Annotated in this window: 53 protein-coding genes (2 of these 53 only partly in view); 35 read left to right on the forward strand and 18 right to left on the reverse strand. The window is 64.6% G+C overall.

The annotated features are described in order from the left end of the window. From Q0C42_RS08450 to Q0C42_RS08495, 10 genes are all read right to left on the reverse strand, one after another. Nucleotides 1–194 carry the start of a glycosyltransferase gene (locus Q0C42_RS08450; protein WP_295074394.1) on the reverse strand. Its footprint begins 1,645 nt before the window's first position, so only the first 194 of its 1,839 coding nucleotides appear in the window; it begins with the start codon at nt 192–194; its stop codon lies beyond the left edge, outside the window. Nucleotides 195–636: 442 nt separating this feature from the next. Beyond that, nucleotides 637–1,953, reverse strand: a complete 1,317-nt coding sequence (locus tag Q0C42_RS08455) for an acetamidase/formamidase family protein (protein ID WP_295074395.1) — start codon at nt 1,951–1,953, stop codon at nt 637–639. Between the two features lie 129 nt (nt 1,954–2,082). Then, a complete protein-coding gene (locus Q0C42_RS08460; protein ID WP_295074396.1) occupies nt 2,083–3,072 on the reverse strand; it encodes an acetamidase/formamidase family protein in 990 nt (329 codons plus the stop codon). 28 nt (nt 3,073–3,100) lie between these two features. Continuing rightward, nucleotides 3,101–3,805 (reverse strand): ABC transporter ATP-binding protein, encoded by a 705-nt coding sequence (locus Q0C42_RS08465; protein ID WP_295074397.1) that lies wholly within the window; start codon nt 3,803–3,805, stop codon nt 3,101–3,103. Continuing rightward, on the reverse strand, nt 3,798–4,511 hold the full coding sequence (locus Q0C42_RS08470; protein ID WP_295074398.1) for an ABC transporter ATP-binding protein: 714 nt from the start codon (nt 4,509–4,511) through the stop codon (nt 3,798–3,800). The genes Q0C42_RS08465 and Q0C42_RS08470 overlap by 8 nt, the downstream gene beginning before the upstream one ends. Continuing rightward, a complete protein-coding gene (locus Q0C42_RS08475) occupies nt 4,508–5,641 on the reverse strand; it encodes an ABC transporter permease (RefSeq protein WP_295074399.1) in 1,134 nt (377 codons plus the stop codon). The genes Q0C42_RS08470 and Q0C42_RS08475 overlap by 4 nt, the downstream gene beginning before the upstream one ends. Next, nucleotides 5,638–6,504, reverse strand: a complete 867-nt coding sequence (locus tag Q0C42_RS08480; RefSeq protein ID WP_295074400.1) for a branched-chain amino acid ABC transporter permease — start codon at nt 6,502–6,504, stop codon at nt 5,638–5,640. Before Q0C42_RS08480 ends, Q0C42_RS08475 begins: the two co-directional genes overlap by 4 nt. An 87-nt stretch (nt 6,505–6,591) precedes the next feature. Next, nucleotides 6,592–7,830, reverse strand: a complete 1,239-nt coding sequence (locus tag Q0C42_RS08485) for an urea ABC transporter substrate-binding protein (protein ID WP_295074401.1) — start codon at nt 7,828–7,830, stop codon at nt 6,592–6,594. 14 nt (nt 7,831–7,844) lie between these two features. Beyond that, nucleotides 7,845–8,456, reverse strand: a complete 612-nt coding sequence (locus Q0C42_RS08490) for an ANTAR domain-containing response regulator (protein WP_295074402.1) — start codon at nt 8,454–8,456, stop codon at nt 7,845–7,847. Continuing rightward, complete coding sequence (locus Q0C42_RS08495; protein WP_295074403.1) at nt 8,453–9,679, reverse strand: transporter substrate-binding domain-containing protein; 1,227 nt, start codon at nt 9,677–9,679, stop codon at nt 8,453–8,455. Before Q0C42_RS08495 ends, Q0C42_RS08490 begins: the two co-directional genes overlap by 4 nt. A gap of 579 nt (nt 9,680–10,258) precedes the next feature. Between Q0C42_RS08495 and Q0C42_RS08500 the strand changes: the two genes are divergently transcribed. The 11 genes from Q0C42_RS08500 (at nt 10,259) to Q0C42_RS08550 (ending at nt 20,277) form a co-directional block, all read left to right on the forward strand. Continuing rightward, entirely contained in the window at nt 10,259–11,125 is an 867-nt protein-coding gene (locus Q0C42_RS08500; RefSeq protein ID WP_295074404.1) for a PhnD/SsuA/transferrin family substrate-binding protein, read from the forward strand. 7 nt (nt 11,126–11,132) lie between these two features. Beyond that, nucleotides 11,133–11,927 carry a phosphonate ABC transporter ATP-binding protein gene (locus Q0C42_RS08505; RefSeq protein WP_295074405.1) on the forward strand — a complete coding sequence of 265 codons (795 nt, stop codon included), beginning with the start codon at nt 11,133–11,135 and terminating at the stop codon, nt 11,925–11,927. Further along, nucleotides 11,924–12,718, forward strand: coding sequence for a phosphonate ABC transporter, permease protein PhnE (phnE, locus tag Q0C42_RS08510; protein WP_295074406.1), 795 nt, complete (start codon nt 11,924–11,926; stop codon nt 12,716–12,718). Before Q0C42_RS08505 ends, phnE (Q0C42_RS08510) begins: the two co-directional genes overlap by 4 nt. Beyond that, nucleotides 12,715–13,383, forward strand: a complete 669-nt coding sequence (locus Q0C42_RS08515; RefSeq protein WP_295074407.1) for a class I SAM-dependent methyltransferase — start codon at nt 12,715–12,717, stop codon at nt 13,381–13,383. The genes phnE (Q0C42_RS08510) and Q0C42_RS08515 overlap by 4 nt, the downstream gene beginning before the upstream one ends. Next, nucleotides 13,380–14,615, forward strand: coding sequence for an alpha-D-ribose 1-methylphosphonate 5-triphosphate diphosphatase (locus tag Q0C42_RS08520; protein WP_295074408.1), 1,236 nt, complete (start codon nt 13,380–13,382; stop codon nt 14,613–14,615). The genes Q0C42_RS08515 and Q0C42_RS08520 overlap by 4 nt, the downstream gene beginning before the upstream one ends. A 10-nt stretch (nt 14,616–14,625) precedes the next feature. Continuing rightward, entirely contained in the window at nt 14,626–15,534 is a 909-nt protein-coding gene (locus tag Q0C42_RS08525) for a lysophospholipid acyltransferase family protein (protein ID WP_295074409.1), read from the forward strand. A gap of 84 nt (nt 15,535–15,618) precedes the next feature. After that, a complete protein-coding gene (gene phnC, locus Q0C42_RS08530; RefSeq protein ID WP_295074410.1) occupies nt 15,619–16,437 on the forward strand; it encodes a phosphonate ABC transporter ATP-binding protein in 819 nt (272 codons plus the stop codon). A gap of 53 nt (nt 16,438–16,490) precedes the next feature. Then, on the forward strand, nt 16,491–17,387 hold the full coding sequence (phnD, locus tag Q0C42_RS08535; protein WP_295074411.1) for a phosphonate ABC transporter substrate-binding protein: 897 nt from the start codon (nt 16,491–16,493) through the stop codon (nt 17,385–17,387). A 65-nt stretch (nt 17,388–17,452) separates the two neighbouring features. Further along, a complete protein-coding gene (gene phnE / locus Q0C42_RS08540; RefSeq protein WP_295074412.1) occupies nt 17,453–18,331 on the forward strand; it encodes a phosphonate ABC transporter, permease protein PhnE in 879 nt (292 codons plus the stop codon). Nucleotides 18,332–18,335: 4 nt separating this feature from the next. Next, on the forward strand, nt 18,336–19,658 hold the full coding sequence (gene phnE, locus Q0C42_RS08545; RefSeq protein WP_295074413.1) for a phosphonate ABC transporter, permease protein PhnE: 1,323 nt from the start codon (nt 18,336–18,338) through the stop codon (nt 19,656–19,658). Nucleotide 19,659: 1 nt separating this feature from the next. Beyond that, nucleotides 19,660–20,277, forward strand: a complete 618-nt coding sequence (locus Q0C42_RS08550) for a chloramphenicol acetyltransferase (RefSeq protein ID WP_295074414.1) — start codon at nt 19,660–19,662, stop codon at nt 20,275–20,277. Here the strand turns inward: Q0C42_RS08550 and phnF are convergent. Further along, nucleotides 20,268–20,978, reverse strand: coding sequence for a phosphonate metabolism transcriptional regulator PhnF (gene phnF / locus Q0C42_RS08555; protein ID WP_295074415.1), 711 nt, complete (start codon nt 20,976–20,978; stop codon nt 20,268–20,270). The two genes, Q0C42_RS08550 and phnF, sit on opposite strands and share 10 nt — an antisense overlap. 118 nt (nt 20,979–21,096) lie before the next feature. Here phnF and phnG point away from each other — a divergent pair, with 118 nt between their 5' ends. The 7 genes from phnG (at nt 21,097) to phnN (ending at nt 26,196) form a co-directional block, all read left to right on the forward strand. Then, nucleotides 21,097–21,540 (forward strand): phosphonate C-P lyase system protein PhnG, encoded by a 444-nt coding sequence (phnG, locus tag Q0C42_RS08560; protein ID WP_295074416.1) that lies wholly within the window; start codon nt 21,097–21,099, stop codon nt 21,538–21,540. Beyond that, nucleotides 21,537–22,106, forward strand: a complete 570-nt coding sequence (gene phnH / locus Q0C42_RS08565) for a phosphonate C-P lyase system protein PhnH (RefSeq protein ID WP_295074417.1) — start codon at nt 21,537–21,539, stop codon at nt 22,104–22,106. The genes phnG and phnH overlap by 4 nt, the downstream gene beginning before the upstream one ends. Further along, a complete protein-coding gene (locus Q0C42_RS08570) occupies nt 22,106–23,206 on the forward strand; it encodes a carbon-phosphorus lyase complex subunit PhnI (RefSeq protein ID WP_295074418.1) in 1,101 nt (366 codons plus the stop codon). Before phnH ends, Q0C42_RS08570 begins: the two co-directional genes overlap by 1 nt. A gap of 105 nt (nt 23,207–23,311) precedes the next feature. Continuing rightward, the gene (locus tag Q0C42_RS08575) at nt 23,312–24,190 is read left to right on the forward strand and encodes an alpha-D-ribose 1-methylphosphonate 5-phosphate C-P-lyase PhnJ (protein ID WP_295074419.1); all 879 of its coding nucleotides are present in this window, start codon (nt 23,312–23,314) and stop codon (nt 24,188–24,190) included. Nucleotides 24,191–24,219: 29 nt separating this feature from the next. Continuing rightward, nucleotides 24,220–24,987, forward strand: coding sequence for a phosphonate C-P lyase system protein PhnK (gene phnK, locus Q0C42_RS08580; protein WP_295075311.1), 768 nt, complete (start codon nt 24,220–24,222; stop codon nt 24,985–24,987). A gap of 4 nt (nt 24,988–24,991) precedes the next feature. After that, complete coding sequence (gene phnL / locus Q0C42_RS08585) at nt 24,992–25,675, forward strand: phosphonate C-P lyase system protein PhnL (protein ID WP_295074420.1); 684 nt, start codon at nt 24,992–24,994, stop codon at nt 25,673–25,675. Then, entirely contained in the window at nt 25,672–26,196 is a 525-nt protein-coding gene (phnN, locus tag Q0C42_RS08590) for a phosphonate metabolism protein/1,5-bisphosphokinase (PRPP-forming) PhnN (RefSeq protein WP_295074421.1), read from the forward strand. Before phnL ends, phnN begins: the two co-directional genes overlap by 4 nt. Here the strand turns inward: phnN and Q0C42_RS08595 are convergent. Next, nucleotides 26,178–26,849: a DUF1045 domain-containing protein gene (locus tag Q0C42_RS08595; RefSeq protein WP_367115723.1), complete on the reverse strand. Its 672-nt coding sequence runs from the start codon at nt 26,847–26,849 to the stop codon at nt 26,178–26,180. The genes phnN and Q0C42_RS08595 overlap by 19 nt on opposite strands. 104 nt (nt 26,850–26,953) lie before the next feature. Between Q0C42_RS08595 and Q0C42_RS08600 the strand changes: the two genes are divergently transcribed. From Q0C42_RS08600 to Q0C42_RS08650, 11 genes are all read left to right on the forward strand, one after another. Further along, a complete protein-coding gene (locus Q0C42_RS08600) occupies nt 26,954–28,099 on the forward strand; it encodes an alpha-D-ribose 1-methylphosphonate 5-triphosphate diphosphatase (protein ID WP_295074423.1) in 1,146 nt (381 codons plus the stop codon). Between the two features lie 133 nt (nt 28,100–28,232). Then, on the forward strand, nt 28,233–29,072 hold the full coding sequence (locus tag Q0C42_RS08605; RefSeq protein ID WP_295074424.1) for a metalloregulator ArsR/SmtB family transcription factor: 840 nt from the start codon (nt 28,233–28,235) through the stop codon (nt 29,070–29,072). 3 nt (nt 29,073–29,075) lie between these two features. Continuing rightward, entirely contained in the window at nt 29,076–30,083 is a 1,008-nt protein-coding gene (locus Q0C42_RS08610; protein ID WP_295074425.1) for an ArsJ-associated glyceraldehyde-3-phosphate dehydrogenase, read from the forward strand. Next, on the forward strand, nt 30,080–31,327 hold the full coding sequence (gene arsJ, locus Q0C42_RS08615; protein ID WP_295074426.1) for an organoarsenical effux MFS transporter ArsJ: 1,248 nt from the start codon (nt 30,080–30,082) through the stop codon (nt 31,325–31,327). Before Q0C42_RS08610 ends, arsJ begins: the two co-directional genes overlap by 4 nt. Before the next feature lie 483 nt (nt 31,328–31,810). Beyond that, entirely contained in the window at nt 31,811–32,197 is a 387-nt protein-coding gene (locus Q0C42_RS08620; RefSeq protein WP_295074427.1) for a DUF302 domain-containing protein, read from the forward strand. A 157-nt stretch (nt 32,198–32,354) separates the two neighbouring features. Then, on the forward strand, nt 32,355–33,590 hold the full coding sequence (locus Q0C42_RS08625) for an HlyD family efflux transporter periplasmic adaptor subunit (RefSeq protein ID WP_295074428.1): 1,236 nt from the start codon (nt 32,355–32,357) through the stop codon (nt 33,588–33,590). After that, the gene (locus Q0C42_RS08630) at nt 33,587–34,759 is read left to right on the forward strand and encodes an FtsX-like permease family protein (RefSeq protein ID WP_295074429.1); all 1,173 of its coding nucleotides are present in this window, start codon (nt 33,587–33,589) and stop codon (nt 34,757–34,759) included. The genes Q0C42_RS08625 and Q0C42_RS08630 overlap by 4 nt, the downstream gene beginning before the upstream one ends. Nucleotides 34,760–34,766: 7 nt before the next feature. Next, nucleotides 34,767–35,456, forward strand: coding sequence for an ATP-binding cassette domain-containing protein (locus Q0C42_RS08635; RefSeq protein WP_295074430.1), 690 nt, complete (start codon nt 34,767–34,769; stop codon nt 35,454–35,456). Between the two features lie 150 nt (nt 35,457–35,606). After that, entirely contained in the window at nt 35,607–36,530 is a 924-nt protein-coding gene (locus tag Q0C42_RS08640) for a UTP--glucose-1-phosphate uridylyltransferase (protein ID WP_295074431.1), read from the forward strand. A 127-nt stretch (nt 36,531–36,657) separates the two neighbouring features. Next, nucleotides 36,658–36,873, forward strand: coding sequence for a hypothetical protein (locus Q0C42_RS08645; RefSeq protein ID WP_295074432.1), 216 nt, complete (start codon nt 36,658–36,660; stop codon nt 36,871–36,873). A 71-nt stretch (nt 36,874–36,944) separates the two neighbouring features. Next, entirely contained in the window at nt 36,945–45,335 is an 8,391-nt protein-coding gene (locus Q0C42_RS08650) for a glucoamylase family protein (RefSeq protein WP_295074433.1), read from the forward strand. 199 nt (nt 45,336–45,534) lie between these two features. On the opposite strand, the gene Q0C42_RS08655 is transcribed toward Q0C42_RS08650, so the two are convergent. The 4 genes from Q0C42_RS08655 to Q0C42_RS08670 are packed head-to-tail and all read right to left on the reverse strand — an operon-like array spanning nt 45,535 to nt 49,681. After that, the gene (locus tag Q0C42_RS08655; RefSeq protein WP_295074434.1) at nt 45,535–46,665 is read right to left on the reverse strand and encodes a sugar ABC transporter substrate-binding protein; all 1,131 of its coding nucleotides are present in this window, start codon (nt 46,663–46,665) and stop codon (nt 45,535–45,537) included. Nucleotides 46,666–46,680: 15 nt separating this feature from the next. Then, entirely contained in the window at nt 46,681–47,730 is a 1,050-nt protein-coding gene (locus tag Q0C42_RS08660; RefSeq protein ID WP_295074435.1) for a response regulator, read from the reverse strand. Next, a complete protein-coding gene (locus Q0C42_RS08665; protein WP_295074436.1) occupies nt 47,727–48,140 on the reverse strand; it encodes a response regulator in 414 nt (137 codons plus the stop codon). Before Q0C42_RS08665 ends, Q0C42_RS08660 begins: the two co-directional genes overlap by 4 nt. A 29-nt stretch (nt 48,141–48,169) precedes the next feature. Beyond that, on the reverse strand, nt 48,170–49,681 hold the full coding sequence (locus Q0C42_RS08670) for an ATP-binding protein (protein WP_295074437.1): 1,512 nt from the start codon (nt 49,679–49,681) through the stop codon (nt 48,170–48,172). Nucleotides 49,682–49,916: 235 nt separating this feature from the next. On the opposite strand from Q0C42_RS08670, the gene Q0C42_RS08675 reads away from it, so the two are divergent. The 5 genes from Q0C42_RS08675 (at nt 49,917) to Q0C42_RS08695 (ending at nt 54,747) form a co-directional block, all read left to right on the forward strand. Further along, on the forward strand, nt 49,917–50,126 hold the full coding sequence (locus Q0C42_RS08675) for a hypothetical protein (RefSeq protein WP_295074438.1): 210 nt from the start codon (nt 49,917–49,919) through the stop codon (nt 50,124–50,126). Between the two features lie 68 nt (nt 50,127–50,194). Further along, complete coding sequence (locus tag Q0C42_RS08680) at nt 50,195–50,995, forward strand: DUF4198 domain-containing protein (RefSeq protein ID WP_295074439.1); 801 nt, start codon at nt 50,195–50,197, stop codon at nt 50,993–50,995. Then, complete coding sequence (locus Q0C42_RS08685) at nt 50,992–52,131, forward strand: HupE/UreJ family protein (protein WP_295074440.1); 1,140 nt, start codon at nt 50,992–50,994, stop codon at nt 52,129–52,131. The genes Q0C42_RS08680 and Q0C42_RS08685 overlap by 4 nt, the downstream gene beginning before the upstream one ends. A 233-nt stretch (nt 52,132–52,364) precedes the next feature. Further along, nucleotides 52,365–53,744, forward strand: coding sequence for a cytochrome ubiquinol oxidase subunit I (locus Q0C42_RS08690; RefSeq protein WP_295074441.1), 1,380 nt, complete (start codon nt 52,365–52,367; stop codon nt 53,742–53,744). Between the two features lie 4 nt (nt 53,745–53,748). Further along, a complete protein-coding gene (locus tag Q0C42_RS08695; RefSeq protein WP_295074442.1) occupies nt 53,749–54,747 on the forward strand; it encodes a cytochrome d ubiquinol oxidase subunit II in 999 nt (332 codons plus the stop codon). A gap of 70 nt (nt 54,748–54,817) precedes the next feature. Here Q0C42_RS08695 and betC read toward each other — a convergent pair whose 3' ends face one another. Both betC and bhcR read right to left on the reverse strand, forming a co-directional pair. Then, on the reverse strand, nt 54,818–56,320 hold the full coding sequence (gene betC, locus Q0C42_RS08700) for a choline-sulfatase (protein ID WP_295074443.1): 1,503 nt from the start codon (nt 56,318–56,320) through the stop codon (nt 54,818–54,820). A gap of 88 nt (nt 56,321–56,408) precedes the next feature. Beyond that, nucleotides 56,409–57,221: an HTH-type transcriptional regulator BhcR gene (gene bhcR / locus Q0C42_RS08705; RefSeq protein ID WP_295074444.1), complete on the reverse strand. Its 813-nt coding sequence runs from the start codon at nt 57,219–57,221 to the stop codon at nt 56,409–56,411. Between the two features lie 150 nt (nt 57,222–57,371). On the opposite strand from bhcR, the gene bhcA reads away from it, so the two are divergent. Then, nucleotides 57,372–57,399, forward strand: partial view of an L-aspartate--glyoxylate aminotransferase BhcA gene (gene bhcA, locus Q0C42_RS08710; protein WP_295074445.1) — the 5' end (the start) only. 1,163 nt of this gene lie beyond the right edge of the window; 28 of the gene's 1,191 nt are visible here — the first part of the coding sequence; its start codon is at nt 57,372–57,374; its stop codon lies beyond the right edge, outside the window.

Consider the following 57,399-nt stretch of genomic DNA (forward strand, 5'->3'; position numbering starts at 1 on the left):
TAGGCCAACGTTTCGGCCACGACGAGCGGGAGCGAGAACCACAGTGCCGCGAAGTTCAGCGATTCCGTCCAGCGCCACCAGAGATACCAGGCGCCGAAGATCAGGCTGCAGGTTGCGAGGAACTGCCATAGCGCGTGGTGCAGCTGGGAATGTCTGCTGATCTGCCAGGGGACCTGGCGTTCAAAACGCGTCACGGATGCCTGGACAACAGGGCCATCACCAGAAGCGTTTTCGAAAAATGTCATTTTGCCAGTATTTCACGGTTCCGTGGAATCTGTCGAGAGCCACGCCGGGCGCAGGCCGCGATCGACAAGTAGCTGTGGTTTTAACTCCCAAGCAGAACGAGAAGCCATCTCGTGGCGGACTAAGAAGGCGCTGGTGTCAAAGGCAACGGGGGAGAAGCTGGGCAGCCCGACCGGGGTCAAGGCCTTGCGAGTGTGGCACTGCGGGTTGCTGTTGCCGTTAATTCCGCGGCTTTTCCGGCGGCGTTGGCGCCAGTGTGCGCAGAGGGCCGGGCTGCCGGGCACTCAGCGGTCCGGGCGATTGCCGCGAAGTTGACGGCGCGAGGATCAGGACGCAGAGGGAAAAGCCTGGGCCCGCAGAATTTGTGCGCGGGCCCGTTGGATCGGCTCTACCTCAAAGACCGTATTGCTCGCGGGCGTAATCGCCCAGACCCACGGCATCGAGTTTGGCCAGCGGTGCCAGGAATGTCACCTGGATAACGCCCGGAGCGCGCCCGATCTCGATTGCACCATTCACTGTGGCGCGGTTGCGTACCTCGGCCACGGTCATGCCCAAGAGCTTGGCCGCGCGTGCCAGCCCGTTTTCGATGGCAAGATTCAGGTTGGCGGCCGTACCGATCACGCTGATCGGAGCCAAGGGTTCGATCGCGGCGACGCCCCATTTAGACGCCAGCCGTTGCCCCTTGGCCTTTTCGGCTGCCGTGAAGGGCCGGGCCATTGGCGGCAGGTCCTCTTCCAGAGGGAACAGGACGGGCCCATCAAGCGGATAGTTTTTCACCACCTCGATCTGCAATGTCACGCTGCCCGCGACATCCATCGTGTGCCCGGCAATCTCGCCGTCGCCCTGGCCGGCGTGCATGTCGCCCATGTAGACACCTGCGCCCCGGACCTTCACCGGGCAGACGAGGATGGCGCCCGCGCGCACGGCGTCGATGTCCATGTGACCGTCGGTCTTGTGCTGGGCCAGTTGCTCGGCGGTGATGGCGTATTCGTGCGGAGCGCCGACGAGGAAGGACCCGAAGTCACCCGCATTATGGCTGTCGGGCATTGCCATCGACGGGCAGGTGCCAAGCTGGCCCATGAAGGGGCGCATCCGCACCAGCGTGCCGGGCATATCCGAGGGCGCGAAGGTCAGGATCGAGTGCTGGCGGCTTTGGTCGGGCAGGGCGGAATAGTGGTTGGCATCGCGGGCAATGGTCTCTGCGGCAGCCTGTGGGAGGGTCAAGCCGACGGAGCGTGTCTCGTCGAAGGTGACAGTGTAGCCGTGCACGATGGCAAAAGGGGTCACCGCATTGCCGCAGGTGTTGCACTTGACGGCTTGCTGGCCGATCCCCTCGACATGGGTTTCCGGCCAGACCGTGTCGCAGACCGGACAGCGACCGGCAACATAGGGGTCGCCGAGGCAAAAGCCTTCGGGCGAGGAATCGTGCCCCGAGGCCGTGGCAATCGAGGTGACCGTGATGTCGCGGATGCGGATGGCAACGCCGTCGCCGACCTCGGCCCCGTCGACGTAGACTGGGCGCGTCACCTCATGCCCGCCACGCAGGGACGGCGTGATCATCGGGCCCCAGCAGCCGGGGGCGGTATTGGCGATGATCGTGCCGCCGTTTTCCACCGGGCCAAGCATCGGCGCATCAGGGTCCAGCACACTGTTGGTGAATTCCGACACCACGATGCTGCGGCGTGACGGTGTGTTGCTGCCATCCGGCATGGTCATCCCCCTGAATTTTATGTTTCTTGGACTGATAGCTAGGGCGGCGTTGGCACCCAGCAAGCCTTGCGCGTGAATGCCGACGCCCCGACGGAATTCATCCGCCGGGGCCGCCGTTTCGCAGGGCGGTTACAGCCCGATGTACTTCTTCGCGATACCGGTCCCGATGGTGTATTTCGGGTCCACCATATTGCCCAGCCGGGCCTTGCCGACCATGGTCAGCAGCATGTAGGCCTCGTCCTGCCCCATTCCGGTTTCCTGGTCGATCCAGCGCACCAACTCGCGGTAGGCGATGCGCGCGGCATCCTCCAGCGGGCGGGCGCTGCCGATGGTCATGATCGTGGTCTCGGTCTCTAGCCGCGGCCAGCCGATGGTGTGGCCCTTGATCAGATCGACCTGCAACTGCACCGTGGCGGGCATTTCCATCGCCACGCCGCACAATTCGCCGTCGCCCTGAATGGCGTGGCAATCACCAAGGTAGAGCAGTGCACCGGCAATGTTCACCGGCAGGTAGATGATCGACCCCGGCCCCACGTCGGGAAGGTCCATATTGCCGCCGTAGTAGTCGGGAACGAGGGAAGAGATCGCCTCGATCTCGGGGCTGGTGCCGATGGTGCCGATGAAGGGCTCGTAGGGCAGGGTGATCTTGTCGGACCAGTAGACCCCGTCTTCGTCCAGGCGCACCTTCTTGACCTTTTCCGGCAAGGGCGCGTTCAGCATCGCGGTCTGACCCGTTGCCACCAGCCCGCCAAACTCCGGCAGAAGGCAGGTCGTGCCCACCGGTTGCGGCCCGCGCGGCTTGATCGAGATGATTCTGACCGCGAGGCAATCACCCTTCTCGGCGCCGCGCACGAAGATCGGGCCGGTCTGCGGGTTCAGGAACGGAAAGTTCAGGATCTCGGACGGTCGGTCGCTTTCCGAAGTGATCTTGCCCTCGAAGGCGTCGTGGGTTTCCACCGTCACCACCGCGCCGGGGTCCACCTCCAGCACGGGTTTGACGTAAGGACCATAGACGTAATGGAACGCCCCCTGATCCTTGATCCCGATGAAGTGGCTCTTGCCGGGTTTCCCCTGCGACACGCCCTTTTTCGTCATTACCGAGGCATCAAACCAGCTCATGCCCAGTCTCCCTTCTGATGCGATGTTCCTACAATGCCAGCCATTTCTTCACCTTCTCACGATCCTTGATGTCCTCCGGACCGACCTCGGCAATGATGCGGCCCTTGTCGATGACAAAGCCGCGCTGGGCGAGGTTGACGATCAGGTCGAGGTTCTGTTCGACGAACAGCACCGTCAGCCCGGTTTCCGCGTTCAACCGCTTGATGTTGCGGGCGATGTCCTTGACGATCGAGGGCTGAATGCCCTCGGACGGTTCATCCAGCAGCATCAGGTCGGGTCCGCCCACCATGGCCCGCCCGATGGCAAGCTGCTGCTGCTGCCCGCCGGACAGAGTTCCTGCGGCCTGGCGTGCGCGCTCTTTCAAGATCGGGAAGAACTCGTAGACCTTGTCGTAATCCGGAGTGCCGCCGCGCCGTGCCGTTTCGCCCACCAGCAGATTTTCCCGCACGGTCAGGCGGGGGAACACGTCGCGCCCTTGCGGGATATAGCCGATGCCCATCCGTGCGCGGGCCTGTGCAGTGACCTTGTTGACCACCTGCCCGGCAAATTCGATCTGACCCGCCCCGACCGGCAACAGCCCGATCAGCGTGCGCATCAGCGTGCTTTTGCCCACCCCGTTGCGACCGATCACGGCGACGATCTCGCCCTTGCCGACGCGCAGGGAAACGCCTTGCAGCACCGGCTCGCCGCCATATCCTGCGCGCAGATCGGTGACCTTCAGCATGTCACTCATCAGACGCCCCCAGATAGATGTCGGCCACGCCGGGGTGCGAGATGATTTCCTGCACCGACCCTTGCGCAAAGATCTCGCCGAAATGCAGCACTGTCACCCGGTCGGCGATCTGCTGCACGAAGGACATGTCATGCTCGACCGCCAGGATGGTCACGCCCTGAGCGTTCAGGGTGCGCAGCATTTCCCCGGTCTGGCGGGTTTCTTCGGGCGACATGCCGGCTGTCGGTTCATCCAGCAAGAGAAGCTGCGGTTCCACCCCGACCGCCATGCCAATCTCCAGCCATTGCTGACGCCCATGCGACAGGGTGCCTGCGGCCTTTTCCTCCAGCCCTTCCAGCCCGGCGAAGGCCAGAACGCGCTGGATTGTCGCCTCCAGATCATGGCCGTGCAGGTGGTGCTGGAACGAAATCACCAGGTTCTGCCGCACGCTCAGATCCTTGAAGATGCCGGGCACCTGGAACTTGACGCTCATCCCCTTGCGGATGCGGGCGAAGGAGGGCAGGCGGGTCACGTCTTCATCCTTGAACAGGATGCTGCCGCTGTCGGGCCGGTGTGCCCCAAGGATCAGCCGGAAAAGCGAGGATTTTCCCGCGCCGTTCGGTCCGATCAGGCAATGGATTTCGCCGGGTTCGATGCCGAAGTCGATGTTGCGCGCGACATGCACACCGCCAAAGCGTTTGTTCAGGCCCTTTGTCTGCAGGATCATGACCGGCCTCCCGCAGATGTCAGCCGCGCGGAGATCCAGCGCATCAGCGACAGCACGATCCCTTCGGGTGCGAACAGCACGGTTAGGACAAGGATCACCCCCATCACCACGATGGCATACTGGCTGCCGTAGATGGTCAGCCATTGGTACAGGAAGATCATCACCAGTGTGCCGATCAGCGTGGCCGTCACATCCTTGCGCCCGCCAAAGGCCACCCAGATCACCGGCAGCGCGGCGGCCGTGATGCTCATGGAACTGGGGGTGATATACTGGCCCCAGGCAGTGTAGAGCACCCCGGATAGGCCGGCCAGGGCGCCACCCAGCACAAAGCCCAGAAGCTGATAGCGGCGCACGTCATAGCCCAGCATCTCGGCCCGTTCGGGGTTTTCGCGGATCGCCACCAGAACGTTGCCAAAGGGCGCGTTCAACAGCATCCGCAGGCCGAGATAGACCACCAGCATCAGGCCCAGAAGCACGTAATAAAGCGCGATGTCGGCATAAAGCAGCACGTCGCCCCCCGGCCAGGGGATGGTCAGCGGCGGCATGCCGGACATGCCGTTGAACCCGTTCAGGCGCGCGGCGCCGATCGCCCATTCCGGCCCCGCCGTCTGCGCCATGAACGCCTGGAACACCAGTGTGACCGACAGGGTGACGATGCCGATGAACACCCCCTGCACCCGGCCGTAGAACATGAAGTAGCCCAGCACCACTGCCAGAAGTGCGGCAAGGCCGACAGACAGGAGCAGCGCAAGCAGGGTAAACCCGTAGGCCGCGCCAAAGTTCAGCGTCAGGACGCCATACCCATAGCCCGCCAGCCCGAAGAACGCGGTCTGACCAAAGGACAGCGACCCGGCATAGCCCCAGATCACCCCCAGCCCCATGGCCATAAAGGTCCAGACGAGGAAGTACGCGGTATTGCCGACCGTCCAGCCATCGACGAACAGCGGGTAGATCACCGCCGCCAGCACGGCCAGCGCCAAGGTCAGCCAGAACCCCTTTCCGCGCCCCATGGTCTGCGGGCCTTCCAGCCGCGACAGCCACAGCGCCAGCGTGTTGCGCTGTTGTTTCGGTGTCGCGTCAATCAGCGACGGTCCGCGGCTTACGTCCGGATGTGCCTCGCGTCCAGTCATTTGCGGCCTCCGAGTATCCAGCCCGACAATCCGCCCGGCAGCAACCGTATGACGATGATGACTGTGATCAGAAGGCCGATCTGGCCGAAGAGCTGGCCCTGCCATGCGGTCATGCCCGACCGGATCACGGCCAGGATGGCTGCCGCCGGAGCCGCTCCGAGGAAGATGTCGCCGCCGCCGATAACCACGGTGACAAAGCTTTCGACCATGAAGGTCGCGCCCATGGTCGGAACCAGGGTCATCGTCGGCGCATAAAGCCCGCCCGCCAATCCGGCCAGTGCCGCCCCAAGCCCGAAGGTCAGCGTGTAGACCTTGCCCGTGTCCACCCCGGTCGCCTGCGCCATGCGCGGCAGCTGGATCGTGGCCCGCGCAATCACCCCGGCGCGGGTGTGGTAGAACAGCAGATAGAGCCCCACCAGCAGCAGCACCGCGATGCCCATCAGCACCACGCGGTAGGTCGAATAAGAGAACCCGCCGACAGTGAAGCTGCCCAGCGGCGTGCCGACGCCTTGCATCGTGGACCCCAGCACGATCAGGACACCTTGCGTCGCGATCATGCTGAGCCCCCAGGTGGCGACGATGGAATCCAGCGGTCGGTGATAGAGGTGCCGGATGATCGTCCGCTCCAGCACCATCCCGATCACGCCCGCCACCAGCGATCCGCCCAGAATCGCCAGGGGCAATGGGAGGCCCATCTGGGCAAGGCTCACCGTCGTGTAGGCCCCGCACATGATGAACTCACCATGCGCCAGATTGATGACCCCCATCATCCCGAAGATGATGGCCAGCCCCATCGACGCGATCACCAGAAAGGCAAAGGCGTCGCCGAACTGGAAAAGGAACGAGAACATCGTCGATAGCACCGCTGTCTCCTTGTCGAAGTCCGCAGCATCAACGCCGCGCTTGAAGGGAAGGAACCGGGGGCGCTGCCGCCCCCGGAAGGTCCGTGCTTACTCCTGCGGCGGAGGGCTGGACGGCGTGTATTGCGCGCTTGGGTCGTTCTTGGTCAGGTCGCAGCCAGCTTCACCCAGCCAGTAGGGCGCGATGTTTTCCCAGACGGTGGGAAAGCTGATGCTGTGATCGGCTTCGACCTTGGCCAGGAAGATGGTGTGCGACATGTGCTGGCTTTTGGGGTCCAGGCAGACCTTGCCCGACGGCCCGTCAAAGCAGACATCCCCCTTGGCGATTTCGGCGCGCAGGGCCGCATGGTCGGTCGACCCGGCGCGTTCCACCATCAGCTTGTAGAGGTTCATCGCGATGTAGGAGTTCGCGGCTTCCTGGTTGATGTAGGGTTCATCCGGAAAGCGGGCGCGGAACTTTTCGACAAAGGCTTTGGCAGCCGGCGTGTCGACTTCCTCGATGAAGTTGGTGGTGACGTACATGTCCTTCAGGCTGGGGGGCGTAAAGCGCTTGTGCTCATACCCTTGGCCCACGTTGACCGACGAGGCCATCGGCAGGTTCACGTTGGCTGCCGCCGCCTGTTCGTAATAGGACGCCTGCGCCGCGCCGACCAGAAGGGTCACCACGAAGCCTGGCTTGGCGGCCTGGATGTTCTGGATCGACTGGCCGAACTGCGACACGCCCAGCGGGATGAACTCTTCGCCCACCATGGTGCCGCCGTTCTCTTCGACGATCTGGCGCACCCATTCGGCCGAGATCTGGCCGAAATTGTAGTCGGCCGCCAGCGTGTAGACGTTCTTGCCGTACTTCTCCATCATCCAAGGGATCAGGGTCGAGAACTGCTGTTCCGGCACCGCGCCCGTGACGATCATGTTGGCGTCGCAGACACCGCCTTCGTACTGGTTGTTGTAGAAGGCCAGACCATCGAACTGGTTGACGATGGGGCGGTAAGCTTCGCGCGAGGCGGACGAGAACCCAGCGAAGACCACATCCACCTGGTCGCTTTGCAACACGCGGCGCATGAACTCCTGATAGCGGGTGTTGTCGGACTGGGTGTCATAGACCACCAGCTCGATCGGACGGCCACCGATGCCCCCGGCCGCGTTGATCTCCTCGGCGGCAAGGGTGATCGCGTTCACCTTGACCATCGTCGCCGCTGCAAAATCCCCCGATTGATCCTCAAGGACGCCGATCTTGATGGCGTCTTGCGCCATGCCGACCGACGCCGTCAGGGCGGCAGTGGCCACCCCAAGGCGCATGGCCTTTACGAACTGACTTCCACTGGGCATAGTACACCTCCTTGTTATGGTTGTTTGGTTTTCCGCTCATGCGCTGCTGTGCCGGCGAGACGCATGGAGGACGTTGACGCGGCCAGTAACTCGGCCGCGAATTCTTCTATCGAGATGCGTTTGGCCATGCTGGCCACACGCATCTTTCGATAGGCCTCATCATCTGAAACGTCTTCTTCGTTCATGATTTTGAGGATGGCCTTGACCACTGCCCGACGGCCCTCGGCGCGACGGGCAAGGTTGTCACGGTCCATCAGCTCGCGTTGGCGGATGGAGTGTTCGTTGAAGGCCAGAAACAGGGCCGTGAAGATGCCGGTGGCGCGAACCGGCTTCATCAGCACCGAAGCTGCCCGGTGGCGCACCACGCGAGCCAGACGGCTTGGAGCTTCCATCCCGATAAGGGCGATGTGCGGAACATCCGAATCCAGCACAATGAAGTCCTGATCGGCATCGACAAAGACCACATCCTGCAGTCCTGCGACGAAATCGGTGGCATCGGGGTCGCGTTCGGAAACCGAAAGTCCCAAGCGTTCCAGTGTGCGCACGAGAACCACGCGGTTCTGATCTTCGGGCAGGGCCACCCAAGCCCGCGCGCCGCGGAAGTTCGACCGGATCTGTGAGGTCATGATACCACCCGCAGCATCTTTTCGCCACTCAGCGCTGCCCGCGCCAAAGGTTCCCAGACCAGATAGGGATCGGGCCGGACCAGTTTGTTGCTGCTGTGCAGGATCTCGAACGTGCCATCGACGCGCGACCGGCCGATGCGGGGCCAAAGGAAGCAATGGCGGTTATCGGGGTCGATCTGCACCGAGCCCTGCGGCGCCTCGAAGGAAACCGAGTTCAGTGCCGCCAGCACGGCCTTCGGGTCCGCGCTCCCGGCGCGCTTGATGGCACGGGCAAGCATGTGAACAGCGATGTAGCTGGCTTCGGCATCGGCCGAGGTCGGGCCAGCGCCGGGATAGTGCTGTTCCCATGCAGCAAGAAACCTGAGGTTGGCCTCGGTCTCGACAGAGGAGAAATAGACGCTGGACGAAATATGGCCGTCACAGGCATCGCCGATCAGCGGCAGTTCGAACTCAGCCAGACTGCAGCTTAGCACCGGCAGATCGCGAGGTTGCTCCAGACCGGCTTCGCTGCACTTGCGGCGGAGGCATCGAATGAAGCTGTAGGCTGATTCGCCGATCAGGGTGGAAAAGATGAAATCCGGCCGATGCCTCAGGATCAGATCCACGATCTCGTCGACGTCCAACTCGTCAACCGGCAAGTAGCGCTCACCGAGCACCTGCCCGCCGTTGCGGCCAAGGATCTCGCGCATGATGCGGTTGTTTTCCCAGGCCCAGATGTAGTTCGACCCGACCATGAAGGCCCGGCGCCCGCCTTCGGACAGAATGTAATGGGTCAGTGGAACGACGTGCTGGTTGGGGGCTGCGCCGGTGTAGACGATGTTTTCGCTCGTCTCGAAGCCTTCATAGTGCGACGGATACCACAGCACGGCGTCCAGCTTTTCAAACACCGGAAGCACTTCCTTGCGGCTGGACGAAGTATAGCAACCCACCACATGGGTCAGGCCGGGCACCGCCAGCAACGCCTGCGCGCAAGCCACATAGCGATCATTCCGGCCGCCTGGATCTACCGTGTGCACTTCGAAGCCGAAGTCATAGGCCGGATCGGAGGCAATTTCGCTGACCGCGAGCTGCGCCCCGCGCAACATCGTCGTGCCGACTGCAGCGTAGGGGCCTTCCTGCGAGAACATCAGCCCCAGGGGAACAGCTGTCGTACCCAATTGCATCTCCAAAGCAGACAAACCCCATGCGCATCTGCGCTTGGGGCAACGTTGCCATCCGGCCATTTCGGTATGAGTAATGTGAGACTGCGGCTCTCTCGCCATTGAGATCAAGCGCCACAACCCCAACGATACACGCACCGCCGATTCCGTCAAGAAATGATCTGGCCTGCGTCATGTCTGCGCTTGTATTCCCCGGCAGCGACTGAGGGTGCCAACGGATTAGGCGGCGCAACGGGGGGCTCGGCGCGATTTCGGGCGGTGCGCAGAATAGCTCTGGGCGTTTCGGTCTGGCTCGGTCCATCGCTGCCTTGCGGTGCTTCCCATGCAGTGCGGCTAGGCCCTGCGCCAGGGCGGCATGCGCCGAATGAAAGCGTGTCTCCACGCCAAGAGCCTGGCGCTCGACCAGGCTGTCGGCTCGGAAATCCAGCAGACCGCTCTGGAGGTGCGTCCTGCCCCAGCTACGGGGGATGACTGAAAACCTGCCAGTTCCGGTTGAAGGCTGTAACCTCCCCCGAGAGCTTTACCTTATGATGCTCGGGGCTTCCTTTGGGAAAACTGTCGCAGTCCTGTGATCTCTCCGTCGCTCCATTGTAGGGATCGCCTGCTAGCCGTCCGTCAGCACAGCTGAAAGGACGCCCCTAAATGAAACCGCTTCTCGCTTCTGGCCTCATAGCCCTCGCGCTTGCCACGACACCCGCTGCCTCTGCTCAGGAGACCATCCGCTTCGCCGTCACCGACATCGACGGGATGGAAGCGCTGCAGCGTGAGATGGGGCCGTTCAAGGCGGCCTTCGAAGCAGCCTCGGGTCTGACGGTGGAGTTCTTCCCAGTCTCCGGCCGCACGGTCGCAGTTGAGGCGATGGCCGCGGACCAGATCGACTTCGTGCTGACCGGTCCGGCGGAATACGTGGTGTTCAACGCGCGCCTCGAAGCCCAGCCCGTTGTGACCTGGGTGCGCCCCGACTATTACTCGACCGTCGTCGTGCTGGAAGACAGCCCGGTCAGGACACCCGATGACCTGAAGGGCCAGATGATCTCGTTCGGCGAGATCGGGTCGACCTCGCAGCACCTGGGGCCAGTGGACCTGCTGGCCAAGGCCGGCCTGACCTATGCTGTCGACTACCAACCCGTCTTCCTGAACCGCAACGTCGCGGTCGAGGCGCTGATCAAGGGCGAAATCGCCGGGATCGGCCTGAACCGCACCCATATCGACAGCATCACCGAGAAGTTCCCGGACCAGCAGTTCCGCGTTCTGGTGAAGGGCGAGCAGCTTCCAGACGACATCCTTCTCGCCTCGCCAAAGGTAGCCCCCGAAGTGGTGGATACGGTCCGCAAGACCTTCGCCGACAATAACGACGCGATCCTGGCGGCGCTGACCTCCACCGAGGAGAACGCCAAGTACGTCGGCGGAAAGTTCAATGCCTCGGTGACCAACTCGGACTATGATGTGGTCCGCAAGATGTTCGAGAATATCGGCATCACCGAGTTCACCGAATTCGTCGGCGAGTGATCCCAGGATGAACGCGCCTCTCCCCCCGCAGGCGCTGGCCGGTTCTGCCTTGGCAGAGCCGGTCCTTTCTGTCGCCGCCCTGACCAAACACTTTCCCGACCGCCCGGTCCTGCGCGGGGTCGACTTCGCCCTTGCGCCCGGTCAAGCCACCGCGCTGATCGGGGCAAACGGGTCGGGCAAATCCACGCTCCTCCGCTGCCTTGTCCGGCTGATCGAGCCGACCTCGGGCCAAGTCCGGATGCTCGGCCGCGACGTCCCCGCGCTTGTGCCCCGCGCGCTTCGCCAGTTCCGGGCCGAGGTCGGCATCGTCTGGCAGCGTCACAACCTCGTCCCCCGCCTCTCGGCGTTGTCGAATGTCATCCACGGCGTACAGGCCCGAATGTCCTGCCCCCGCGCCTGGGCTCAATCGCTTGCCCCCGCCGCCGTCCGCGACGAGGCGATGACCTGCCTTGACCGCGTGGGCCTTGCCGACCGCGCGCTTGTCCGGGTGGACAGTCTGTCCGGTGGCCAGCAGCAGCGCGTCGCCATTGCCCGGATGCTGATGCAGCGCCCCCGCTTCATCCTTGCGGATGAGCCCGACGCCAGCCTTGACCCGCAAACCGGCGAGGAGGTGATGTCTCTTCTCCTCAACCTTGTCCGCGACGATGGCTTGTCGCTTCTGGTGATCTCGCACCGGCTTGAGCACACGCTGCGCTTTTCCGACCGCATCCTGGGCCTCGCGAACGGCCGCATTGCCCTCGACACTGCCACTGCCCGCGCCAACGCCACCGGCCTGCGCCAGTTCTTCGACGAGGCCGCATGACCCCGCTCGCCCCCGCCCGCTTCCAGCACCGCAGCCTCGTGGAATACGTGGCCCTCCTCGCCGTGCTCGCATTGGTCGCCACTTCGCTTGCTGCCACCGCGCCCGCGCTGGACAAGCTCGGTTCCGGCGTCGCCCGGCTCTTCTCGCCCTCGGGGATGCTGACCCAGATGTTCCCCCCGGACTTCACCCGGATCGTGCCGATCGGTTGGAAGCTTCTGGAGACCCTGCAGATGGCTGTCGCCGGCTGCTTCCTTGGCCTCCTTCTCGCGCTGCCCTTCGCCATCCTCGCCACCGACCGCCTGTCACCTCATCCGCTGGTCCGCCACGCCGCGCGCGCGATCATCGCGCTCTTCCGCACCGTCCCGGATCTCGTCTGGGCGATCATCTTCATCATCATCGTCGGCCTCGGCCCCGCCGCCGGGGTCATGGCGATCATGGTCGACAAGATCGGCTTCGCCGGCCGCTTCTTCGCCGAGGCGATGGAGGAGACGGACCCTGGCCCGCAGGACGCCCTCCGCGCCATCGGCGCGAGCCGACTTGGCATCATCGGGTCCGCCGTGATCCCCGCCTGCCTGCCATCGTTCACCGCCACCTCGCTTTTCGCCCTTGAGAAATCGGTGCGCGGAAGCGCTGCCCTGGGCCTTGTCGGGGCCGGGGGAATCGGGGTCGACCTCAAGGTCGCCTTCGACCTTTTCAACTACGACGAGGCCCTCGCGATCATCCTGATGATGCTCGCTCTCGTCATCGCCGTCGAGCAGGGCTCGGGCTGGATCCGCAGGAAGCTGATATGAATCACATGCTCACCGACACCGCGCATCTCTACTGGAACGCCGAGTGGCAGAAGGCCGACCGCTCCAGCCCCTGGGCGATGCCGGAACCCTGGGCCATCGACCATGCCAGCACGCTGACTGCCGTTTCCCGCATCCTAGACCTGGGCGCCGGAATCGGCCGCCATGCGCTTGCTTTCGCGGAAGCGGGCCACCGGGTCACCGCACTGGACGCCTCGGAGGCCGCGACGGCCGCTGTCGCAGCCGCAGCCTTCGCCAAGGGCCTGACGCTTGATACCGTGCAGGCCCCCATGACTGACCTGCCGTTCGCGGCCGCGAGCTTCGACCATGTCCTGGCCTGGAACGTGATCTACCACGGCGATGAAAGCGTCGTCCGCCGAACGATGTCCGAAGTCGCCCGCGTCCTGCGCCCCGGCGGCACGTTCATGGCCACCATGCTTTCGGCCCGCCGCCTGCCGGTTGAACAGGCCATGGCCAAGGGGCGCGAGATCAGTCGCAACACCTGGGTGTTCGAGGGCGAGGGCGACAAGATTCACCCGCATTACTTCTGCACCGCGCCCGACCTTTTGGCGCTGATGTGGGGCTTCGAGGTCTTCACCCTCTTCGACCGGCCGCATGAAAAGCCCGGCTCCTGGCACTGGCACCTTCTGGCGGAACGTCTCGCATGACCGCCGAATTGATCGAAGGTGCCCGCGTCATCCTGGACGACCGGGTGGAGACTGCTTCGGTCCGCATCGAAGCGGGCCGCATCACCGGCGTCGACGTGGCCCGCGACGGGGCGACGGTGATCCCAGCGCGCGGTCTGACTCTGGCCCCCGCCTTCGTCGACATCCACGGCGACGCCTTCGAGCGTCAGATCATGCCACGCCCGGGCGTCATGGTCGCGGTGGAAACCGCGCTTCTGGAAACGGACCGCCAGCTTGCCGCGAACGGCATTGCAACCGCCTACCATGCGCTTACCCTCTCCTGGGAACCCGGCCTCCGTTCGGTCGAGACCGGCTGGCAGGTCCTTCGTGCGCTGGAGGCACTGCGTCCCCGCCTTACCGCGGAGAACCGCCTGCAACTCCGGTGGGAGACCTTCTGTTCCGAGGCCGAGCCGCTGATCGCCCACGCGCTTGCCGGCCCCGACCGCCCGGCGCTGGCATTCAACGACCACACCACCGCGATGCTGCTGCACCCGGACTTGGCGCTGCAGGACCGGCCGTTCGACCAGGTTCCGGACTACCCGATAACCCCATTCGACGCCCCGCGCTTCCTGAAGAAGATGGCCGACCAGGCCCGACGCGCCCATGTCTCGCCCGACGACTACGTCACCCTCCTGACCACCGTCTGGCAGCGCCGGGCGGAGGTCCCCGCGCATATCGACCGCATGGCCGCGCTTGCCCGGTCGCACAAGGTTCCGATGCTGTCCCACGACGACAGCCAGGCCGAAACTCGCGCCTACTACCGGCAGCTTGGCGCCACGGTGGCCGAGTTCCCGATGCATGACCGCGTCTTCTTCGCTGCGCGAGAGGCCGGAGACGCAATCGTCCTCGGCGCGCCGAATGCGATGCGCGGCGGCAGCCATCTCGGCAGCCCGGGGGCCGCGCAGATGATCGAGCGGGGACTCTGCGACATCCTTGCCTCCGACTACTACTACCCCGCAATGCTGGGCGCGATGGTGCGGCTGCACGCCGACCGGGTGGCGCCCTTGCCGGCGCTGTGGAAGCTTGTTTCGCTGAACCCCGCCCGCGCGATGGGCCTTAGCGACCGGGGCCGCATTGCCACCGGCCAGCGCGCCGACCTCCTTCTGCTCGACTGGCCCGAAGGCCAGGCCCCGGCACCCTTGCGCACCTGGGTTGCTGGCCGCCCCGGCTACGCGGCCTTGCCACTGACACCCCACCCCGAACCCGCCCTTTAGCGAGGCCAAGATGTTCGACGCACTTGCCAACTTCGACACGCTTCCCGCTGCGCCTCAAGTCGACTTCACCTATTCCCACCCCGGCCAGTCGCGGTTTCGCCGCAGCCTGATCCGGGCGGTCGAGACGCTGACCGGCCAGCCGAAGCTGCGGCGGCTCTACCTGGACTGGGCTTGGGGCGAAAGCCTGCCCGGCGTGCCCGTCTTTTCCGCGGCGCTCCGCCAGTTGCGGATCGCCCCGCGCATCGCCGCCGGGGCCGAACACCTGAAGGCAGTCCCCGCGACCGGGGGGCTCCTTTTGGTCGCGAACCACCCCTTCGGCGTGGTGGACGGGCTGACCATCGGCCACCTGGGGATGCAGCTGCGCGGCAACGTCCGCATCCTGACGAACAGCCTCCTGTGCCGGGTGCCCGAAGTTGATCCCTATCTGCTCCCCGTCGATTTCTCCGGCACGTCTGAAGCGCGGCGCCTGACCGCCGAGACGCGACGTCGTGCAGCCGAGCTTCTCGCCGCGGGCAAGGTGGTGGCGGTTTTTCCGGCGGGTGGAGTGGCGACGGCAAACAAGCCGCTTACGGGGCGCGCCGTGGATGCGCCCTGGCATCCGTTCGTCGGGCGTTTGGCCACGATCCCCGGCGTGACAACGCTGCCCGTGCATTTCTCCGGCCAGAACTCGCGCCTGTTCCAGATCGCGAGCCATACCTCCTACCCGCTGCGCGTCGCGCTGATCTTCCATGAAACCCGCCGCCGCATGGGCCGCCCGGTGGACCTGCGCGTCGGTTCGCCGGTCTCGGCCACGGACCTCGCGTCCCTCGACCGCGACCAGATCGCCGCCGACCTCCGCCGCCGCTGCATGGCTTTGGCCGTGCCTGCACTCATGGACCCGGACGAGACCTACGTCTGGCCCCGCCACATCAAGTGGTAGCGTCACACAAGCTTCATTCAGCCTTCGACTGCCTGTCACATCCGCCCACTAGGACGGTCCCAGACCAAAGCGAAGGGACCACCGATGCTGGACGTGGCAAACGTGACGCGGCTGTTCGGCCAGAAGGCCGCCGTCGACAACATCAGCTTCCAGATCGACCGCCCTGCCTTCGTGGGCATCATCGGCCGCTCCGGCGCGGGGAAATCTACCTTCCTGCGGATGATGAACCGGCTTCTGGACGCGACCTCGGGCGAGATCCGGGTGGACGGCCGCAACGTCCTTGCACTCAAGGGTCCGGAGGCCCGCGCCTGGCAGTCGCACTGCGCGATGATCTTCCAGCAGTTCAACCTGGTGCCCCGGATGGACGTCGCATCGAACGTCCTCCACGGCATCCTGAACCGTCGTTCCACGTTGCAGACGATGTTCAATCTCTGGCCCCGCGCCGACATCCTGAGGGCGCTCGAAATTCTCGACCGCCTCGGCATCAGCGAACAGGCCCCCAAACGCGCCGAGGCCCTGTCCGGCGGACAGCAGCAGCGTGTCGCCATCGCCCGCGCCCTGATGCAGGACCCTAAGATCATCCTCGCGGATGAGCCCATCGCCAGCCTCGACCCGATGAACGCGCAGGTCGTCATGGACACGCTGAAGCGGATCAACGTCGAGGATGGCCGCATGGTTATCGCGAACCTCCACACCCTCGACACCGCCCGGCGCTACTGCGACCGCGTCATCGGTATGCGTGATGGCCGCATCGTCTTTGACGGCACGCCCGACCAGCTGTCCACCGGCGTCGCCCGCGAGATCTACGGCGCAGACGCCAGCTTCAACGAGGCCGCCACGTCGACCTCGATCCCCACCGACACCAGCCCGGACCGCTCTTACGCGGACCTGATGCTGTCGTAGCCCACCCCCAAGTTTTCCCGGCCACGTTTGGCCACAACCTTCATGGAGACCCCATGCAAAAGCTGCTCACTGCAACTGCCCTTGTTTCGCTGATCGCCACTGCGGCGACCGCCCAGGAAATCAAGGAATTCAACATCGGCATCCTTGGCGGCGAGAACGCCCAGGACCGCTTGACCTCGAACGAATGCTTCCGCGCCAAGATCGAGGCCGAGCTTGGCGTTCCGGTCAAGATCTTCACCCCTGCCGACTATGACGGCGTGATCCAGGGCCTGCTTGGCGGCACGCTGGACTATGCCTGGCTTGGCGCCTCGGCCTACGCCAAGGTCTACCTGACCGACCCGGAGGCCGTCGAACTGAAGCTGACAAAGCAGAACACTGACGGCTCTACCGGCTACTACTCCATCGCTTTCGCGCGCAAGGACGCCGGCATCACCTCGATCGAGGACGCCAAGGGCAAGACCTTTGCCTTCGCCGACCCGAACTCGACCTCGGGTTATCTGGTCCCCGGTGCCGAACTGGCGGCCAAGTATGGCGACCTGAAGACCTACTTCTCGGAAGTGAAGATGTCCGGCGGGCATGAACAGACCATCGTCGGTGTTGCAAACGGCGACTTCGACGCGGGCGTGTCCTGGGCCGACGGCTTGGGCAACTGGGAAGATGGCTACACCAACGGCGCGTTCCGCAAGGCCGCCGATGCGGGGTTGGTCGACATGTCGAACCTGGTGGAAATCTGGCGCTCGGCGCTGATCCCGGAAGGCCCGATGGTCGTTCGCAAGGCCCTGCCGCAGGAGGTGAAGGACAAGGTCACCCAGTTGACCGACGACCTGTGGCAAACCGACCCGGAATGCGCCTATGCCGTCGCGGCTGGCGAAGCCAAGGACTTCGTCCCGGTTGAACAGTCGGCCTACGAGGGCATCCTGGCCGCCCGCAAGATGCAGGAAGGCATGTAAGCTTTCATGACGTGTCGCCGGCCCCCCACCATGGGGGGCCGGCATTTTCATATCCGGATGATCTCATGGTTGACGCTGCCTTCGGTCCGGCCCCCGGCCCGCGCCCCAATCTTGCCGACCCGCGCGAAGCCTACCTGGAAATGGTGCGCCGCAAGCGGATGTATGGCGGTATCCTCTTGGTGGTGTTCGTCGCGCTCATGGCCTCGGGCTGGTCCGTGGCCGAGGATCGCAACGCCGGCGGGTTCCTGAACGGCCTGCACCAGGTTTTCGACTTCCCGTCCGAGGTGCTGAGCGAGGCATGGGAGAAGCGCGCGCTGCTGCCTGCGATCTTCGTCGCACATGTTCCCGCGCTGATCGAGACGCTGAACATCGCCGCTGTCGCCACCCTTCTGGGCGCGTTGGCTGCAATGGCACTGTCGCTTCTGGCGACGCGCGGCCTCGCTCGCTGGCCGCGCGCAATCCCTCTCTTTCGCCGCACGATGGACGCCTTGCGGGCCATCCCCGAGATCGTGATTGCGCTAGTGCTGATCTACATCCTTGGCGGTGGCCCGGTCCCCGCCGTCATCGCCATTGCGCTGCACACCGGTGGTGCCTTGGGCAAGCTCTTCTCCGAGGTCGCTGAGAACGCCGACCTCAAACCGGTCGAGGGACTCGCCTCGGTCGGCGCCAACTGGTCGCAGCGCATGTGGCTTGGGGTGATCCCGCAGGTCGCTCCGAACTGGCTGAGCTATGCCCTCCTTCGCTTCGAGATCAACGTGCGCGCCTCGGCCATCCTGGGCTTTGTCGGCGAAGGCGGCATTGGCCATGATCTGAAACTAGCGATGCAGTGGGGGCAGGGGCGTTATGACGAGGTGGTGGCGATCTTTGCGCTGCTCTTCCTAGCCATCGTGGTCATCGACCGGGTGTCCGACCATTATCGGAACAAGCTGGTGAAGGGGACCTGACGCCATGACCGCAACGATTTCCCCCACGCTGGCCGACAGTGTCACGCGCAGCTTTGCCATCCGACGCCGGATGGCCTTCGCCATCCCCACGGGGATCCTGGCTTATCTCGTCTACGCCGCAATCAGCTTTGACCTTGCGGGCCTCGCGCAGCGCGCCCGCTTCGACAACGCCGCGATCCTGCTGTCCGACTTCTGGTCTCACAAGACCCATGTCACCCGCGACAACCGCTCTGGCGGCGTCACCGTCGCCATCGAGGGTGAGAACAAGGGCACCTATCCCGAAGGCATGCTGCCGGACTGGGTCACCGTCACCGGCAAGGTCGCGCACATCGACCTTGGTGAAGGCCATATCGTCACCTACGACGAGAAGGGCGCGCGTTATGTTGTGCCCGGCTACGGCACCATCGACATCCGCCCCGTGGGCGGCAAGCCAGTCATGACCGCTCCAGAGCCGATCCCGGATTGGATTTCTGTAGCCGAAAACAAAGTTTCGATCACCACCACGGCGGGCAGGTTCAGCTACTCCCGCTCCAAGGTTGAGACGTTCAAATACGAGCCGGGCTGGGAGCTGTGGGCCTTTACCCTCGACAGCCCGTTCTACGGCAAGTCCATTGGTGAGCTTGTAGGTCTGGCCACTACCGCCGACCGGATCGACCCGGCCCGGTCGAACCTGGGCTACATGGTGGCCGAGTTCTGGACCAACAAGATGTGGCGGCACGGGGACGTGGCCTGGGCGATCTTCGAGACGATCCTGATGGCCTTTCTTGGCACGATGACCGCAGCACTGGTGGCCTTGCCGCTGGGCTTCCTGGCCGCCCGCAACTTCAACCCGCTTGGTCCGTTACGATTTGCTGCCCGCCGTGTGTTCGACTTCATCCGCGGGGTGGACGGGTTGATCTGGACCATCATTCTGAGCCGCGCCTTCGGACCGGGGCCGATGACCGGGGCCATCGCCATCGCGATCACCGATGTCGGCACATTCGGCAAGACCTTCTCGGAGGCGCTGGAGAACATCGACGAGAAACAGGTCGAGGGCATCCAGTCCACTGGTGCCAACAGCCTGCAGCGCGCCCGCTTCGGGGTGATTCCGCAGATCACGCCGGTCCTGCTGTCGCAGGTGCTTTACTACCTGGAATCCAACACCCGCAGCGCCACGGTGATCGGGGCCATCGTCGGCGGGGGAATCGGGCTGTTGCTGACCCAGGCGATCATCACGCAGAAGGACTGGGAAGAGGTCGCCTATTACATGGTCCTGATCGTGTTGATGGTCATGCTGATGGACAGCCTTTCGGGCTGGCTGCGGCGCAAGCTCATCAAGGGCACCTGACGTGCCAAAGCTTTCCGCCACTCAACCCGTCGTTCATCCTGGCTGCCAGATCGTCAACTCCGACTTCGGCGCCTGGTGCGAGGTGGGGGAGGGGTCGCGCGTGCTGAACTCGACCTTCGAGGACTACGCCTATTGTGACAGGCTGTCGGACATTGCCAACACCACGGTCGGAAAATTTGCCAACATCGCCGCGCTGACGCGGATCGGTCCGACCGACCACCCGATGGCGAACGCAAGCCTGCACCACTTCCTCTATCGCTCCACCTCATACTGGGACGACATCCCCAACGACGCGGAGTTCATGGCCCACCGCGCCAGCCGCCGGACGGTGATCGGACCGGACACCTGGCTTGGCCACGGAGTGATTGTGAAGCCAGAAGTAACCATCGGCGCCGGAGCCGTCATCGCGTCGGGGGCGGTGGTGACGAAGGACGTGCCGCCCTACATGATCATGGCTGGCATCCCCGCAGAGCCCCTGCGCCCCCGCTTTGCGCCCGGCATCGCTGATCGGCTGATGGCGCTGGCCTGGTGGGACTGGTCGCATGACCGGCTACGGGCCGCTCTGATGGACTTTCGATCGCTGAAAGCTGAAGCTTTCCTGGAGAAGTATCAGGGCTGATCCGCCACTGTCAGCGTAACCCTTTCCCCGGCGAACCAGGTCAGCCCATGTTCGACCGGACCGCCCGCCGGGTCCACGTTCACCGCCACTGTCCGCAGCACCGGCGCCCCCGACCTCACGGCAAGCGCCACGGCCAGCACCGGATCGGCAAGCTGAGCCGTAAGTCGCGTCTCGGCGCGGGTGTAATCTGGCAGGCCCGATGCCGCCAGCGACCGGGTGATCGACCCGGTCTCCCGGATCACCGCCAGCAAATCGGGAAACCGGCTGGCCGGGAAGACCGAGCGGAACGCGGCGATCGGTTGGCCATCGGCCAGTGACACACCTTCCACGACATGCACCGCATCGCCCGGGTGCAGCCGCAAGGCCCGCGCCTCTTCGGCATCGCAAGGTCGCGTCTCGGTCCGGCTGATCCGGCGTGAGGGGGTCTGGCCCGCCGCAAGCACGTTCTGGTGAAAGCGCACCCGGCGGCCCAGGGGATAGTCCGTCGGGCGCTGTTCGACAAACACCCCAGCCCCTTGACGCGACCGGACCAGACCTCGTTCTGCCAGCGCCGCAAGGGCATGCCGGACGGTGTGGCGGTTAACCCCGAAGCGGGTGGCCAATGCGGCCTCCGTCGGAAGCCTGTCGCCGGGGCGGTAGTGGCCCGAGCCGATCTCGGCCGTCAGGGTCGCGGCGATGGCGGACCAGAGGGGATCTTTCAACTTCTTCTCCTGTCATGAAAATTTCACAAGTCTTCGATTGGCCGCGGGCCAGCCGTCAGGTAAGATTTGTATAGTTGTATAGATAGCTAGACAACCCCCCAAACCTGTCGAGACGCCGATGACACTTGCCTCTCTCCCTGACCGCAAGACGTGGATGGCGGTGCTTGCCAAGGCGCCACCTGCGCGTCTAGCTGACCTGCTGCCGGACCTGCCGACCCATACTGTACTTCGCCAGCCCGAGATCGGTGCGGTGATGGTGCGGGGCCGGGTGGGGGCCACGGGTGCGGCCTTCAATCTGGGTGAGATGACCGTCACCCGCGCCTCGGTCCGGTTGGCGACGGGCGAGGTTGGACATGCCTGGGTGCAGGGCCGGGACAAGGGTCATGCGCTGCGGGCGGCGGCAGTGGACGCGCTGATGCAAGGCGATCTGGCGGCTGATCTGGCCGCGCGGGTTCTGCAGCCTTTGGCATCGGATGCCCAGGCCCGCCGGGCTGTCCGCGCGGCGAAGGCGGCGGGCACCAAGGTCGATTTCTTCACCATGGTCCGGGGAGAGGACAAATGATCGCTGACGCACTTGAAGGCGGCTTCACCGAGGCCCCTGTGCAATCCGCGCGCGCCTTCCGCGAAATCCTTGAGGCCATGGCACGCCCCGGCTGGATACGCCGCGTTCAGGGTGCCGCGCCGCCCGTGCCTCTGTCGGTTGCGGCGGGGGTGGCTTTGCTGGTCCTGACCGACCCGACCACGCGCTTGCACCTTGCGGGTGCGGCCGACTGCCCGGCCGTCCGCGACTGGGTGGCCTTTCACATTGGTGCGCCGCTCTCGTGCGCCGAGGATGCAGATTTTGCGGTCGGAACCTGGCAGGCCCTGCAACCCATCCACCGCTTCAAGATCGGCCAGCCCGACTACCCTGACCGCTCGGCCACGCTGATCGTCGAGGTCGACCGGCTGGCGAACCACGGCGCCGCCCTGACCGGGCCAGGGATCGAGACCGCAGCCTGGCTGAACCTGCCGGAAACCGCGGCCTTTCGCGCAAACCGGGCGCTGTTCCCGTTGGGCTTCGACACCCTTTTCACCGTCGGCGACCAGATAGCAGGTCTGCCCCGATCCACCCGCGTGGAGGCGATCTGATGTATGTGGCCGTCAAGGGTGGCGAACGCGCCATCGACAATGCGCACCAGTGGCTGGCGGAAGAGCGGCGGGGTGACCCGGCGGTGCCGGAACTCACCATCCCGCAGATCCGGGAACAGATGCGGTTGGCGGTCAACCGGGTGATGGCCGAGGGCTCGCTTTACGACCCCGACCTTGCGGCGCTTGCGATCAAGCAGGCGCGGGGCGACCTGATCGAGGCGGTCTTCCTGATCCGGGCCTATCGGACCACCTTGCCTCGATTCGCTGGTTCAAGCCCCGTCGATACAGGCGCGATGGCGGTGGACCGGCGCATCAGCGCGACTTTCAAGGACCTTCCCGGCGGGCAGGTTCTGGGGCCGACCTTCGACTATACGCACCGACTTTTGGACTTTGCACTGATGGCCGAAGGCGCAGCGGTCGACACTCAAACGCCGCTTGGGGAGGAGGGCGGGGGTGACAGGGAAACCCGCGTTCCACATGTCACCAGCTTCCTCAACCGCGACGGGTTGATCGAGACAGCAGATCCCTCCGACGCCACGCCGCCCGACCTGACGCGCGAGCCGATGGAGCGTCCCGCCGACCGCGCGCTGCGGCTGCAGGCGCTGACGCGGGGCGATGAGGGGTTCGTGCTGTCGATGGCCTACTCTACCCAGCGCGGCTATGGGCGCACCCATGCCTTTGTCGGTGAACTTCGCATCGGCACTGTGCTTGTCGAGGTCGATATCCCGGAACTGGGTTTCGCTGTCGAGATCGGCGAGATCGAGCTGACGGAATGCGAGACGGTGAACCAGTTCAAGGGCTCCCGCACCGAGCCGCCACAGTTCACCCGGGGCTACGGTCTTGTCATGGGCCAGTCTGAACGCAAGGCCATCGCGATGAGCCTTGTCGACCGCGCGCTACGTTGGCAAGAGCTGGGCGAGGACTTCACCGGCGCCCCTGCCCAGGACGAGGAATTCGTCCTGATGCACTGCGACAACATCCAGGCCACCGGGTTCCTGGAGCACATCAAATTGCCGCACTACGTCGACTTCCAGGCCGAGCTGGAGCTGGTCCGCAAGCTGCGGGCCGAGGCCATGGCGCTGCAGGAGGCGGCGGAATGACCTACCGCCACCACAGGGGCGCGAAGCCCAGGACCGCGACGCCGACACACATCCAGGCGATGGTCGAGATGTCCATGATGCACACTCCTTTCGGAGGCAATTCCCATGCTTGACGCCGGTTCCCACGCGGACGCCTACAACTTCGCCTACCTTGACGAGCAGACCAAGCGGATGATCCGACGCGCGATCCTGAAGGGGATCGCGGTGCCGGGCTATCAGGTCCCCTTCGCCAGCCGCGAGATGCCGATGCCTTATGGCTGGGGCACCGGCGGGGTGCAGGTGACGGCCGCCTGCCTTGTCCCCGAGGACCGGCTGAAGGTCATCGACCAGGGCGCCGACGACACCACCAACGCCGTCAGCATCCGCCGTTTCTTCCAGCGCACGGCTGGTGTCGCGGTAACCGAGTCCACCCCAGAGGCGACTTTGATCCAGACCCGCCACCGCATCCCCGAGACGCCGATGACCGAGGGGCAGATCCTGGTCTACCAGGTCCCGATCCCGGAACCCTTACGCTTCCTTGAACCGCGCGAGACCGAGACGCGGAAGATGCACGAGCTGGAGGAATACGGGCTGATGCACGTGAAGTTGTATGAGGACATCGCTCGGCACGGCCAGATTGCGACGTCCTACGCCTATCCGGTGAAGGTCGAGGGGCGCTATGTAATGGACCCCTCGCCGATCCCCAAGTTCGACAACCCCAAGCTTTCCGGCAACCCGGCGATCCAGCTGTTTGGGGCGGGCCGCGAACAGCGGATCTATGCGTTGCCGCCCTGGACCGAGGCGGTAAGTCTCGACTTCGACGACCACCCGTTCGAGACCTCGAAAGCCCCGCATGACTGTGACCTTTGCGGGGCCAGGGCCAGCTACCTGGACGAGGTGATCACCGACGATCAGGGCGGGCGGATGTTCGTCTGTTCGGACACCGATTTCTGCGCCGGACGGCGGGCGGAAGGACATGTCGGACGGCTGGGAGAAGCGGCATGACCCTGCACAGCACCGACTTCCCGCAGAAGATGCGTGACCCGGACCAGCCGCTGTTGACCGTCGAGAACCTTACGAAGCGCTACGGCGCCCGCATCGGCTGCGCGGATGTGTCTTTCGACCTTTATCCCGGCGAGGTGCTTGGGATTGTGGGCGAAAGCGGGTCCGGAAAGTCGACGCTGCTTTCCTGCCTCGCGGGCCACCAGCGCGCGGACCTCGGTCGGATCGCCTATGACGGGCGCGACGTGCTGGCGATGTCCGAGACGGATCGGCGGCGGCTTGGCCGCACCGACTGGGCCTATGTCCACCAAAACCCGCGCGACGGGTTGCGGATGGGAGTCAGCGCGGGCGGAAATGTGGGCGAGCGGTTGATGGCCGTGGGAGCGCGGCATTACGGCCAGATTCGGGGCAAGGCGGTGGACTGGCTGGGACGGGTCGAGATCGCTGCGGACCGGGTGGATGACCGCCCCTCGTCCTTTTCGGGCGGGATGCAGCAACGGTTGCAGATCGCGCGGAACCTGGTGACCTCGCCCCGGCTGGTGTTCATGGACGAACCCACGGGCGGCCTTGATGTCAGTGTGCAGGCGCGGCTTCTGGACCTGTTGCGCGGGCTGGTGCGTGACATGGGACTTTCCGTCATCATCGTGACCCACGACCTGGCTGTCGTCCGACTGCTGGCGCATCGGCTGATGGTGATGAAATCCGGCCGTGTGGTGGAGCAGGGCCTGACTGATCAGGTCCTCGACGACCCGCAGCACGCCTATACCCAGCTTCTTGTCTCGTCCGTCTTGCAGGTGTAAGTTAATGATCTGTATAGAAAACCTGTCAAAGTCCTTCACCCTGCACAACCAGGGCGGCGCGGTGATCCCGGTCATGGGCGGCGCTTCGCTGACCGTCAGCCCCGGAGAATGCGTGGGCCTCACCGGGCAATCTGGCGCCGGGAAATCCACGCTGATGCGGATGGTCTACGGCAACTACCTCACCGCTGGCGGTAGCTTGATCGTGGGCGGCACCGACGTCGCCACCGCCGAGCCGCGCGAGATCATCGCGCTCCGCCGTCACACGCTTGGCTACGTCAGCCAATTCCTCCGCGTCGTCCCCCGCGTGCCCACGTTGGATGTGGTGGCCGAGCCGCTGCTGGCTTTGGGCAACCCGGCCGATGAGGCTCGCGACCGCGCGGCCAGCCTTCTGAAGCGCCTGAACATCCCTGAACGGCTCTGGGCCCTGTCGCCGACCACCTTCTCGGGCGGGGAACAACAGCGGGTCAACATCGCGCGCGGCTTCGCCCATGCCTATCCGGCACTTCTTCTGGACGAACCCACCGCCAGCCTCGACGCCACCAACCGTGAGGTGGTGCTGACGTTGATTGAAGAGGCCAAGGTACGGGGCGCGGCGATCCTGGGCATCTTCCACGATGAAGGTGCCCGTTCCTGGGTCTGCGACCGGCTGGTGGATGTGACCGGCTTCACACCACGGGCAGCGGCATGATCTTTGCCATCGTCGGACCCTCTGGCGCGGGGAAGGATACGCTGATCCGGGGCGCGCTGGCCGCCCGACCCGGCCTTCGTCTCGTCCGACGCGTCATCACCCGTCCGACCGAAGCCGGCGGCGAGGATTTCGAGGGCGTCACCCCCGAGGAATTCGCAAACCGCACGACCCATGGCGATTTCGCCCTGACCTGGCAGGCCCATGGCCTATCCTACGGCATCCCGAAAGCCCAGGTCACTGGCCCCGGCGACGTGATCTTCAATGGCAGCCGCGCCGCTTTGCCCGAGGCCGCCCGGGTCTTCCCCGGCCTCCGCGTGATCCTTGTAAGCGCGCCAGACCTCATCCTCGCCGCGCGCCTGGCCGCCCGGGGCCGCGAGACGGCGGAGGATATCCGCGAGCGGCTCTCCCGTGCCGCTTTCGTCATGCCCGAGGGGATCACCTTCCAGACCGTGGTGAACGACGCCAGCCCCGAAATCGGAACGGCCCGCCTTCTGGCCGTGCTTCAGCCGGAGAGGGCGTAACGGTGGAGCAGATGGAAACGGCCGGACCGGTCCTCGCCGAAGAGGCACAGGTCCTCGATCACGAAGGGATGCGGCAGGACCGGGGCGAAGTAGTCCTCCAGCGCGGCGCGGACGGGTTCGGGCTGGTCCAACCGGTCGGTAAGCGTCAGGTGGAAGCGAAACTCTTCCATGACAAGCGGATAGCCCCAGCGGTCCAGAAGCTCGCGCTGGCGCGGCGAGAGGCGGTCGGGTCGGCGACGGGCGATCTCGGTCTCGGTCAGAGGGGCGCGCAGCGCGTCCGTCCCTTCGACCACGGCCGCGCCCAGTTTCAACAGCGCCGCCTCGCATCCCGTGGGCGTCAGGGCGACGAAACCGTGCAGTGTTTCGACCTGAAGCCCGTCGCAGACCACCGGCGCAAGCCGCGCGGCGAGGTCCGAAACCATGCCGCGGATCGTCTCCTCACCCTCACCCGCCGCCGGGCGGAACGGCGCCCGGATCGTGCCGTGGAAGCCGTAGCGGCGCGGCTCAGCAGTGATGTCGCGGGGATCGCCGATCCCCGGCAGCACCGGCTGCGGCAGTTCTCGGCCATTGCCGGGCTCGTGGCCAAGCCACTCGTTCGCCCGGAAGGCAAAGGCCCCCTCGCGCGGGGCGTAGTAGACGGCATAGCGCTGCATCTGGTCCATGCGGGCCGGGTTAGACGGCTTTTGTCACACGGGTGTGACGGGGCCATGTCACCAGACGCCGGCGCAGTTCCGACCGCAAGACCCAAGAGGACACCATGACCCGCGAAACCATTCTGGCCAATGCCACCCTTGTCCTGCCGGACCAGACTCTGCGCGGACAGGTCCGGATCGTCGACGGCAGGATCGCGGACATCGCCGAAGGCCAGGGCGTTCCCGCCGGGGCCGAAGACTGCGGCGGTGATCTGGTCATGCCCGGCCTGATCGAGCTGCACACCGACAACCTGGAACGCCACATCGAGCCGCGCCCCCAGGTCGACTGGCCCCATGCCGCCGCCATCATCGCACATGACGCGGAACTGGCGAGCGTCGGGATCACGACGGTCTTCGATGCCCTGCGTGTCGGCTCCGTGGTCTCCAACGCCAAGGCCAACTACGGGGAATACGCCCGCTCGCTGGCCGACGAGATTCTCGGACTCCGGGCCGGGGGTGCGCTGAAGATCAGCCATTTACTGCACCTGCGGGCCGAGGTCTGCTCGGAAACCCTGGTCGAGGAGCTGGACAAGTTCGGCCCCGAGGACCGGATCGGCATCGTCAGCCTGATGGACCACACGCCGGGCGAGCGGCAGTTCCGCGACCTGACGCAACTGCGCAAGTATGTCATGGGCAAGCACGGCATCAACGAGGCCGAGTTTGAAACGCATGTGGCGACGCAGAAGGCGCTTTCCGCCCGCCACGGTGCAGCGCACGAAGCCGCCGCCGTCGCCGCCGCCCGCCGCTACGGCGCGGTGCTGGCCAGCCATGACGACACCGACATCAGCCACGTCGCCCGCTCGGCCCAACACGGCGCGCATTTCGCGGAGTTCCCCACCACGCTCGAGGCCGCCCGGGCCTGCAACGACTACGGTATCAAGGTGATGATGGGTGCGCCCAACCTCATCCGTGGCGGCAGCCATTCCGGCAACGTCGCCGCCGCGGACCTTGCCGAGGCCACACTTCTGGACATCGTCTCCTCCGACTACGTGCCATCGTCCCTTCTCTCGGCGGCGCTGATGCTGGGGGACCTTTGGGGGGATGTATCGCGCGGGATCGCCACGGTCACGAAGGCCCCCGCCGAGGCTGTGGGGCTGTCGGACCGGGGAACGATCAGGCTTGAAGCGCGGGCCGACCTGGTCCGGGTCGCGCGGGTCGGCACGGCAGGAGCCTTGCGTGGCGTATGGGTGCAGGGGCAACGAGTGGCCTGATTTTCGCCGGACGTGAAGAAGCGGATCAGGGGCTGCATACCGTCTTGCCCACCTGCGGCCGCCCCAGCTTGCCATTGCGCGTGTCATCAAACCTTCACTGGACGCACATCCATATTTCCGGCATTCAGGAAATATGGATCAGAATTTTGCAATCTCGGCCTTTGCCACGCTCGGCCATCCCGGCCGGTTGTCGGTCTTCCGACTGCTGATGCGCTTCGCCCCGCAAGGGGTGCGGCCGACCGAGATTGCTGAAGCGCTGGGGCTGAAGCAGAACACGCTGTCGCACCATCTCGCCGACCTCACCGCCGCGGGGCTGGTCACGGTAAAGCGGCACGGGCGTTCGCTGTTCTACGCGGTCAATCTGGAGGTGACCGAGGCCCTGATCGGTTACCTCGCACTGGATGTGGGTCGCGCCAGACCTGATCTTCTTGCCCCCCTGATCATTGCCCGAAAGGACGCCGCCATGCGCGACACCGATTTCGACGTTCTCTTCATCTGCTCGGGCAACTCGGCCCGCTCGATCTTCTCCGAGGCGCTGTTGCGCGATCTTGGCCGCGGCAGGTTCCAGGCGTTCTCGGCCGGGACTCGGCCGAACACCGAGTTGAACCCCTTCGCGCTGGAGGTGCTGCGGCGCAACGGTCACGACACCAGCGGTTTGCGCGCCAAGCACATCTCGGAGTTCCAGCAACCGGGGTCCATCGTCATGGATTTCGTCTTCACGGTCTGCGACACGGCTGCGGCCGAAGAATGCCCGCCTTGGCCCGGCCAGCCAATCACCGGCCACTGGGGCCTGCCCGATCCGGTCAAGGCGACGGGCACCGATGCCGAGAAGGCGCTGGTCTTCGCTCAGACCTACACGGCCCTGCGCCGGCGCATCATGGCGTTTGTCGAACTTCCCTTCGACTCGCTTAGTCGGATGTCCCTCCAGTCCGGCGTCGATGCTATCGGCAGCGACACCGAAGCAAAGGCGTAGCCCATGACCCGCATCGCACTGAATGGCCTTGGCCGGATCGGAAAGCTTGTCCTGCGCGACCTGATCGACACCGGCGCCGGGGGCGAGATCGTTCTGCTGAACGATCCGGTGGGCGACGCCGAGCAGCACGCGCTTCTGATGGAGTTCGACAGTGTTCACGGTCGCTGGCGGAGGCCCGTTGCCGCGGGGCAGGGCGCTCTGGTGCTGGGCGGAAAGTCCATCCGCCTGAAGCATGAGAAGACCATCGACGCATTGCCATTGGCGGAGTTGGGGGTCGATCTGGTCATCGACTGCACCGGTGTCTTCAAGACCGCCGCCAAGGTCGCGCCCTACTATGCCGCCGGGGTGAAGAAGGTCGTCGTCTCGGCGCCGGTCAAGGACGGCGGCGCGCTGAACCTTGTCTACGGGGTGAACCATGACCTTTACGATGGTTCGCAGACGTTGATCACAGCGGCGTCCTGCACCACCAACTGCCTGGCTCCGGTGGTCAAGGTGATCCACGAGGCGCTGGGAATCCGCCACGGGTCGATCACCACGATCCACGACGTGACGAATACCCAGACCATCGTCGATCGCCCCGCCAAGGACATGCGACGGGCACGGTCGGCCCTGATGAACCTTATCCCGACCACGACCGGGTCTGCCACCGCGATCACGCTGATCTACCCGGAGCTCAAGGGTCGGCTCAACGGCCATGCCGTTCGGGTGCCGCTGCTGAACGCCTCGCTGACCGACTGCGTCTTCGAGGTCGAGCGTCCGACCACGGTCGAGGAGGTCAACGCCCTTTTCGCTTCGGCGGCCGAAGGTCCGCTGAGGGGCATCCTCGGCTACGAGACGCGGCCGCTGGTGTCCTGCGACTTCACCAACGACCCCCGGTCCGCGATCATCGACGGCCCCTCGACCATGGTCACCAACGACACGCAGGTGAAGATCTACGCCTGGTATGACAATGAATGGGGCTATGCCTGCCGCCTGTCCGACATCGTGCGGATGGTCGCGGGGTCGCTGTGAGCATCGGGAACCCGCTGCGCGCCTATGCGGCGGTAACGGCCGCCTACTGGGCCTTCATGCTGTCGGATGGCGCGCTGCGGATGCTGGTGCTGCTGCATTTCAACGGGCTGGGCTTCACCCCGGTTCAGCTGGCCTGGCTCTTCCTGCTGTATGAGGTCGCGGGGATCGTGACCAACCTCGCCGCAGGCTGGCTGGCGGCCCGGTTCGGCTTGGCGGCAACGCTTTATGGTGGGCTGGCGTTGCAGATCGGCGCGCTGATTGCGCTGGCACAGCTTGATCCGGGCTGGAGCGTTGCGGCCTCGGTCGCCTTCGTCATGGCGGTGCAGGGGGTATCGGGCGTGGCCAAGGATCTGGCCAAGATGTCCTCGAAATCCGCCGTCAAACTCTTGGCGCCGGAAGGGGACGGCGGCCTTTTCCGATGGGTCGCCGTGCTGACGGGATCGAAGAACGCGGTCAAGGGACTGGGCTTCTTTCTTGGCGCGGCGCTGCTGGCACTGGCCGGGTTCCACGCGGCGGTCTGGGGCATGGCGGCTGTGCTGGCGGTAATTCTGACGGCGGTGGTCCTGTTTCTGCCAGCGGGTCTGCCCGGCCGCATGAAGTCGGACGAGGCCTGGGGTGGCTGGCGGTCGAAGGACAAGCGCGTGAACCGCCTTAGCCTTGCCCGCCTGTTTTTGTTCGGGGCACGCGACGTCTGGTTCGTGGTGGGCATTCCGGTCTACTTCCAGGCCGTGCTTTCCGATGGCACGCCCGAAGGTCGGCGAGAGGCGTTCTTCCTGATCGGTGGCTTCCTCGCGCTCTGGATCATAGCCTATGGTGCAGTCCAGGCCTTGGCGCCGCTTCTGCTGGGGCCGAAGGCGCAGCCAGAAGCGGCGATCACCCGCAAGGCGGTCCGCTGGGCAGGTCTCCTGGTACCGATCCCTTTCTTGCTGGCAGGGGCGGCGTGGCTGGCAGAGGAGCCGGCCCCGTGGCTGACCGCAACGCTCATTGGCGGCCTTCTGGTTTTCGGTTTCGTCTTCGCGGTCAACTCCTCGGTCCATTCCTACCTGATCCTCGCCTATGGATCGACCGAGCGGATCACGCGCGATGTGGGCTTCTACTACATGGCCAACGCGACGGGCCGTCTGATCGGCACCCTGCTCTCGGGCCTCAGTTACCAGATGGGTGGCCTGCCGCTCTGCCTCGCGACCGCGGGCCTCATGGCGCTTGCCAGCTGGCTAGCGGCCCGGCGTTTGGTGTTCACCTGATCTGTGGCGGAACCTCGGTGTTCGAGGCCAAAAAGCAGTGATTGATCCAAATCATCTAAGCCTTCGGACAACCCTGCCATTCTGTTGGACACGCGAACATGAGGCTTGCCGTGGCCCGCTTACCTGTCCTTCAGGACCCGACGCGCTATCGCAGGTGCGGGGACGGGATAGCTTCGACAAGCCCCGAACAACCGGGCGGAGGAAGCGGCAGCGCGTGATGCTGAAGTGCGCCGGAAGGAACCAACTGGACCTTTGCGCGATTGAACTGCTCGTAGACCGCGCGCGACAGGGGTATGTCAGTTCTTCGGTTGGCCGCGTGCACAAGGCTTGCTGCTTGCGCTCATCGCGGAGGTTCTGGCTGCCCCTTCCAACGGTTGCTGAAACGGCCGAAACGCGTTGCCAACGGCGCACGGAAGCGCTCATGATTGCCGATAAAACAGGATGTGGGCCAGATGATCCCGCAGTTTTCAAAGAGGTGAAGCGATGACATATACGATCAATCGCAAGATCGACGGGATCACGATGCAGGAGGCCGACAGCCGAACCCGCGCCGCTCTTTCGGCACAGGGCTTCGGCGTCCTGACCGAGATCGACGTCACAGGCACCATGAAGAAGAAGCTTGATGTGGAGATGCCGGGATATCGCATCCTGGGTGCCTGCAATCCCGGGATGGCCTACAAGGCGATCGGGATGGAGCCTCGCGTGGGGGCCATGCTGCCCTGCAACGTCATCCTGCGCGAAGTCGACGGCGGCATCGAAGTCAGCGCCATCGATCCGGTCGCCTCGATGCAGTCGATCCAGAATGCCGAGCTCCATGCAGTGGCAGGTCAGGTCCGCGACCTGCTGCAAAAGGCAGTGGATGCGGTCTGAAAGGATGCGGGCTGGGTCAGGTCGGCCCGGACTTTTCTTCCGCGGAGCGTGACCGCGGCCGACACGGTTCTGGGTAGGCTTGACCGACATCAAGGTCTGGTTCGATCTGCCATGCCAAGGCTGCCTTAGTCGCCCGAAGAAGTTAGGACTTCATGACATGCCCGAAACCACTGACGGCGCCCGCCTGCCCCTGGAACTCGGTGCAGGCACTTCCGAGGGCATACCCGGCAAGCAGAGCCGCTTTCGGCGCCGCTACCTCTTGGTTCTTCTGATTCCCGTCATCATGTTTTCCGGCGCGGTCATCGGAATGTACTTCCAGCCGCCTCTGCTGCGCGCGTTCTACAGCCTGACCGGACTGCAGCCGGGTGGTGGGGCGGAGACTCCGATCGCCCTGCCTCCGAATGTCGAACTGCCGCCGCGGATGGCAGAAACCATGCTGCCAAGCGACGTGATCGGTCTGGCCCGCCTGATGCCCAACGGTGACGTGTCGGTCGTGGCTGCCCCCTATGGCGCGGGTGACGCGCGGATCGCGGACATCCTGGTCTCGGTCGGCCAGATCGTAAAAAAGGGGGACGTCCTGGCACGCCTCGACAACGCCTCCGCCCTTCAAGGCGCTGTCCTGACGGCTGAGGCGAACCTTGCCGTCCGTGAGGCCGCACTTCTGCAGACACGTGCCGCCGTGCAGGCCAGCCGGGACGAGGCGCAAGCCGTGCTGGATCAGGCTCTTGCTGCAGCTGCCGAGGCGGCGACCGGCCTGAAACGCGCCGATGACCTGTTCCAACGCGACGTCGCCACCCAGGAAACCTTGGATGCCGCCCGCACGGCCGCTGAAAGCGCGCGACTGGCCGTGACCCGCGCCGAGGCGACATTGGCGCGCTTTTCGTCTGTCGCCCGGGACGAACAACCCGACATCGTGGTGGCCCAGCGAAATGTCGAGGCAAGCAAGGCCGATGTCGCCCGCGCCAAGCTGGATCTGCAGCGTGCCGTCGTCGTGGCGCCGAGTAGCGGTGCGATCCTCGACATCCACGCGACACCCGGTTCCCGCCCGCCTGCCGACGGTATCATGGAGATGGGCGACACGGACCAGATGATGGCCGAAGTGGAAATCTGGCAGGATCGCATCGCCAAGGTAGTCATTGGCCAGCCGGTGGAACTCGTTTCCTCCGCGCTCGACAAGACCTTGCAGGGCAGGGTCGATTCCATCGGCCTGACCGTGGGCCGTCAGGGGCTGATCTCGGACGATGCAGCCGAAAACAAGGATGCGCGGGTGATCCGCGTTTTGGTGGCGCTTGATCAACCTTCCTCTGCCGTTGCCGCCCGCTTCACCAACCTTGAAGTTATCGCCCGGATCGATACCTCGGGCACCGAGCCGGACACGGGTGCTGCACCGTGACGCGTCTTCTACAGCGCCTCCTTGGCCGCTTGCCGATCGGCTGGCTACAGCTGACCCACAACCGGACGCGCTTTGCTGCCGCCTTGGTCGGCGTGGCCTTCGCCAATGTCTTGGTCTTTGTCCAATTGGGCATCATGAACTCGATGGGGACCGCCACCTTGCGTCCCTACGAGTTCTTTTCCGCCGATGTAATGATCTCGGCAACCGACGCGAACGCGCTGAACGATGGCGGCAATGTCGCGCGCCAGTGGCTTTTGCAGGCGATGGCCGATCCGGACGTGACCGACGGGGCGGGTCTTTTCATCGGCAACGTGCCTTGGGATCGTGGGGATGCCGATATCAGCCTGACGACGTTTGGTGTCGATCCCGCAAGACCGGGCTTCATCGCGCCGGAAATCGCGGGAGAAATATCGCTGCTTGAAGTGCAGGATGCCGTGCTTGTTGATCGCCTTGCCCGAGGCCTGACCCGCGAAGAGGCCGCCGCAATCCGTCCCCAGTCACCGATTGCCTTCGAGACGCAGGGCCGCACCCTGACCGCCTATTCTACCTTTTCCGGCGGAGGTGGCTTCGGGGGGGATGGTTACATGATCGTGTCGGATCAGACCTTCCTGTCGCTCTTTCCGGCGCGAAGGTCCACTGCTCCCGACCATATCCTGCTGCGGCTCCGCCCCGGCGCTGACGTCGCGGCGACTGTCCTGCGCTTGCGCGAGTTGATCTCCGACCCGGCTCTGCGCATCCGCAGCTATGCCGATGCCGCGCAAGAGGAACTGACCTATCAGCAGACCAAGCGCCCGACGGGGATCATCTTTGGCTTCGGCGTCCTGATCGGCGTTCTGGTGGGGCTGGTGATCGTCTATCAGGTCCTGTCGACGGACGTGGCCGACCATTTGCGCGAGTATGCGACCTTCAAGGCTATGGGCTATGGCCAGCGGTTCTTCATGGGCATAGTTCTCGAAGAGGCGCTCATCCTGGGCATTATCGGCTTCCTGCCGGGATTCGCCGTCGGTGCGACGATCCTGACCCTGATGGCAAAGGTGACCACGCTGCCTCTCGCGATCACCCCGTCGATGGCGGTGACTGTCTTCGTCGGAACGGTTGTCTTTTCGGTGCTGTCCGGCATCATCGCCACCCGCCGCCTGGCCGCCGCCGATCCGGCGGACCTGTTCTGAGGCAGTGATGGACACAGAACCCGTCGTCGAGATTGAGGGGCTGAACCACTGGTTCGGTGAAGGGTCAGCCCGCAAGCAGGCCCTGTTCGACATAGACTTGATCTTGGAACGCGGCAGCTTCACCGTTCTGATGGGGCCGTCAGGGTCGGGAAAGACCACGCTCTTGACCCTGATCGGTTGCCTGCGCTCGGTCCAGAACGGAACGCTTCGCCTGCTTGGGCAGAACCTCAACGGGGCAGACGAAGCGCTGCTTACTGCCATGCGGCGCAAGCTGGGCTTCATCTTTCAGGCCCACAATCTTCACGAAAGCCTGACGTCGCGACAGAATGTGATGATCGGGGCAAAGGTCCATTCTGGCGTTGCTGACAGTATGGCAGACAGTGCCGCCAAGCACGTTTTGGGACTGGTGGGCCTGGCGGATCGGGTCGACTACTTGCCCGCGAACCTGTCGGGCGGGCAGAAGCAGCGCGTGGCCGTGGCCCGGGCGCTTGTGGGTAACCCGGAACTGCTTCTGGCCGACGAACCGACAGCCGCGCTCGACAAAGACAGCGCGTCCGAGGTCATCGACCTTCTGAAACGGATTGGCGCGTCGCGGGGGATGACGACGCTTCTTGTCACTCATGATAGCCGCATTCTGGATCGTGCCGACCGCATCCTGACCTTGGAGGACGGAAGGATTGTCGCGGATAAGCCCTAGAGTCGTTCGTTTCCGGTTCGGGCCAGCGGTCCGAAAGCAGATGGCTCATCCCTAGGCAGCCACCTTGCCTGAACAGACTGCATCGAGGTCAGGAACCAAACAGCTCTCGCTCGCGTTTGATGTTGCACAACTCAGATCGCGGAGACTGCCTTGCCGGACAATCCGATTAGAACCGTCATAGTCCCTGCCGCTGGCAAGGGGACTCGGCTTTTGCCTGCAACGAAGGTGACCGCCAAGGAACTTTTGCCGGTATACGATCGCGTCGTGCTGGATTTTGCGATCGCCGAAGCGGTCGGCCTCGGTGCACAGCGTATCGTAGTTGTGATCAGCCCGGAAAAGACGTCCATCAAGGACTATCTCTTCAACCAACCTACCGTCCGAGCGCTCGACGCGTCGACCCGAGCTCTTCCGGAACTGGTTTTCGTGTCGCAGGATCAGCCTCGTGGACTTGGTCACGCTGTTCTGTGCTGCAAGGACGTGGTCTTGCCTGGGGCCGTCGCGGTGCTGCTGCCGGATGACCTTGTCTTCGGCTCGAACTGTCTGGTCGAGATGGCCGAGAATTATACTGGTGGAAACATGGTCGCGGCCATGCAAGTCCGACCAGAAGAGACGTCCCAGTACGGGATCTTTCGCCTTCGCGGTTCACAGAAGGGCAATTGCTTCCCCGCCTCGGGAATGGTGGAAAAGCCTTCCGCAGGAAAAGCGCCCTCGGCACTGGCGGCAGTCGGGCGCTACATCCTGGACCCCGCGATCTTCGCTGCTTTGGAACGCACTGTTCCAGGCAAGGGCGGTGAGGTGCAGCTGACGGATGCGATTGCATCCTTGTCCGAAACCACTCCGATCGTGGCGTTCAAATTTAGCGGCACCCGGCATGACTGCGGCAACCACGATGGCCTGCTCGCAGCTTCCGTTGCCCGCAAAGCGATCTCCCGGCAGGAACTTGCCGCAGTCCCGGGCGCAGCATCCTATTCCGATACACCCGCCTCTGTTGTTCGTGCTATGATGACTCACGTTAAGGCTCTGGGCCAGACCGCCTATGGCGCTGGCAAGACGCCCTCAGCCGATACTCAGTGAATTGATGCCAATACTGCGGGCCCACGCTGGCCCGTCATACGTGTTTACGAGCATTGCGGATTCAAACAGACGTGAGGACACGGGGTCTTTTGCCGATGTCCGAGCCGTCTTTGTTCTGGGCACTGCCATGACCGGAAAGGATGAGCTGATGAAATGGGAGCAGATCGAAACCAAGTGGGCGGCGATGACGCGCCGCATCCGCGCCGACTACGCGGTTGACCGCGTCGAACCGACGGGCAGAGCCCTGCGCGCTCGGCCGGGTCGTGACACCCTTGCGGCAAACCTCACCGACAGCATCACTGCGTCGAATACAGCATCCGAGCGCAAGTCCTCTGCCAAGTGACAGGGTGGAAAGACGTAAGTCGTACGCTGCAGTCCCTGATTGGTGCGCGCGTCGCTTCCCCTGGAGTCTGGTTGGACAGCGCGCCGATCAGGGCAGACCTGTTCGGCACGGAGCGGCTTGAGCATCATGCCCAAAGCCTTGCGGCTGCCCAACCTGTCCAGAGCGGCGCGCCGCTGCGTGTGCAGCCGCTCAGTCGCCGCGTAAAGGAAAACGCCGATATCCTTCTGGCCGCGTACCGCACCTGCGGCGAGGCGTTGCAAGCGGGTGAAGTCATTTCGCCCGCAGCGGAATGGCTGTTGGACAACTTCCACCTTGTTGAACAGCAGTTGCGACAGATTCGCGACGACCTGCCGCCCGGATACTATCGTCAGCTACCCAAGCTTTCCCAAGGTCCGTTCGCAGGATATCCCCGTGTCTTCGGGCTGACCTGGGCCTATGTGGCGCACACCGACAGCCTGATCTCCCCTTCGGTCCTCGCGGGATTTGTCCGCGCCTACCAGCAGGTTCAGCCGCTGATGATCGGCGAATTGTGGGCGGTGGCGATCACGCTGCGCATCGTTCTGGTCGAGAACATGCGGCGCTTGGCGGTCCAGATCGTCGACGGACACGCCCTGCGCCAGCAGGCCGACGCCATGGTCGATGCCGTGCTTGCCGCAACCAAGACACCCGGCCAGACCGTATTCTCCACCCTGCAAGAGGTCGCGGCTCCGTTCCAGACGGAACCGCTGCCGGATATCGTTGCAAGTCAGATCGCAAAGCGTCTGCGCGGCATGGACCCGCTGCAAACGCCCCTCCTCGCCTGGTTGGAAGAGCGGCTGGCTGCGCAGGGCACCTCCGTCGACGAGGTGATCGCCAGCACCCAGACCCGACTTGGCGCGTCGAACGTGACGATGCGGAACATCGTTACCTCGATGCGCCTCGCTTCGGAAATGGACTGGGCAGATTTCTTCGAGGACGTCAGTCTGGTCGAGGCCAGGCTTCGGGGAAACCCGACCTATGCTGCGATGGATTTCGCGACCCGGAACAGTTACCGGACCGAGATCGAAATCCTGTCCAAGAACGCCTCTTTGACCGAAGATGAGGTCGCGGACAGGGCGCTGGTCCTGGCAAGTGCAGGGAAGCAGCCCCACAAGCGGGACCCGGGTTACTGGCTGATCGGCGACGGGCGTGCAGAACTGGAGGCCGCGACCCAGTACCGGCCGCCGCATTTGCAGACGTTGGTCCGCCGGGTTGGAAGCATCGGCCTTGCGGGTTACTTGGCCGCGATTGCAGTCACGACCGGGTTGGTCCTGTTTTTGACCCTGACTTTCATGGCTGCCGCGGGGACCGGCCCCATTGTGCTTTTCGTCTTGGCGATTGTCGGGGCGGTGCCGGCTTCGGAATTGGCGACAGCAATCGTCAACACAGTGATAACCCGCTCGGTGCCGCCGAAGCTCCTGCCCGGCCTGGACCTTGCGAAGAGCATCCCGCCCCATCTGCGTACCCTTGTGGCGGTGCCGGTCCTCTTGCGCCAAGTCGATGACATCGCGGACGAAATCGAGCGGCTGGAGGTCCATCATCTGTCGAGCACCGGGGGCGCGGTCCATTATGCCTTGTTGTCTGACGGGCCGGACTCGGACACCGAAACGACCGCCGAAGATGAGCGCCTGATCACCGTGGCAACCGAAGCAATGGCGCGGTTGAACGAGCGATATCCGGGCGAGGACGGTGATCGCTTTCACTTCCTGCATCGCCGAAGGCTGTGGAACGCAGCCGAAGGCGTCTGGATGGGATGGGAGCGCAAGCGCGGCAAGCTTGCGGAACTGAACCGCCTTTTGCGGGGCGCGACCGATACCAGCTACTCCATCGTCAGCAGTCCGCTGCCGACCGACATCCGCTATGTCATCACCCTGGACGCCGACACCCGACTGCTGCGCGGAACTGTGGCGCAGATGGTCGGAAAGATCGCCCATCCCCTGAACCGCGCCCGGTTTGATCCCGATACCCAGCGCGTGACCGGCGGCTATGGCATCCTGCAACCGCGGGTCAGTCCATCGCTGCCAGGACAGGACCGTTCGATTTATCAGGGCCTCTTCTCCAGCCCCGGCGGTATCGAACCCTATGCAGCCGCCGCGTCCGACCTCTACCAGGACCTCTTTGGTGAGGGCACGTTCACCGGAAAGGGCATTTACGACGTCGATGCCTTCGAAGCCGCACTGCAAGGGCGCGTGTCCGAGAACACGCTTCTCAGCCACGACCTGTTCGAAGGTGTCTTTGCCCGGGCCGGGCTTGCGTCGGACATCGAGGTGGTCGAGGACTATCCTGCGCGCTACGACGTCGACATCCGCCGCCAGCATCGCTGGACGCGGGGCGACTGGCAGTTGCTGCCCTGGATCTTCGGAACCCGCCGGCAGGACCGGGGAGGCCTTCCAACGCTGGGGCGCTGGAAGATGATCGACAACCTGCGCCGGTCGCTTCTGGCACCGTTCATGGTGGCGTCCCTGTTTGCCGGCTGGATGTTGCCCTGGCCTCAGGCCCTGTCGTGGACTCTGCTGACCGTGACCATGCTAGGCCTGCCGCGTCTTCTGTCGCTGCCGTTTGGCTTCTTCCCTACCCGCGCCGGCGTGACGCTCAGCAGCCATTTCGCGGCCCTCAGGTCGGACACCCTGACTGCCCTTGGCCAGATTGCGGTCAGCCTGACGCTTCTGGCCGACACGGCCGCCACGATGCTGGATGCTGTCGTGCGAACCATCTGGCGCCTGCGGGTGTCACGCCGGAACCTTCTGGAATGGATGACCGCTGCACAGGTCGGCGGCAACGCTCTGCCCAGCCTGCCACAGCAATACATTGCGATGTCGCCCGGGTTGGCCCTGGGCCTTGCCGCCAGTGGCTTGGCGTGGACCCTGAACCCCGAAGTCTGGCCATTGCCGCTTGCGTTCGGTCTGGCCTGGCTTTTGGCGCCCGCCGTTTCGCGCGCGATCAGCCTGCCGCGCAAGGTGACGGCGATCTCGTCCCTTACCGCGCTTCAGGCGCAGGAACTGCGGCTGATCGGGCGGCGGACCTGGCGGTATTTCGAGACTTTCGTGACGCCGGAAGAGAACTTCCTTCCGCCGGACAACTTCCAGGAAATTCCGCGCCCCGTTGTCGCGACCCGGACCTCGCCCACCAACATCGGGCTTTACCTTCTCTCCACCGTCGCGGCCCACGACATGGGCTGGATCGGCCAGCGGGCCGCGTTGCAACGGATGCTGGACACCCTGCACACCATCCAGCGCATGCCGCGGTTTCGCGGCCATCTCTACAACTGGCACGACACCCGCGACCTGCGTGTCCTTGAACCGGCCTATGTCTCCTCCGTGGACAGCGGCAACCTTGCCGGTCACCTGATCGCCGTGGCCCAGGCCTGCCGCGCTTGGGCAAACGAGCCGGTGCAGGACGACCGTGTCGTGCGCCAAGCGATGGCGGATTGCGCGCTTATCGCCAAGCGGTCGCTGGGGTCACATGCAGAGGATCTGGACCTGGTCCGGGCGCTTGCTGATGTCACCGCCCTGGCGGCTGATCCGGGCAACCCGTTAGCTTCGCTGACTGTCCCGATGGAAGGTGCGCTTGCAATGACGGGCGATGCGCTTTCGGAAGCCAAGGTCTGGACTACGGCCATGCAGACCGCGCTGACCGATCATCTTGCAGACCTTGCCAACCCGTCAGAGCCAACTCTCCTGCAGGAAGTCGAAGCGCTTTGCCGCATTCTGGCCCTGGAAATGGATTTCAACTTCCTGCTGGAGCCAGACAAGAAGCTTTTGTCCATTGGCTTTTCGGTGTCATCCAACAGGCTTGATACCAACTGCTACGATCTTCTCGCCTCGGAGGCACGGCTTGCCAGTCTTTTCGCCATTGCCAAGGGCGACGTCGAGACGCGGCACTGGTTCCGGCTGGGACGGCCCGCAACGCCCATCGGATCAGGCTCAGCGCTGATCTCATGGTCGGGCAGCATGTTCGAGTACCTGATGCCCTCGCTTGTGATGCGTGCGCCGACCGGGTCGGTTCTTGAACAGACCACCCGCCTGATCGTGTCCCGCCAGCAAGGCTACGCGGCCGCTCTTGGAATTCCGTGGGGGATTTCGGAATCCTCCTACAATGCCCGCGATCTGGAGATGACCTATCAATACTCCAACTTCGGCGTCCCGGGACTGGGTCTGAAGCGTGGTCTTAGCGAAAACCGCGTGATCGCGCCCTATGCCACGGGCCTTGCCGCGATGGTGGACCCGGTGGCCGCAGTCGAGAACTATGCCCGCCTTGCAGCCCTCGGGGCCGAAGGACGTTTCGGCTTTTACGAAGCGGTCGACTTCACGCCTGCGCGCCTCCCTTCCAACGAGCAGCAGGCCATCGTCCGCAGCTTCATGGCGCACCACCAGGGCATGACCATCGTTGCCATTGCCAACACGCTGCAAGACGGCCGGTTGCGCGACCGCTTCCATGCCGAGCCGATGATACAGGGTGCCGAGCTTCTGCTGCAGGAGCGCATTCCGCGCGACGTCGGCAGCGCCCCACCGCGGGCGACCGAGGTGCTGGTGGCCCCCGTCGAACAGGTCGATGCGCCGGCCGTGCGAACTTTCGAAGGTCCCGCTACGGAACTGCCAACGTCGCATCTGCTGTCCAACGGCAATTATGGCGTGATGCTGACGCCCGCTGGCGAGGGCTTCAGCCGCTGGCGGGAGATGGCCGTCACGCGGTGGCGGGACGAGGCCGCCCAGCCCGCACTTGGGGCTTTTGTCTTCCTGCGCGACCGCGACCGCGGTGAACTCTGGTCGTCCGGCGTTCAGCCCACCCGGTCGGCCGCAGATCTGCGTCGCGCGGTCTTCTGCGAACACCATGCGGCATTCACCCATCGGACAGCGCGACTGACCACGACGACAGAAGTCGTCGTCTCGGCCGAGGATGACGCCGAGGCGCGTCGGGTCACCCTGACCAACAGTGGTCGCCAGGCGCGGAACATAGACGTGACGTCCTACGCCGAACTTGTGCTGGCCCCGCCCGCCGCCGACCAGGCCCACCCGGCGTTTTCCAAGATGTTTGTGGTGACGGACTACCTGCCGGAACTGGGCGTCATCATTGCCACCCGACGTCGCCGCTCTCCCCATGATCCCGAGGTCTGGGCGGCGCATATCGCTGTGGTCGAAGGCGAAGAGACCGCGCCGATCCAGTTCGAGACCGACCGCGCGCGCTTCATCGGGCGGGGGCGGACCATTGCCACGGCGGCAGCGGTCGATCAGCCGCTGTCTGGCACCACCGGCACCGTCCTGGACCCGATCTTCTCGATCCGCCGCAGCGTCCGGGTTCCAGCGGGCGGTACGGCGCGCGTCACCTTCTGGACCATGGTGGCCGACACGCCCGACGCGCTTCTGGACCTCGTGGACCGCCACCGGGATGCCTCTGCCTTCGCGCGTGCAGCGACCTTGGCCTGGACCCAGGCGCAGGTTCAGCTCCGCCATCTTGGCATCACGCATGCCGACGCCGCCGACTATCAGACGCTGGGCGGGATGGTGATGCGCAATGATGCACGGCTGCGCGCCAGGCCAGCTCAGATCATCGCAGGCGCCGCGCCGCAATCTGCACTTTGGTCGCTGGGGATCTCGGGCGATCTGCCGATCGTGCTGCTGCAGATCGAGGACATCGAGGACATCTCCGTCCTGCACGAAGCGATAAGAGCGCATGAGTATTGGCAGATGCGCCAGCTTGCGGTCGATCTGGTCGTGCTGAATGACCGCACTTCCTCTTATGTGCAGGACCTTCAGATTGCGATCGACGCTGCCGTCCGTTCGGCCCGGTCACGTCCACAGGCGCCGGGCATCCACGCCCCGGTTAAGGGGACGATCCATGCGCTGCGGACCGATCTCTTGCACGGCGGCGCACGGGCACATCTCTTCGCAGCGGCGCGCGTCATCCTGGTGGCCAGCCAGGGCGACCTTGCCAGCCAGCTTGCGCGGATATCGTCGTTGCCGGTGACCGAGACTCTGGTCCCGCCAGCCCCCGTCCTTACCGCGCCGTCGCCCAGACTGGACCTGCCGCAGCTCGAATTCTTCAACGGCACCGGCGGGTTCGCCCGGGACGGGCGCGAATATGTGACCATCCTGCAGGCCGGGCAGACCACGCCCGCGCCCTGGATAAACGTGATCTCCAATCCGACTTTCGGCTTTCAGGTCTCGGCCGAGGGCAGCGGCCACGTCTGGTCGGAAAACAGCCGCGAGAACCAGCTTACTCCATGGTCGAACGATCCTGTCACTGACCCGCCGGGCGAAGCGCTCTATGTGCAGGACGTCGAGACCGGCAAGATCTGGACGCCCACCGCTCTGCCAGTTCGCGACGGCGGCACCTATGTCGCGCGTCACGGCTTCGGCTACTCCCGCTTCCAGCATGCGGCTGAAGGCATCGACGCCGATCTGGTGCAGTTCGTGCCGCTGGAAGCACCTGCAAAGATCAGCCGCCTGACGCTGCGCAACACCGGCACGACGACGCGGACCCTGTCGGTGACCGCCTACGCCGAATGGGTCCTGGGTACCTCCCGTGGCGCGACGGCCCCCTACATCGTGACCCACCCCGATCCCGAGACCGGGGCTATCCTGGCGCAGAACACCTTCAGCACGGCCTTTCCCGGCCGCATCGCCTTTGCGGACTTCGGCGACGGGGTCAGCAGCTTTACGGCCGACCGGGTCGAGTTCTTCGGGGTTGCCGGCTCGCTGGCCTTTCCGGCGGGTCTTCGCACAACCCGCCTTTCCGGTCGAACCGGCCCCGCCCTGGACCCCTGCGCCGCCCTCCAGCGCCGTGTGACGCTTCCTCCCGGCGAGACGGTCTCGCTGACCTTCCTTATCGGGCAATCGGACAGTGCCTCCGAAGCCAGCGCGCTGATCCGGCGCCTCCGCGCAGCCGACGCCGACGCGCTGCTGGCCGAAGTGGAGGATCACTGGTCGGCGCTGCTGGGCACAGTACAGGTGACATCGCCCGACCGCGCAATGGACATTCTTCTGAACGGCTGGCTGATGTATCAGACCCTGGCGTGCCGCATCTGGGCGCGGGCGGGGTTCTATCAGGCCAGCGGAGCCTACGGCTTCCGCGACCAGCTGCAGGACGGGATGGCCCTGACCTTTGCCCGGCCGGAAATGACGCGCGCCCACCTCTTGCGAGCCGCCCGTCGCCAGTTCCCCGAAGGAGACGTACAGCACTGGTGGCTGCCCCATTCCGGCCAGGGCGTGCGAACCCGCATCTCGGATGACCGGATCTGGTTGGGATACGGCGTCGCGCGTTACGTTGCAGTGTCAGGCGATGCGAAGATCCTAGACGAAGACCTTCCGTTCCTGAGCGGCCCCCCGGTGCCAGACGGAGCTCACGACGACTTTGCCCAGCCGCAGCAGTCCGACGAAACGGCATCCCTCTTCGAACATTGCGCCCGAGGTTTGGACCAGGCGATTCAGCTCACGGGCGACAACGGCATGCCGCTGATCGGGACCGGCGACTGGAACGACGGCATGAACCGCGTGGGCGAAGGTGGCAAGGGCACCAGCGTCTGGCTGGGCTGGCTTCTGATCGCCACAATCGACCTCCTCGCTCCGCTGGCCGACGCTCGTGACCCAGACCGCGCCGCCCGTTGGCGCGCGCACCGGAACTCTGTCCTTCTTGCCATAGAAACCCACGGCTGGGACGGCGAGTGGTACCGCCGCGGCACCTTCGACGACGGAACGCTCCTCGGATCGGCAAGTTCGGACGAATGCCGGATCGACAGCATAGCCCAATCCTGGGCCGTCCTTTCCCAGGCGGCCGACCCGGACCGCGCGCGGCAGGCGATGGCTTCGATGACCGCCCACCTGGTTCGCTTCGACCCCGGCCTCGCGCTTCTCTTCGCTCCGCCCTTCGACCGGACGCCGCTTGATCCCGGCTACATCAAGGGCTACCCTCCGGGTCTGCGCGAAAATGGCGGTCAGTACAGCCACGCGGCAATGTGGGCGGTCCTTGCCCAGGCGAAACTGGGCGATGGCAATGCAGCCCATGCGCTGTTTGCCATGTTGAACCCGATCAACCACTCCCTGAACCCGGCCGACACCGACCGCTACAAGGTTGAACCCTATGTCGTTGCGGCGGACGTCTATTCAACGCCCCCGCATTCGGGCCGCGGTGGCTGGACGTGGTACACCGGCTCTGCCGGCTGGATGTATCGCGCTGGCATCGAGGGGATCGTTGGTCTCACCCGCAAAGGGGATAGGCTCTCGCTCAATCCCTGCCTGCCCAGTTCGTGGCCGGAACTGACGGTCAGGATAGCCTTGGGACAGGCGCGCTATGCCATTTCCATCCGGAACCCGGACGGCGCCACGAACGGTATTCTGTCTGCCGACCTTGACGGAACCCCTATGTCACCCTCGGTCGGCGGTCTGGATTTTCCGCTGGAGGATGGAGATCATGAACTTACAATCGTTCTCGGGACTGCTGTGGAATGAATCAGTAATCTCAGTCCTATGCCCTGGCACGCGACCCTCAGTGGGGGAGGTACCTTCCGTCTCGGCGAAACGTCAGACCACCCCGGATGAGCGCAACTGTTTTGCTGGCAATGTCCCCATATTCGCCTGCTTGTTACCGCCAATGCGTACATTTCCTACTGGATTTTGCGTTCGGGAATGACGCGTCGTTAGCCCTGCCTCAGTTGGCTTCGGACGACCACGGGAAGTTGACGTAGTTCGCGCGGGTGGAATAGCAGATGTTGCCGTACATCTTCAGATAGCTGTCGCGGCGCGCTGGGTCGTTGTAGACGCTTCCGGGGTCGGCCAGATCGGCCTCGTAGGCGGCTAGGTTTTCGGCCGTCAGCGCGCGGGGCAGGATGTCCATCGCCTGAGGTATCTGCTTGCCGTCCAGCCAGTCGGCGGCGTGCTGGCCCATCGCGTAGCCGAAAACCGGAGAATTCAGGCTGATGCTTGCCTTGTAAGGCCCGCCGGCGCGAATTTCGGCCACCGCCTCTGGCTCGCCGTCGATCCCGCCCAGGAACTGGTCAGGCCGGTCCTTGCCCGCTTCGCGCAGCGCCTGCAGGGCGCCAAGCACGACCCCGTCTGCGCCCAGGATCACGTCGACATCGGGGTGGGCGATCAGGATCGTTCGCATCGTCGCAAGCCCGCCCTCCTTGCCGACCGGGTTCGGCGAGATGTCGGCGACGATGCGCACCGCGGGCAGCTCGGCCAGGGCGTCGCGGATGGCGGTGAAGCGGGGGGTCAGGAACTGGATGCTGTCCTGCGTCAGAAGCACGACATTCGCGCGGCCATCGAGGTTGGTTCTGATATACTCCACCGCGAGGTCGGCAAGCTCTTTCCCGGTCCGGTATTGCGGCGCGTTCAGAAGCGACGTGGCGGGGGGCGCGACGATGGTGCCGACATAGGCGCCCGACGCGATCAGGGCGTGTAGACCGGGGGCCTGCGTGCCGGGGTCGACCGGCGAGACGACGATGGCCCCGACACGGTCGGAGCGGAACGCGTCAAGCTGGTCCAGCATCACGGCGCTGTCGTTGTCGGCCAGAGCCACGACATAGTCGATCCCGCGGTCCCTGGCGGCAAGCGACAGCCCGTGGTCGATGCCGGTCACGAACTCCCGGTCGTTGTCCTTGGCGAAGGCGAGAACGCGGTCAAGCCCCACCGGCCGCTCGCAGGCGGCAGCATTGGCGTCGAACGGCGGGAACACGGTCGAAACGGTAATGCCCTGCGCCGCGTCTTGCGCGAAGGCGATGGGTGCCAAGGCCGTCAGGACACTGGCGAGGATCCCCAGCCTGACCGTTGATGCTTGCATTCTGGCCTCCCACCTTCAATTCCGCAGCGGAAACGTCAGCCGCGCCGCCGTGCCCGGTGCGCGGTCCATGTATTCCATTTCGGCATTCATCGACGTCGCCATCGCCTTGATGATCCGGGTTCCAAGCCCCGTGCCCTTTGGAGCCGCCTCGCGCCCGATGCCCGCGTCTTCCACGGTCAATTCGGCACTGCTGGTGCCGAGGGCGCGGAGGCGGACGAAAATCTGGCCATCGCGTCTGGGGTAGGCGTATTTGAAGGCGTTGGTGACAAGTTCGGTGACGATGATCCCGAGGTTGATCGTGTCGTCGGTCACAAGGCGTATCGGTTCAAGATCGGTCAGCAACTGGGTGCCGCTGCCCTCGGCCTGCATCGAAAGTCCAAGGTTTTGCAGCAAACCGTCGAGATATTCGCTGAGATCGACGTGGCGCACGTCGCTGGAGGAATAGAGGCTCTTGTGCACCGAAGCGATCGCAAAGATCCGCGCTTTCGTTTCGGCAAGCGCGTCCTTGGCCACCTGGTCAGTCAGAAGGTTCGCCTGCATGCTGACCAGTGTGGACACCAGCGTCAGGCTGTTGCTGACGCGGTGATTGACCTCGGCCAGAAGCATTTCGGCCCGGTCGCGTGCCAGACGCACCTCGGCCTCGGCGGCCTCCTTGGCGGCGACAAGCTGCGCTTTGACAATCGCCTGGCTGAGGGCCGACCCAAGAAGGGTGAGAAAGTCGTCGCCGATCGTCTTCGGGATGAAATCGCTGGCCCCGGCCTTGAGGGCCGCCACGCCGACATTCGGTTCGGACGACCCGGTGACGTAGACCACCGGCGGGGTCCCGGTCTGGCCCGCCAGCCGGTCGAGGAAATCAAGCCCGGTTCCGGAGGGCAGGTAGTGGTCCAGCGCCACGACGTCGAAGGGCTGCGACGCGATCATGTCCAGCGCGGCATCGGCTGTGGACGCAAGATCGACCGTGAACCCTTGCCGTCCCAGCGCCTTCTGGATCAGCCGGGCCAGGGCCTTGTCGTCATCCACGTAAAGCACACGGAGAAGCGGTGCTGCGTCACCATCCGGGCTCATGTCGTCTCGGGGATCTGAACGACCGAGAAGAACAGGCCAAGCTGCCGGATGGCGTTGGCGAAGCCTTCGTAGCTGACCGGCTTGGTGACGTAGAAGTTGGCGCCGTGGTCATAGCAGCGGCGGATTTCCACGGCGTCATCGGTCGTGGTCAACACCACCACCGGCACACATTTCAGGTGCTCGTTCGTCTTGATCCGGCCCAGGATATCCATGCCCGACATGTCCGGCAGGTTCAGGTCCAACAGCACCAGAAGCTGGCGACCGATGTTCACCTTGCCGCTGCCATCTTCGCCCAGCAGGAATTTCAGCGCACTCGCGCCGTCGACGAAAGCCAGGATGTCGTTGTTGATCGCCGCGCGCCTGATGTTCTTTTCGATCAGTCGGGCGTGGCCCTCGTCGTCTTCAATCATCACTATTGTTACGGGAGAGACTGTCTGGTTCATGAGCGCTCCACGTCGCCCGGGGTCGGACGTAACGGCAAAGTTACGGTGAAAATGGACCCGGCGTCGAGAGTGGAAGTGGCGTCGATGGTGCCTCCCATCCGGCGCACCAGGGCCTTCACGAAGGCAAGTCCCATCCCTTCGCCGGGCTGGTCCAGGACGCCGGACCTGCGGAAGGGTTCGAAGATCCGCTCCATGTCCTGCGCGGCGATCCCGCGACCGTTGTCCTGCACAGCAAGGGCCACCTTGCCGTCAGGCAGCGCAGAGGCCCGCACCGAGATCGTGAGCGGGCGATCGGCGCTGCGATACTTCACCGCGTTGTCCAGAAGATTGCCGATGATCTGCTCCAGTCCCACGCGGTCCACCTCTATCGTCGGGACGCCGACCTCAAGCGTGATGGTGCCCCCGTCCTGCTGGACCTGATGCTGGACCGCTGCGGTGGCAGAGGAAAGCGATTGGGCAAGGTCCACCTCTTCCGGCCTGAGTGCGCGGCGACCCTCGCGCGACAGTTTCAGGATGGATTTGATCAGCTGGTCCATCGTTCTGGTGGACGAGCGGATGAACCGGATCGCTTCGGGCAGATCCTCGCTTGCCGCCAGGCGCGCCTCTATCTTCGCGGCGCTGACGGGCTCGGAGGTATCTGCCTCGACAGCCGAAACCAGCTTTTCGATGCCCATTTCCAGTTCGCTGGTGAAGCCCATGATGTTCACCAACGGGGCGCGAAGGTCATGGGTGACGATATAGGCAAACCGCTGGATTTCATGGTTGGCCTGCTGGAGATCGGCGGTCCGGGCGGCGATCCGCGCCTCGAGGCTGGCGTTGAGCGCCGCGAGATCGCCGTGTGCCAGGGAAAGCGCCCGGCTGTGCCGCAGCACCGAAGCGATGGCAAATCCGACCACGGCCACGATGATCAGACCGCCAACGCTGGTGACCAGCCGCAGCCAGGCGGCGTTTGTGCGCTGTTCTGCTGCCCCGTCGGCTGCCGCATCCTCGGCGGCCCAGATCAGCCCGGAGAGGAAGATGTTGGCCTCGTCCATCAAGGCCTTGTCGCGCGACATGCGGAAGTTCGACATCACCTCGTCGTCACGCATGGCACGTTTCAATGCGATGCTGTCTTTGAGTTCGGTCAGTTTTTCAGAGGATATCGTGCGAAGCTTTTCGACCAGCGGCTTTGCTTCGGGGTTGTCAGCCGTCGCCTGATCCAGTGCCTCGAACCAGCGGGTCGCCTGCCGGGCGGCGGTTTCGAACGGGGCGAGGTAGACCTCGTTGCCTGAATAGATGAAGCCGCGATGACTGGATTCGGCGGCGAGAAGCGCGTTGCGCAGTTCCACCGCCGCCATCCGCTGATCGCGCGCGTTCGTCGCGCGTTCAAAATACTCCTGCGAGCGTTCGGCGAGGATCAAGGTCATCACGACGATGACCGCCAGCACCGCGAAGCCGACCGCCAGAAAGACGATCGGACGGACGGTCACGCGGCGAGGAAGTGCCGTGGCGGGACCTGGGCTGGTCATGCGTCGCGCGCGGGAAAAGCGGGGTTCATTCTGTTTCCTGCCGAATGAGTTTTCGAGGCGGGGCAGGCATCGACGAAGCCTGGGACGCGCAGAACCAACGCAACACCGGCCCGATCATGACATGCGGACGGCAATTATCAACCCGCCAGCGGCCTTTTGCGGCTTCTGCCCTGAAGGTGAAACTTCTCGCCGCCGCGGTTCGTAGCTTCCGTACTCAACAACAGGAGTGAGCAAGATGCAGAAGTTTTTCGCCGTCACGATGCTGGGCCTGCTGGCCACGGGTGCCTTCGCAAAAGGGCATGACCAGGGATCGACCGAGGTTCCCGGCGCAGATACCGGGACCGAAACGGTCGCCGCCTCGCATGCCCTGGGTGGCATCAAGGGCAACCGTCCGGACGACAAGGGGCCGACCGACAGCCCGGCCGTGGTCAACGCCGGTCGCTAAGTGACAAGGGGCCCGGCGGCAGTGTCGCCGGACCCCGCTCGTCGCGCCAGCATTCATGGGGAAATGAGATGCAGTTTCGGTCACTGATCCTGGCGTGCGGGATTCTGGTCGCGGCAGAAGCCTCGGCGCATGAATTCTGGATCGAACCCGATAGCGGGACGACGGCCCATGTCCGGGTCGGACAGATGCTGGTCGGTGAGCCGCTTCCGTTTCTTGACCGCATCATCCGCTCGGCGCGGCACTATTCCCCCGACGGCGTCCAAGAGCTTGAAGGCCGTCAGGGAGACATCCCGGCCCTGTCCGTCGATCTGACCGCGCCGGGCCTGCATCTGATCACCGTGGAGACGGCTCCGGCCTATGTCGTCTTCGAAGATCTGGCCGAGTTCCGGGACTATCTCGATTACGAAGGCTTGGGGCGGGTGATGGACGAACACCGCTCGCGCGGGGCGCCGGACCGTGAGATTGCAGAGGGATATCTACGCTACGCCAGAACCTTGTCTGCGGCCGGCCCGGCAAAGGGGCTTGGTGCGGACGCGCCACGGGGGCTTCGCTACGAACTGGTGGCCGCAACCTCCCCATTCATTGCGGGGGCGCAGACGGTCGAGGTGCACCTGCTTTGGGAGGGTCAGCCTCAAGCCGATACGCAGGTCTCGGTCTTCCACCGGCCCGAAGCCGATCCGGCAACTGTGACGCGCGCGCTTCTGACCAGCGATGCCGACGGCCGGGTGGTCGCAGGACTGAACGGACCCGGCCTTTATCTGTTCAACGCCGTGCACATGATTGCGGCCGAGGGACCCGGCAGCGTCGTCTGGCAAAGCCACTGGGCCAGCCTGAGCTTTCAGCTTGGCGCGAAGGGGCAACCGGAATGAGGCCGCTTGACCCCCGCCGGCATCGCCAGCTGTTGGCCGTGCTGGCCATGCTTGCGCTCTCGTTTCTTCCACATCCGGCGCGCGCGCATGAAGTGCTGCCCGCAATCGCAAGTTTCTCCGTCAAAGACGGAACGCTTAAGCTTGCCATCCGGGCCGACATCGACGCGATCATGGCCGGTCTTGATCTGTCGTCGGAGGAAGAGGGCGCGCCCGGTCCGGAGGACGGGACCTATGATGCCCTGCGCGTCCGGCCCGCCAGCGAGATCGCGGTCAGGTTTCGGACGTTTTGGCCCGGCATGGCGGATCAAGTCCGCATCCTGGTCGATGGGGTGAACCGGATGCCCGTCCTGACCTCGGTGGTGCCGCCGGAAAGCGATGTCCAGGGGCTGTCCCGCAGCTTCACGGTGAACCTGGTTGTGGACCTGCCACTGGGGGCCAGAACCGTCAGCATCGGCTGGGCGGAGCCGCTTGGCCCCCTTGTCCTGCGGCAGAACGGCGTCGAAAGCCCTTACGACGGCTACCTGGAGCCAGGCCAAACCAGCCCGCCGGTTGCGCTTGCAGGCGGGGATGCCCAAGGCGGCTGGTCGACCTTTGCGGTTTATGTTCCGGTGGGATTTCAGCACATCGTCCCGCTGGGCCTTGACCATATCCTGTTCGTCCTGGGGCTGTTCCTGTTCGACACGCGGCTCCGCCCTTTGCTGCTGCAGATCAGTGCCTTCACCGCAGCGCATACCCTGACCCTTGCCGCGGCCGCGGCGGAGGTGATCACCATTCCCGCCAGCGTGGTCGAGCCGGCAATCGCGGCATCCATCGTCTTTGTGGCTGTCGAAAACATCTTCGGCAAAGGCAGAAGCGCGCTGCGGCTTCCGCTGGTCTTTCTGTTCGGCCTTCTGCACGGCCTGGGGTTCGCCTCGGTCCTTGCAGAGTTCGGGCTTCCGGAGACCGGATTTCTGGCTGCCCTTCTGGGCTTCAATCTTGGGGTCGAGATCGGGCAACTGGCCGTGGTGGGCGCTGCGTTTCTGTGCGTCAGCCTGTGGTTCAGACGGCACGCGCTGTACCGCGCGGTGGTGGTCGTTCCCGGCTCGGTCGTGATCGGGCTGACCGGGGCAGTCTGGTTCGTGCAGAGGCTGACCTAGGCTGGCGGGTCGAGAGAAGGCACTTCAGATTCCTCCAGTAAGGTTGAGCCGACATTGACGTTTGGCAGCTTCAATCGGGCTGCCGATGCGTCTACCGACTTTTGGCGCCAGCGATGCGTCCGTAGGCAGGTCTGATGCGGCGAACCGACGCTCCCCCACTAGAATTCCCCCGGATGCGCGCCATCTGCAGCGGGTACTTGCCATAATCGGTTGGCAAAGGAGCGACGGTAACGATGGACACACTTCTGCTTTCCCGCATCCAGTTCGGGGCAAACATCTCGTTCCACATCCTCTTTCCCACCATCACAATCGCCTTGGGCTGGGTGCTTCTGTTCTTCAAGTTGCGCTTCAACGCGACCGGCGACCGCAAGTGGGCCGAGGCCTACATGTTCTGGGTCAAGGTCTTCGCGCTGTCCTTCGCGCTTGGCGTGGTGTCGGGCATCACCATGTCCTTCCAGTTCGGCACCAACTGGCCGGGCTTCATGGAGACGGTCGGCAACGTCGCCGGGCCGCTTCTGGCCTACGAGGTGCTGACCGCCTTCTTCCTTGAGGCGGTCTTCCTCGGGATCATGCTGTTCGGTGCCAGCCGCGTGCCGGGCTGGCTGCACACGCTTGCCACCGGCCTGGTCGCGTTCGGTACAACAATGTCGGCGTTCTGGATCCTGGTCCTGAACAGCTGGATGCACACCCCGCAAGGCTATGAGCTGCGTGACGGCATCGTCTACGCCACCGACTGGTGGGCGATCATCTTCAACCCCTCGATGCCCTACCGTCTGGGCCACATGCTGTTGGCCAGTGGCCTGACCGTGGCCTTCCTGCTGGCCGGTATCAGCGCGCTGCGCCTGTTGATGAAAGACCGCAGCGCCAGCGTGCGCTCGACCTTCCGGGTTGGCGTGATCCTGGGAGCCGTCCTGATCCCGCTGCAGATCCTGATGGGCGACATGCACGGGTTGAACACGCTGGAGCATCAGCCGCAGAAGGTTGCCGCGATGGAGGGCAACTGGGAGACCCAAGGCAACGTCCCGCTTCTGCTGTTTGCCCTGCCCGACCAGGAGGCGCGGACCAACCATTTCGAGATCGGTATCCCCAGCCTGGCCTCGATCATCCTCAAGCACGATCCTGCGGGCGTCGTGCCCGGCCTGAACGATTTCGTCACCGCCGAGGGCGAGGTGATGCACCCCCCCGTGGCCCCGGTGTTCTGGTCGTTCCGGATCATGGTGGGTGTGGGCATGCTGATGCTGCTGGCCAGTTGGACGGGTGCCTTCCTTTTGTGGCGGCGCGGGGTGGACGCGATGCCGCGGCTTTACCTTTACGGGATGTCGGGGTTGGCCTTCTCGGGCTGGATCGCCACGCTGGCGGGCTGGTACACCACCGAAATCGGGCGCCAGCCCTGGCTGGTGCAGGGGGTCCTCAGCACCAAGGCCGCCGTGGCCGACGTGCCCGCACCGATGGTGCTGACGACGCTCCTGGTCTACCTGGCCGTCTATGCCGCGCTGATCCTGGCCTACATGGGGGTCATCACCTACATGGCCCGCAAGGCGGCCCGGGGTGAACCTTTGCCCAAGGACGAGCGGGTGAAGGGCGGCGAAGCCATGGCCGTTCCAGCGGAGTAGGATGATGTTCGCCACCCTTGATCTGCCGTTCATCTTCGCCGCCCTTCTGGGCCTGTCGATCCTGATCTACGTCGTCCTCGACGGCTTCGACCTTGGCGTCGGCATCCTGTTCCCCTTCGCCACCCCGGAGGAACGCGACACGATGGTTGCCAGCATCGGCCCGTTCTGGGACGCGAACGAGACCTGGCTTGTCCTTGCCATCGGGCTTCTCCTCGTCGCCTTTCCGGTGGCACATGGCGCGATCCTGACGCAGCTATACCTGCCCGTGGCCGTCATGCTGTTCGGCCTTATCCTGCGCGGCGTGGCGTTCGAGTTTCGCGCGAAGGCTCCCCTCAAGCACAAGCGCGCGTGGGATGGCGCCTTCTTTACCGGCAGCCTGATGACCGGCCTGTCGCAGGGCTTCATGCTGGGGCTGTACATCATGGGCCTGAGCTACACCTGGTGGCACGTCGGCTTTGCCTTGATTACGGCGGTCTTCCTGACCGTGGCCTACAGCTTCATCGGCGCGACCTGGCTGATCGCCAAGACGGAAGGCCCGTTGCAGAAAAAGGCCGTGGAGTGGTCGCAGGGCGGCATCTGGGGCGTCGTGCTGGGGATGGGCGCGATCTCGATGGCAACGCCTTTCGTCTCCCAGCGCATCTTTGACAAATGGTTCGGCCTGCCGCAGATGCTGTACCTTTCGCCGCTGCCAGCCGTCTCGGCGCTGACGATCGGCCTGATCTGGTGGAAGCTCCGCCGCCTGCCGATGGAAGGCGACCGCTTCGCCTGGATTCCCTTTGTCGCAACGATCGCGTTATTCGTCCTGGGCTTTGCGGGAATGGCCTACAGCTTCTTTCCCTTCATCGTGCCCGAGGCGATCACCATCTACGAAGCCGCAAGCGCACCCGAGTCGCTCGCGATCATCCTGGTCGGCACCCTGATCGTGCTGCCGACCATCCTGGCCTATTCCATCCTCAGCTACTGGATCTTCCGCGGCAAGGCGACGGCGCTTCGGTATGACTGACCGCTAGCGATCGGCGTGGCTCTGCAGCGTCTTCCAAGCCAACGGCTTGTCCGGACCTGCGGAAACCAGGCTACTCGCCCCGCGGGAAACGCTTCTGCTCTTCCAGCACGTTCAGGTCCATGTGGTTGCGCATGTAGCGTTCGCTGGCGGCGCGCAGCGGCTGGTGGTCCCAGGGGAAGTAGGCGCCGTTGCGCAAAGCCTCGTAGACCACCCAGCGCCGGGCCTGGCTTTCGCGGACCTGGGCGTCGTAGGCGGCAAGGTCCCAGCGGGCGTCCGCAAGGGTGCGGAAGTGGGCCAGGATTTCGCCGGCGCGCGGGTCTGTGGCCAGGTTCCTCGTCTCCAGCGGATCGTTCGCCACGTCGAAGAGCTGTTCCGGGTCGGCGGGGCAGCGGATGTACTTCCACGCGCCTTCGCGCAGGGCGACCATCGGCGTGATCGTACCCTCGGCGGCGTATTCCATTGCGACGGGCGGGCGGGAGGAGCCGTTGGCGACCGGGATCAGGTTGACGCCTTCAGTCCAGGGCGCAACTTCAGCCATCGAGATACCGGCCAGCGCGGCAAGCGTGGGGGCAAGGTCGATGGAGGAAACGGGGGTTTCCACCACGCCCGCAGGCATCTCGGGCGCGGCGATCATCAGGGGAACGCGGGCCGAACCTTCAAAGAAGTTCATCTTGAACCACAGGCCCTTTTCCCCAAGCATCTCGCCGTGGTCAGAGAGGAAGACGATGTGCGCCTCCTGCCGCGTTGCCTCCAGCACCGCGAGGATCTCGCCGATCTTGTCGTCGATGTAGCTGATGTTCGCGAAATAGGCCTGTTTCGCGCGGCGGATGTGGTCGGGGGTTATCTCCATCCCCCGCCAGTCGCAGGCGTCCATCAGGCGTTGGGAGTGGGGGTCCATGTCGTCGTAGGCCACCGGCCCGGGCGGCTCGCATTCCGGGGCACCGTCGTAAAGCTCCCAGTATTTGCGGCGGGCGACGAAGGGGTCGTGCGGGTGGGTGAAGCTGACGGTCAGCGCCCAGGGGCGGGGGTCGAGGCCGCGGGAAAGGTCGTAAAGCTTCTGGATGGCCTGGTGCGCGACGTCGTCGTCGTATTCGTACTGGTTGGTGATCTCGGCCACGCCCGCGCCGGTGACCGAGCCAAGGTTGTGGTACCACCAGTCGATCCGTTCGCCGGGCTTGCGGTAGTCCGGGGTCCAGCCGAAATCGGCGGGGTAGATGTCGGTGGTCAGGCGTTCCTCGAACCCGTGCATCTGATCGGGGCCGACGAAATGCATCTTGCCGGAAAGCGTCGTCTGATAGCCCGCCCGGCGCAGGTGGTGCGCGTAGGTCGGGATGTCCGAGGCAAACTCGGCGGCGTTGTCATAGACCCGGGTGCGCGAGGGAAGCTGGCCCGACATGAAGCTGGCCCGTGCCGGGGCGCACAGCGGCGAGGCGGTGTAGCAGTTCCGGAACCGGGCGGAACGGGCAGCAAGCCGCTTCAGGTTCGGCGTGTGCAGGAAGTCTGCCGGGCCATCGGGGAAGAGCGTGCCGTTCAGTTGGTCGACCATCAGGATCAGAAGATTGGGTTTGCTCATCTGGTCGTCCTTCCTTGCATTCGATTGCATGTCTAGTCGGCCGGGGCAGGCCGTCTGGCCCCCGACCGACAGACCCTTGTCGAAAGCGTCATTCCGGCTGGGTGCCGCCCGTCGCCTCGGTCACCTGATCCGCCGCCGCCCGCACCAGCGCGCCGATCCGGGTCGCGTCGGAAAGCCCCATCCGGAACGCGGGACCCGAGACGGAAAGACCCGCCACTGGCTCGCCATGCGCGTTGAAGATGGGGGCCGCGACGCAGCGCATCCCCTCGGCGCGTTCCTGGTCGTCGATGGAAAAGCCCCGGTCGCGTGTGCGGGAGAGGTCGCGGAGGAGGGCGCTGTCGCTGGTAAGCGTGAGCGAAGTGAACTTCTCCAACCCCTTGCGGTCCAGGATGCCGCGGGTCTTCTCCTCGGGGTACCAGGCCAGCAGCGCCTTGCCGATCCCGCTGGAGTGCATCGGCGCACGGGTGCCGGGCGGGAAGAAGGCGCGGATCGCCTCGTAGGTTTCGACCTGGGCCACGAAGAAGACCTCGTCCTTGACCTCGATCCCCAGGTTCGCGGTTTCACCCGTCTCGCGCATCAGCTGGTCCATCGGCTGGCGGGCGCGTTCAACGACCTTGGTGCGGCGCAGGAAGGCGGAACCCACGCGGAAGGCACCGGGGCCGATGTGCCAGAACTGGCCGGGCTCATCGACCTCGACCATGCCGTGGCCCTGCAGGGTGACGAGGGCGCGGAAGACGGTGGCGATGGCCTCGCCGGTGTCCTCGGCGATTTCCGAAAGCGTCCGGCCGGGGTGCATGGCGACATGGGTCAGGATGTCCATGCCCCGGTCCAGCGCCTGGACCGTGTTCTGGTCGGTCTTGTCGTTGAACGCCTTCGGGCGGCCGCGGGGTTTCTGGGTCATCGGGGCCTCCTGTCAGGGTGAAAAAGCGCAAGCTATTGACTGGAATAGGGAATAGCATGACTTCATGCCAATGAAAAATCTTTTCGAAAAAATTGCGCGCATTGGTCGCGGGGCGTAGCTTTTGTGGACGATCTTTCAGGGAGTTGCCCGATGTCCATGCAGAACCCCGTCTTCATCC

Origin of the sequence: Tabrizicola sp., from assembly GCF_022842145.1 — a bacterium.
Classification (GTDB): Bacteria; Pseudomonadota; Alphaproteobacteria; order Rhodobacterales; family Rhodobacteraceae; genus Tabrizicola.

Coding starts and splice junctions, on each gene's coding strand:
- Q0C42_RS08455 (WP_295074395.1), bottom strand. CDS start 1,953: ATGCCGGATGGCAGCAACACACCGTCACGCCGCAGCATCGTGGTGTCG.
- Q0C42_RS08460 (WP_295074396.1), bottom strand. CDS start 3,072: ATGAGCTGGTTTGATGCCTCGGTAATGACGAAAAAGGGCGTGTCGCAG.
- Q0C42_RS08465 (WP_295074397.1), bottom strand. CDS start 3,805: ATGAGTGACATGCTGAAGGTCACCGATCTGCGCGCAGGATATGGCGGC.
- Q0C42_RS08470 (WP_295074398.1), bottom strand. CDS start 4,511: ATGATCCTGCAGACAAAGGGCCTGAACAAACGCTTTGGCGGTGTGCAT.
- Q0C42_RS08475 (WP_295074399.1), bottom strand. CDS start 5,641: ATGACTGGACGCGAGGCACATCCGGACGTAAGCCGCGGACCGTCGCTG.
- Q0C42_RS08485 (WP_295074401.1), bottom strand. CDS start 7,830: ATGCCCAGTGGAAGTCAGTTCGTAAAGGCCATGCGCCTTGGGGTGGCC.
- Q0C42_RS08490 (WP_295074402.1), bottom strand. CDS start 8,456: ATGACCTCACAGATCCGGTCGAACTTCCGCGGCGCGCGGGCTTGGGTG.
- Q0C42_RS08495 (WP_295074403.1), bottom strand. CDS start 9,679: ATGGCCGGATGGCAACGTTGCCCCAAGCGCAGATGCGCATGGGGTTTG.
- Q0C42_RS08500 (WP_295074404.1), top strand. CDS start 10,259: ATGAAACCGCTTCTCGCTTCTGGCCTCATAGCCCTCGCGCTTGCCACG.
- Q0C42_RS08505 (WP_295074405.1), top strand. CDS start 11,133: ATGAACGCGCCTCTCCCCCCGCAGGCGCTGGCCGGTTCTGCCTTGGCA.
- phnE (WP_295074406.1), top strand. CDS start 11,924: ATGACCCCGCTCGCCCCCGCCCGCTTCCAGCACCGCAGCCTCGTGGAA.
- Q0C42_RS08515 (WP_295074407.1), top strand. CDS start 12,715: ATGAATCACATGCTCACCGACACCGCGCATCTCTACTGGAACGCCGAG.
- Q0C42_RS08520 (WP_295074408.1), top strand. CDS start 13,380: ATGACCGCCGAATTGATCGAAGGTGCCCGCGTCATCCTGGACGACCGG.
- Q0C42_RS08525 (WP_295074409.1), top strand. CDS start 14,626: ATGTTCGACGCACTTGCCAACTTCGACACGCTTCCCGCTGCGCCTCAA.
- phnC (WP_295074410.1), top strand. CDS start 15,619: ATGCTGGACGTGGCAAACGTGACGCGGCTGTTCGGCCAGAAGGCCGCC.
- phnD (WP_295074411.1), top strand. CDS start 16,491: ATGCAAAAGCTGCTCACTGCAACTGCCCTTGTTTCGCTGATCGCCACT.
- phnE (WP_295074412.1), top strand. CDS start 17,453: ATGGTTGACGCTGCCTTCGGTCCGGCCCCCGGCCCGCGCCCCAATCTT.
- phnE (WP_295074413.1), top strand. CDS start 18,336: ATGACCGCAACGATTTCCCCCACGCTGGCCGACAGTGTCACGCGCAGC.
- phnG (WP_295074416.1), top strand. CDS start 21,097: ATGACACTTGCCTCTCTCCCTGACCGCAAGACGTGGATGGCGGTGCTT.
- phnH (WP_295074417.1), top strand. CDS start 21,537: ATGATCGCTGACGCACTTGAAGGCGGCTTCACCGAGGCCCCTGTGCAA.
- Q0C42_RS08570 (WP_295074418.1), top strand. CDS start 22,106: ATGTATGTGGCCGTCAAGGGTGGCGAACGCGCCATCGACAATGCGCAC.
- Q0C42_RS08575 (WP_295074419.1), top strand. CDS start 23,312: ATGCTTGACGCCGGTTCCCACGCGGACGCCTACAACTTCGCCTACCTT.
- phnK (WP_295075311.1), top strand. CDS start 24,220: ATGCGTGACCCGGACCAGCCGCTGTTGACCGTCGAGAACCTTACGAAG.
- phnL (WP_295074420.1), top strand. CDS start 24,992: ATGATCTGTATAGAAAACCTGTCAAAGTCCTTCACCCTGCACAACCAG.
- phnN (WP_295074421.1), top strand. CDS start 25,672: ATGATCTTTGCCATCGTCGGACCCTCTGGCGCGGGGAAGGATACGCTG.
- Q0C42_RS08595 (WP_367115723.1), bottom strand. CDS start 26,849: ATGCAGCGCTATGCCGTCTACTACGCCCCGCGCGAGGGGGCCTTTGCC.
- Q0C42_RS08600 (WP_295074423.1), top strand. CDS start 26,954: ATGACCCGCGAAACCATTCTGGCCAATGCCACCCTTGTCCTGCCGGAC.
- Q0C42_RS08605 (WP_295074424.1), top strand. CDS start 28,233: ATGGATCAGAATTTTGCAATCTCGGCCTTTGCCACGCTCGGCCATCCC.
- Q0C42_RS08610 (WP_295074425.1), top strand. CDS start 29,076: ATGACCCGCATCGCACTGAATGGCCTTGGCCGGATCGGAAAGCTTGTC.
- Q0C42_RS08620 (WP_295074427.1), top strand. CDS start 31,811: ATGACATATACGATCAATCGCAAGATCGACGGGATCACGATGCAGGAG.
- Q0C42_RS08625 (WP_295074428.1), top strand. CDS start 32,355: ATGCCCGAAACCACTGACGGCGCCCGCCTGCCCCTGGAACTCGGTGCA.
- Q0C42_RS08635 (WP_295074430.1), top strand. CDS start 34,767: ATGGACACAGAACCCGTCGTCGAGATTGAGGGGCTGAACCACTGGTTC.
- Q0C42_RS08645 (WP_295074432.1), top strand. CDS start 36,658: ATGACCGGAAAGGATGAGCTGATGAAATGGGAGCAGATCGAAACCAAG.
- Q0C42_RS08655 (WP_295074434.1), bottom strand. CDS start 46,665: ATGCAAGCATCAACGGTCAGGCTGGGGATCCTCGCCAGTGTCCTGACG.
- Q0C42_RS08660 (WP_295074435.1), bottom strand. CDS start 47,730: ATGAGCCCGGATGGTGACGCAGCACCGCTTCTCCGTGTGCTTTACGTG.
- Q0C42_RS08665 (WP_295074436.1), bottom strand. CDS start 48,140: ATGATTGAAGACGACGAGGGCCACGCCCGACTGATCGAAAAGAACATC.
- Q0C42_RS08670 (WP_295074437.1), bottom strand. CDS start 49,681: ATGACCAGCCCAGGTCCCGCCACGGCACTTCCTCGCCGCGTGACCGTC.
- Q0C42_RS08675 (WP_295074438.1), top strand. CDS start 49,917: ATGCAGAAGTTTTTCGCCGTCACGATGCTGGGCCTGCTGGCCACGGGT.
- Q0C42_RS08680 (WP_295074439.1), top strand. CDS start 50,195: ATGCAGTTTCGGTCACTGATCCTGGCGTGCGGGATTCTGGTCGCGGCA.
- Q0C42_RS08685 (WP_295074440.1), top strand. CDS start 50,992: ATGAGGCCGCTTGACCCCCGCCGGCATCGCCAGCTGTTGGCCGTGCTG.
- Q0C42_RS08690 (WP_295074441.1), top strand. CDS start 52,365: ATGGACACACTTCTGCTTTCCCGCATCCAGTTCGGGGCAAACATCTCG.
- Q0C42_RS08695 (WP_295074442.1), top strand. CDS start 53,749: ATGTTCGCCACCCTTGATCTGCCGTTCATCTTCGCCGCCCTTCTGGGC.
- betC (WP_295074443.1), bottom strand. CDS start 56,320: ATGAGCAAACCCAATCTTCTGATCCTGATGGTCGACCAACTGAACGGC.
- bhcR (WP_295074444.1), bottom strand. CDS start 57,221: ATGACCCAGAAACCCCGCGGCCGCCCGAAGGCGTTCAACGACAAGACC.